This is a genomic window from Thiosulfatihalobacter marinus (genome assembly GCF_016019955.1).
Classification (GTDB): Bacteria; Pseudomonadota; Alphaproteobacteria; order Rhodobacterales; family Rhodobacteraceae; genus Shimia; species Shimia marinus_A.
In genome coordinates this window covers 341,194-398,715 of record NZ_JAECRZ010000001.1, presented here as the reverse complement: position 1 = coordinate 398,715, position 57,522 = coordinate 341,194, and the positions used below count along the sequence as shown (strand labels likewise).

Genomic DNA, 57,522 nt, shown 5'->3' with positions numbered 1-57,522 from the left:
TATATACTTTGCATAGCGTTTCTATGTACAGAAAAACTTGCGCCCGGCCCTCCGTCGCGGTGTCGCCGCGCATTGCCTCTTGCGAAAAACCCGTCCGTAATCTAAGGCGCGCGCATGTCTGACACATCCCATGACCGCCTTCTCATCATCGACTTCGGCAGCCAGGTAACGCAGCTCATCGCGCGCCGCCTGCGCGAGCTGAACGTCTATTGCGAAATCCACCCCTACCAGAACGTGACCATGGACATGGTCCGCCAGATGGCGCCCCGGGCGATCATCTTCTCGGGCGGTCCGGACAGCGTCACCCGCCAGGGCTCTCCGCGCGCGCCGCAAGAGATCTTTGAGCTGGGCGTTCCGATCCTGGGCATATGCTATGGCCAGCAGGTGATGATGACCCAACTGGGCGGCACGGTTCAGTCAGGCCACGGCACCGCCGAATTCGGCCGCGCCTATGTCGATCCCAAGGGCAAGCTCGACCTGCTTGACGGCTGGTTCCAGACAGGGCGCGAACAGGTCTGGATGTCGCATGGCGATCATGTCAGCGCCCTGGCCCCCGGCTTCGAGGTGTTCGGCACCTCTCCCGGCGCGCCGTTTGCCATCACCGCCGACACCGCGCGCCATTTCTACGCGGTTCAGTTCCACCCCGAGGTGCACCACACACCCAACGGCGCGAAACTGTACGAGAATTTCGTCCGCCTGGCAGGCTTCAGGGGCGACTGGACCATGGGCGCCTATCGCGACGAGATGGTCGAAACCATCCGGCAACAGGTGGGCGACAAGAATGTCATCTGCGCCCTGTCCGGCGGCGTCGATTCCTCGGTGGCGGCGGCCCTGATCCACGAGGCGATCGGCGATCAGCTTACCTGCGTCTTTGTCGATCACGGCCTTCTGCGCAAGAACGAGGCCGAAGAAGTTGTGGGCATGTTCCGTGACAACATGAACCTCTCGGTGATCCACGCCGACGAAACCGAGCTGTTCCTTGGCGCGCTCGAGGGGCAATCCGACCCCGAAACCAAACGCAAGATCATCGGCAAGCTGTTCATCGACGTGTTCCAGAAATACGCCGACCAGATCGACGGCGCGGAATTCCTGGCCCAGGGCACGCTGTATCCCGACGTGATCGAATCGGTCTCCTTCTCGGGCGGGCCTTCGGTGACGATCAAGTCACACCACAATGTCGGCGGCCTGCCCGAAAAGATGGGCCTGAAACTGGTCGAACCGCTGCGCGAACTGTTCAAGGACGAAGTCCGCGCCCTGGGGCGTGAACTCGGCCTGCCGCCCAGCTTCATCGGCCGTCACCCCTTTCCCGGTCCGGGCCTGGCCATCCGGTGCCCCGGCGAAATCACTCGTGAAAAGCTCGACATCCTGCGCGAGGCCGATGCCGTCTATATCGACCAGATCCGCAAACACGGCCTTTACGATGAAATCTGGCAGGCATTCGTCGCCATCCTGCCCGTGCGCACGGTGGGCGTGATGGGGGACGGTCGGACCTATGATTACGCCTGCGCGCTGCGCGCCGTCACCTCCGTGGACGGGATGACAGCCGATTACTACCCGTTCACGCATGAATTCCTCGGCGAAACCGCCACCCGTATCATCAACGAGGTCAAGGGCATCAACCGCGTCACCTATGACGTGACCTCCAAACCGCCGGGGACCATCGAGTGGGAGTAGGCCTCCTGCCCATCCAATAACGGGCGCCGCCCCCGATGGGCGGCGCTTTCGTCCGGCGCCCGCCCCGGATAGCTTCACATGTACAGAATTGTCTGGAATATCCGGGCCACCTCGGCGAAACAGGGGCCAAGGGGGCCTCGATGCACTACACACGTCTTTCATTTGTCGTTGCAACCGTGCCGCGCGAACGCGCCTCCACGGCCCGGCCACCGGCCCGCAAGGGCAACGCACCCTGACCCGGCAAGGATCCCGAATGAGCGACACGTTCAAAGCCGCGCTCTGGATGAGCGGCGCGATTTTTTCCTTCACCTCCATGGCCGTGGCCGGGCGCGCCGTCAGCCTGGAGCTGGATACCTTTGAAATCATGATGTACCGCAGCTTTGTCGGCGTCATCATCGTATTGTGCGTCGCGCGCGCCACCGGCACCCATACCCAGATCAACCGGGACAGGTTGGGGTTGCATTTCATCCGCAATATCAGCCACTTCGCCGGTCAGAACCTGTGGTTCTACTCGATCACAGTTATTCCGCTGGCACAGGTTTTCGCGCTGGAATTCACCTCGCCCCTCTGGGCGATCCTGCTGGCCCCGCTGATCCTTGGCGAACGCATCACGCCGGTTGGTGCGCTGGCGGCCATAGTTGGCTTTGCCGGTATCCTGGTGGTGGCCCGCCCCTCGCCCGAGACCTTCGAAATCGGCCAGCTCACCGCGGCGCTGGCGGCCATCGGCTTTGCTCTGTCGGCCCTGTTCACCCGCAGGCTGACCCGTACTGCCACGATCACCTGCATCCTGTTTTACCTTACCGTGATGCAGGCCGCCTTTGGCCTGATCAGCGCCGGGATCGACGGCGATATCGCCCTGCCTTCGGCGGCCTCTGTCCCGTGGCTGGTGCTGATCGGCTGTGCCGGGCTTCTTGCGCATTTCTGCCTGACCTCGGCGCTGCGCCTTGCCCCGGCCACCGTGGTCATGCCGATCGATTTCATCCGCCTGCCGCTGATCGCCGTGGTCGGGGTGCTGCTGTATGACGAGCCGATTGACATTTTCGTCGTGCTTGGCGCGCTGATGATCTTTGGCGGCAATTACCTCAATATCTGGACCCAGACGCGCCGCCCGAAAAGCGCATGATCCGGGTCGCTGCCGGCCTGGCAATTGTCTAGGTTGCCGCCATGACACCGCAAAAGCACCTTTCTCTGCGCGCCTGGCTGGAGCTTGGCCTTCTTGCCCTGATCTGGGGCGGCGTTTTCCTGGCGAACCGTATCGCGCTGGATGAAATCGGCGTGCTGACGCTGGTTGCCCATCGCACCGCCTGGGCGGCGCTTGTGTTGTGGGGTGTGGTTCTGGCCATGCGACTGCCCCTGCCCCGACAGCCCCGTCTGTGGGGCGCGCTTGTCGTCATGGGGCTGCTCAACAACGTGCTGCCGTTTTCCCTGCTCAACTGGGCGCAGCTTCATATCGAAAGCGGGCTGACCTCGATCTTCAACGCGGCCACGGCGATCTTTGCGGTGCTGGTCGCGGCGCTGGTCTTTGATGACGAACGGCTGACCCTGCGCAAGGGGGTGGGCGTAAGCCTTGGCTTTATCGGGGTGGCCGTCGCCATCGGGCTGGACAATCTTGCCCGATTCGACCCGCGCAGCCTGGCTCAGCTTGCCGCGCTGGCCGCCACACTGAGCTATGCGTTGGCCGGGGCATGGGCGCGCCGCACCCTGCGCGGTTTGCCCCCGCAAATCGCGGCTGCCGGGATGCTCACCGCCTCCAGCCTGATGATCCTGCCCACCGCGTGGCTTATGGAAGGCCCGTTCACCCTGGCCTTGCCTGCCCCCACGCTTGTCGCCCTGGGGTTTGCATCGCTGATTGCAACCGCCGGGGCCTATCTGCTCTATTACCGGGTGCTGGACATGGCCGGGAGCGGCAATCTGCTCCTCGTCACCCTTCTGATCCCGCCTTTTGCCATCGGTCTTGGCGCGCTGGTATTGGGCGAAACCCTCGCGCCCCGCGCCTTTCTTGGCTTCGGCCTGCTGGCGCTTGGGCTGCTGGTGATCGATGGGCGGCTGGCGGGCCGATTGCGCCGCTGATCCGCACCGTTGGAATACCGACGCGATACCGACGCAATGCCGACACGGGGTTCCGTCGCCCGGGGAGCGATCGCGCATAGCCGTTGACCCCCTTCGCACAGGCGGCTACCACCACCGGGACAACCGGCAAGAAGGGTCGTGGCATGATCTACAATTCCGCCCGTGACTGGCGCGACGCGACGCACAGGAAGGTGCTGCTATTCGGCATGTCCGGCCTTGGAAAAACGCATGTTTCCAACATGTTACGGGATAGCGGCGCCTGGTTTCACTATTCCGTCGACTACCGTATCGGCACCCGCTACATGGGTGAATACATCGCCGACAACGCCAAGCGCGAGGCGATGAAGAACCCGTTTCTGCGCGAGCTGCTGATGACAGACTCGATCTATATCGGCTCCAACATCACCTTCAACAACCTCGCCCCCCTCTCCACCTATCTCGGCAAACCCGGCAACCCCGATCTGGGCGGCGTCCCCTTCGCCGAATACCTGCGCCGGCAAGAGCAGCACCGCATTGCCGAAACCGCCGCGCTGCTGGACACCGCGCATTTCATTGACCGCGCCAATACGCTTTATGGCTATGATCATTTTGTTTGCGACAGTGGTGGATCCATCTGCGAGGTGGTCGATGCGGAAAACCCGCAAGACCCTGTCATGAAAGCACTTTCCGATTGCGCGCTGATGGTCTGGATCAAGGGATCCGAAGCCCATACCGAAGAGCTTGTCCGCCGTTTCGACCGCGCGCCCAAGCCCATGTATTACCAGCCCGGCTTTTTGAAATCGCGCTGGGAAACCTACCTGGCCGACAATGCACTGACCGAAGAACAGGTCAACCCGGATGCCTTTGTCCGCTGGACCTATGCCCAGGCGCTGGCCCACCGCCAGCCGCGCTATGCGGCCATGGCGACATGGGGCGTAACCGTCACCGCGCAAGAGGTCAGCCAGCTGCGCGACCCATCCGATTTCGAAGACCTGATCGCCACCGCCCTTGAGGCGCGCGCCGCAAACGCCTAACTCAATCGCTCAAACCAAACCAGGAAAGCGCCTGACATGCCGATCAAACTGCCCTCGGACCTGCCCGCCTTTGACGTGCTCACGCGCGAAGGCGTGATGGTCATGTCCGAGGATCAGGCCGCCCGTCAGGATATTCGCCCGCTGCGCATCGGCCTGCTGAACCTGATGCCAAAGAAGATCCAGACGGAAAACCAGTTCGCCCGGCTGATCGGCGCCACAGCCCTGCAAATCGAGCTGTCTCTGATCCGCATGAGCGAACATCAAACCCGCAACACCGCCGCCGAACACATGGCTGAATTCTATCGCCCCTTCTCCGAGGTGAAGGCCACGGGCGAGAAATTCGACGGGCTGATCATCACTGGCGCACCGATTGAGCATTTGCCGTTCACCGATGTCACCTATTGGGACGAACTGTGCGAAGTCTTTGACTGGACCCAAACCCATGTGCATTCCACATTTGGCGTCTGCTGGGGCGGCATGGCGATGATCAACCATTTTCATGGTGTCAAGAAACACATGCTGAACGCCAAGGCCTTTGGCTGTTTCCGGCATCGCAACATGGACCCGGCCAGCCACTATCTACGTGGATTTTCAGACGATTGCGTGATCCCGGTCAGCCGCTGGACGGAAATGAAACAGGCCGAGATCGATGCGGTTCCCGCGCTCAGGACACTGTTGTCCAGCGACGAGGTCGGCCCGTGCCTTGTTCAGGACAGCGCCCATCGCGCGCTCTATATCTTCAACCATTTCGAGTATGACAGCGACACGCTCAAACAGGAATATGATCGCGACGTGGCCGAGGGCACGCCCATCAACGTGCCAGCCAACTATTACCCGAATGATGATCCCTCGCGCCCGCCGCAGAATCGCTGGCGCAGCCATGCGCACCTTCTTTATGGCAACTGGATTACCGAGGTTTACGAAACCACGCCATATGACATGAATGCGATCGGCGCCTGAACCCGCCGCCCGATTGCACTCCCAGCCGCTGCCGGTCATAGTGTCTGAAAACGGAGAGCTTTCATGGAGCTGCCTTTCGACGGGGCGATCAGCGCCTTCTACAGAACCACCGCACCCTCAACGATCCGCAACGCCATCAAACGTGCCGACAAGGGCGAACTGCTCGATCCGGACTTCCCCCATTCCGAGCGGCTGAATCGGAAAGCCTATGAATCCGAACTGCGCGCACTGCAAATCGAACTGGTCAAGCTGCAACATTGGTCCAAGGCAACAGGCGCGCGGATCGCCATGGTATTCGAGGGGCGTGATGCTGCCGGAAAAGGCGGTACAATCAAACGCTTCCGCGAACACCTTAATCCACGTGGCGCGCGCGTGGTGGCGCTGGCCAAACCCTCCGAGGCGGAACAGACCCAGTGGTATTTCCAGCGATATATCGATCATTTGCCTTCGGGCGGCGACATCGTGTTCTACGATCGCTCCTGGTACAATCGCGGCGTGGTCGAGAAAGTGTTCGGGTTTTGCACCGACGATCAGCGCGAAACATTCTTTCGCCAGGTTGGCGCGGTCGAACAGACCCTGGTCGATGATGGAATCCATCTGTTCAAGTTCTGGATGAATGTCGGGCGCGCCGAACAGCTGCGCCGTTTTCTGGCGCGCGAAAGCGACCTCCTCAAACAGTGGAAACTTAGCTGGATCGATGTCGAGGGCCTGAACCGCTGGGACGATTACACCGCCGCCATTGGCGAAACCCTGGAGCGCAGCCATTCCGGCACCGCCCCCTGGACTGTGATTCGCTCGGATGACAAGCGCCGCGCCCGTCTGAACGCCATGCGCACCGTGCTGCACGCGCTCGACTATGATCGCAAGGACACGCGCAATATCGGCGCGGTCGATCCCCTGATCTGCGGAGGGCCAGACATCTGGAATGCCTAAGAAACGCGGCTATCATCACGGCAATCTGCGCCAGGCCCTTGTCGAAGCGGCCCTGCAACTGATCGAGGTCAGGGGCCCGACGGGCTTTACCCTGTCCGAAGCGGCCAAACAGGCCGGGGTCACGCCCGCCGCCGTCTACCGCCATTTCGAGGGCCGCGAAGACCTGATTGCCGAGGCCGCGCGGCAGGGCTACGAGATCTTCGCCGACCTGATGCAGTACGCCTACGACAAGGGCCAGCCTTCGGCGCTGGCCAGTTTCGAGGCCACGGGGCGCGCCTATCTCGCCTTTGCCCGCAAGTATCCCGGACATTACATCGCCATGTTCGAAAGCGGCGTTCCCGTCAATCGCACGCCCGAACTGGCCAAGGTCGCGGCCCGCGCCCGCGGCGTGATGGAGCGCGCCGCCAATGATCTGAGCCAGCACATAGCACCGGAAAAACGCCCCCCCCCAAGCATGTTCTCGGCCCATATCTGGGCCATGAGCCACGGCGTGGTCGAACTGTACGCCCGCAATTCGCCCGGCACCCAAAGCCCGTTTTCTCCCGAGGATCTGCTGGAAACCGGTATTGGCGTGTATCTGCGCGGTCTCGGGCTGATTGGTCAGGACGCATGATGACAAAATGGATTGGCATGATCGCCATCGTCCTCACGCTCGCCGCCTGTGGCGAGAAAAGCTATAATGAAATCGGCCTGATGCCGCCCCCGGCCCTTTACACCAGCGGCGCGGCCAAGCCATTTCTCGGGGATACCGGGCGCAGGATCGAAACGCAAAACACGCTGTTCTATGCGACCGACCGCGCCCCGGCCACCACCGAAGACAAAAGCGCCTTCTACGCAAACCGCCGCGGGTTTGTCCTGCGTGTCGGCACCGCCGATGTAGCCATGACCCCGCCGCTGGCGGACCGCGACGCGATGCGTGCCATCACTCTTGGACAGGATGACGGCCCGCCGCGCACCCTCACCGTGACCGGCGTAACCGAGATCGGCGGGCTGCCAGCCGACCCACCCAACCCGCTCGTGGCCGAACTGCCCATGGACACCCCGCCAGACGGACGAAAGGCCTTTGCGCAACAGATCAATCAACAGCTGGCCCGCTCCGGCAGCCGCGATGCCTATATCTATGTGCATGGCTACAACGTGGATTTCGCCTATCCCACGCTGGTCTCGCGCGAATTGCAGCATTACCTGGGTTATCGCGGCGCCTTCATCAGCTACAACTGGCCCGCCACCCCCAGCCGGCTGGCCTATTTCAAGGATATCGAAACCGCCAGCGCCACCCGCCGCAACCTGCGCTCGCTGATCGAATTCCTGTCCGCCAATACCAATGTGCGCCGGGTGAATCTGATCGGCTACAGCGCCGGGTCGCGGCTGGTGTTCGAAACCGCCTACCAGATCGCGCTGCTCAACCGGGGCGGCCATGGCCGGGCGCGGCTGGGGCAGGTCATACTGATCGGCAGCGACCTTGACCGCACCTATTTTTCCGAGGCCCTGGCCGACGGGCTGCTTGACGGCATGGACCAGCTCTCGATCTACATGTCCGGGCAGGATTCCGCGCTGGCCATGTCGCGCCTGTTGTTTGGCGAACACCGCCTGGGCCAGGTCTGGGACAGCAGCGCCACATCCGAACCGATCGAAGACCGCCTCGCGGACATCTCAAGGCTTGCCCTCATCGATGTCACAGATGCAAAGGGCGCCACCCTGGGCAACGGTCATTGGTATTTCCGGTCCTCCCCCTGGGCCAGCAGCGACATACTTCTGACGCTTCTGTCAGGCAACCCGCCACACAAGCGCGGCCTGGTGCGCCAGGAAGGGGCGGTCTGGACCTTTCCTGCCACCTATGCCGATAGCCTGGCAATCGGTGACGGCTCCTGACACGAAAAAAGGGCCGCCCGGCCGGGCAGCCCTTTGCGATACTGTCCCTCGAAAAACGTCTTAACGCTTGGAGAACTGGAACGAACGGCGGGCTTTGCGCTTGCCGTATTTCTTGCGCTCCACAACGCGGCTGTCGCGGGTGAGGAAGCCGGCGGCCTTCAGCGGTGCGCGCAGGGACGGTTCGTACAGCTGCAACGCCTTGGAGATGCCATGCTTGACCGCACCGGCCTGACCGGTCAGACCGCCGCCCTTGACGGTGGCGACAACGTCGAATTCACCTTCGACACCAGCCACCTGAAAGGGCTGGCGCAGGATCAGTTGCAGCACGGGACGGGCAAAATACTTGTCCTGGTCCTTGCCGTTCACGATCACCTTGCCCGAACCGGGCTTGATCCACACGCGGGCCACGGCGTCTTTCCGTTTGCCGGTCGCGTAAGAGCGGCCAAATTCGTCACGAACGGGTTCGCGCGGGGCGGCGACTTCGACAATAGCTTCTTCACCGGCAACGGCGTTCAGCTCTTCAAGCGAGTTGATTTGATCAGCCATTGATTAGCTCCGGGTGTTTTTCTTGTTCATGGATTTGACATCCAGCACTTCGGGCTGCTGCGCCTCGTGCGGATGTTCGGCACCGGCATAGACGCGCAGGTTGGTCATAACCTTGCGGCTCAGGCGGTTGCCCGGCAGCATACGCTGAACCGCTTTCATCACCACGCGTTCGGGATGTGCGCCTTCCAGGATCTGCTGCTTGGTGCGTTCCTTGATCCCACCGGGGTGGCCGGTGTGCCAATAGTAGTTTTCTTCGCGCTTCTTGCCGGTCAGCTGGATCTTGTCCGCGTTGATCACGATGACATTGTCACCCATGTCCATATGCGGGGTGAAGGTGGCCTTGTGCTTGCCGCGCAGGCGCATGGCGACGATCGATGCAAGACGGCCCAGCACCACGCCTTCGGCGTCGATGATGATCCATTTCTTGTCGATGTCTGCCGGGGTAGCAGAGTAGGTTTTCATATTGGTCTTCCAGATTGGTTGACAGGGTTGCCGGAATCCCGGCGCGCCGAAATTCGATGGACGGGTTATACTGTACGCAAAACGCGCGTCAAGCGGCGTCTGCACCATTTAATTTAAGCATTTCAATGCCTTACAAAATAGGTATCAAAATACCCCACAAAATCCCGCGCCTGACACCGCGCATCGCTTACTGTCAGCCCCGTCAAGCCTGCCCTGGCGGTATCGCATAGGTCATGCTGGCGCGGGCGACCGGTTCCTGGCCGCCTTCGGAATAGATCAGGATATCCGTCACCGACAGCGTGCGTCCCAGCTTCAACAGCCGGGCCCGGGCGATCAGGTCTTTTCCCGCCTCGGGTTTGCGCATGAAATCCAGGCTGCAATTCGTCGTGACGGTCAACGCCTCTTTCCCGATCCGCGCCATCGTCGCCACATAGGCGGTGACATCGGCCAGCGAAAACATCGCCGGGCCGGACACCGTGCCGCCGGGGCGCAGATGCCGTTCGGCCACCTTCAGCCGCACCACCGTGTTCACCCCGTCCATCTCTTCCACTTCGAAATCGTCGCGAACCTGTGGAAACACCTCTGTCAGGAACGCCATCATCTCGTCCGTGCTCATCACTGCCTGCATGTGCTTTTCCTCCCTGCCTGTCGCGGCTAAGCTTGCCGCAAACCCCCGGGAGGACAAGATGGAATTGCTGGAACGTCACGACACGAACGCCGTCGCCTACCTGACGATGAACGCGCCCGAGCGGCTGAACGCGCTTTCGGATGAAATGCTGGCGGCGCTGCAATCCCAGTTCGAGGCGCTGCGCGACACAGCCTCGGTCCGCGCCGTCGTGCTCGCCGGAGCCGGCAAGGCGTTCTGCGCCGGGCATGACCTGAAACAGATGACCGCCGGTCGTCAGGCGCCAGATGGGGGCAAGGCCTATTTCAGGGATCTGTTCGACCGCTGCGCCACCATGATGCAAACCATTCAGTCCCTGCCCCAGCCGGTGATCGCCAGCGTGCACGGCATCGCCACCGCCGCGGGCTGCCAGCTGGTCGCCAGCTGCGACATGGCCGTGGCGGCGCATGGCACGCGCTTTGGCGTAAACGGCGTGAATATCGGCCTGTTCTGCTCAACCCCGATGGTTGCCCTCAGCCGCAATATCGGGCGCAAGAAAGCGTTCGAACTGTTGACCACCGGCCGGTTCCTGTCCTGTGGCGAGGCCGAGGCGCTTGGCCTGATCAACACCACTGCCCCAGCCGACCAGCTTGACGACACCACGCGCGCGCTGGCCGAAACCGTCGCCGGCAAGCTGGGCGCCGCCGTCAAGATCGGCAAGCAGGCGTTCTATACCCAGCTGCAAATGCCGCTGGATCAGGCCTATGCCTATACCGGCGACGTGATGGTCGAGAACATGCTCTTTCGCGACACCGAGGAAGGCATCAGCGCCTTCCTTGAAAAACGCGATCCGAACTGGGCTCAGTAACACCCTGATCTTTGGCCGTTTCTTGCCTCGCAACGGTGTTTTTCCCAGGCGGCGGTTTTTCCAACCGCCAATCTGGCGCAAAGTGATCCCATCATGCCCCGGCTCTGGCTGTGGCAGGCTGCCTCGATCCAACCTGCGGGACAGGACCGAAGCGGCGCATCTCGGCGGTGTTCCCACAAGATGGCCGCCGATCCATCGCTCAGCGCGCGGATATTACCTGCCGCGCGTGGGTTGCGCGGGCTTTCGGGGGTCATTGTCGCTTACCTCGACCCACCGAAAGCCGCGCCACTTTTCCCAGCCAATCCCTGCGCGGAAAATCGCTCGAATTGTTTCCAATTCCGGGCACCTGTTTTTCCCGATCTCCGCTATGCGCCCCACGCCCGACATGCCATAAACGCATCAGAGCGAATGCGATTTTTCGCAAACTTCGGGTCGCCGCCGGCAAATAGTCCCTCCAGGGTCACATCTCTCTGGCCTCGCCATGACCGCGGCGACCCGCATCCCCTCTTTCCAAACCGCCCGGTCTGACTTATGTGCGCGGTCATGACACAGGAATTGCATATCGTCGGTGGCGGCATGGCCGGCTCCGAAGCCGCCTGGCAGGCCGCGCAAATGGGTGTGACCGTGGTCATCCACGAAATGCGCCCGCATGTCGGCACCTTTGCCCACCAGACCGGCCACCTGGCCGAGATGGTCTGCTCCAATTCGTTCCGCTCGGATGACGATGAACAGAATGCCGTCGGCCAGCTGCATTGGGAAATGCGCGCCGCCAACGGGCTGATCATGGCCATGGCCGACAAGCACCGCCTGCCCGCCGGGGGCGCGCTGGCGGTCGATCGCGATCTTTTTGCCCAAGGCGTCACCGAAACGCTGCGCGCCCTGCCCAATCTGCGCGTCGAGACCGGCGAAATCACCACGCTGCCCACCGAGGGCCACTGGATCATTGCCACCGGACCGCTCACCTCGTCGGCACTGGGCGCCGCAATCCAGGCCGAAACCGGCGCCGAACGGCTGGCGTTTTTTGATGCCATCGCCCCGATCGTCTATGCCGACACGATCGACATGAACGTCGCCTGGATGCAATCGCGCTATGACAAGGGGGAAACCGAGGCCGAACGCAAGGCCTATCTCAACTGCCCCATGAACCGCGACCAGTACGAGGCGTTCATCGACGCGCTGCTGGCCGCCGACAAGACCGAGTTCCACGAAGGCGAGACCGCCGGCTATTTCGACGGCTGCCTGCCCATCGAGGTCATGGCGGAACGCGGCCGCGAAACCTTGCGCCACGGGCCGATGAAACCGGTCGGCCTGACCAACGCCCACAAGCCCGACGAAAAAGCCTGGGCGGTGGTTCAACTTCGCCGGGATAATGCATTGGGAACATTGTATAATATCGTCGGCTTTCAAACCAAGATGAAATATGGGGCGCAAACCGATGTGTTCCGCATGATCCCGGGCCTGGAAAACGCCTCTTTCGCACGTCTTGGCGGCATCCACCGCAACACGTTCCTCAACGCGCCCACGCTTCTGGACGATCAGATGCGCCTGAAATCCCGTCCCAATATTCGGTTTGCCGGGCAGGTGACGGGCGTCGAGGGCTATGTGGAAAGCGCCGCGATGGGGCTTTTGGCGGGCCGTCTGGCCGCCGCCCAGATGCTGGGCACACCGCTTTCAACCGCGCCTGCGAACACCGCCATGGGGGCTTTGGTGCATCACATTACCGGTGGTGCCGAGGCCAAGACATTTCAGCCGATGAATGTGAATTTCGGTCTTTTTCAACCGGTTGACGGGCTCAAAGGCGGGCGGCGCGGGCGCAAGGACCGCTACAAGGCCTATACCGACCGCGCCAAGGCCGACTGGCGGGATTGGCTCGCGGCGCAAAGCTGACTGGACGAACCCGGCGCCACAGGCTTTAATCGGGGCATGACCCGAAAATTTCTAGATATCGTCTATGAGTATATCGGCAAGGGTGTCGCCGATTTCTATGACGACTGGGCCGCCACCTACGAGGCCGAAGTCGCCGAAAACGGCTATGTCACGCCGGGGCGATGCGCCCGGGCGCTGGCCCGGCACCTGAAACAGCCCGACGCGCCGATCCTCGATTTCGGCTGTGGCACCGGCCTGTCCGGCCTCGCCCTGCGCGCCGAGGGGTTTTCCACGATCGACGGGATCGATCTTTCTGCGGAGATGCTGGAACAGGCCCGTGCCAAGGGTATCTACCGGACCCTTACTCAGGTCGATGGCGCGGGGCCTTTGCCCGTGCAGCCTGGCGATTATCAGGCCATTGCCGCCATTGGCGTGATCGGTCCCGGTGCGGCGCCGCTCGCCGTGTTCGATACCCTGACCGGGTTGCTGGCACGCGGTGGCTTCATGACATTCTCGTATAACGACCACGCGCTCAGGGATCCGACCTACGAGGCCCGGCTCAACGAATATGTCGATGTGGGCGCACTGCGGCTCCTGCATCGTGAACACGGCCCCCACCTGCCCACGCGCAACATTCACGCCATGGTTTATGTTGTTGAAAAAACGTGACATTCACAACAAGATTCGCCCCGTCCCCCACCGGCCCCCTGCATTTGGGCCATGCCTATTCCGCCCTGCTGGCCCATGACATGGCGCGCGCGGCGGGCGGGCGTTTCCTGTTGCGGATCGAAGACATCGACAGCACGCGCTGCCGGCCCCATTGGGAAGCGCAGATTTATGACGATCTCGCCTGGCTGGGCATCGCCTGGGACGCCCCGCCCCAGCGCCAATCCGACCACCTGACCGCTTATCGGGCCGCGCTGGACGGGTTGTGGCGTCGGGGCCTGATCTACCCCTGCACCTGTACGCGCCGCGACATCGGCGCCGCGGCATCCGCACCCCAGGAAGGCGCCGCACCCGCCTATGGGCCGGACGGGCTGATCTATCCCGGAACCTGCCGCGCAAAACCACGCCCGCCTGTCATGCCCGACGGGACAGTCCTGCGCCTGAACATGGCTGCCGCCCTGAAGGTGATCGGCGCGCCCGATACCCGGTTGAATTTTCGGGAAACCGGGACTGGCACGACCCGTGCGATCAGTATCGACATGCAGAAACTAACTTCAACTGTCGGCGATATTGTTCTGAGCAGAAAAGATTTTCCCGGCTCGTACCATCTGTCTGTCGTGCTGGACGATGCCGCGCAGAACGTCACCCATGTGATCCGTGGTACTGACCTGTTCGACGCCACGCAAATCCATGTCGTCCTTCAGAAACTGTTTGGGCTGGCCACCCCAACCTATCACCATCATCGCCTGATCCGCGATGCCGCCGGCAAGCGGCTGGCCAAGCGTGACGATGCCCGCGCCATTGCCAAATACCGCGCCGACGGCGCCACCCCGCAGGACATTCGCGAAAAGGTTGGATTATAGGGCGGTCTTCGCCCATTGTTTCCCTTCCGTTCGCCAAATGATTGACACAAAACCAGAACATGTATAGAACAAAGACATATTCTTATTCGGAGGGCCCGTCGTGCTGACCAGGAAACAACTCGACCTGCTGGAATTCATCCACACACGCGTGCAGCGCGATGGCGTCCCGCCCAGCTTTGACGAGATGAAGGATGCGCTGGATCTGCGCTCCAAATCCGGCATTCACCGTCTGATCACCGCCCTTGAAGAGCGCGGCTTCATCCGCCGCCTCGCGCATCGGGCGCGCGCCATCGAGGTCGTGAAACTGCCCGAATCCATGGGCGGTGCCCCAACCACCGGATTCACGCCCCGCGTGATCGACGGACCGCATCCCTCCCCCACGCAACCGGCAAATATCTCCCGGGACGAGGTTCAGCTGTTTGCCCGCGAATTGCCCGTGATGGGCAAGATCGCCGCCGGGGTCCCGATCGAGGCGATCAGCCATGTCGATCATCACGTCGCGGTTCCCGGACAGATGCTTTCGTCGGGCGGCTCGCATTACGCGCTCGAGGTCAAGGGCGATTCGATGATCGAGGCCGGGATCAATGACGGTGACGTGGTCATCATCCGCGAATCCTCTACCGCCGATAATGGCGACATCGTCGTCGCGCTGGTCGAGGACCAGGAGGCGACGCTGAAACGCTTTCATCACAATGGTAGTTCCATCGCGCTCGAGGCCGCCAACCCGGCCTACGAAACCCGCGTCTATCCCGAAGACAAGGTCAAGGTGCAGGGCTGTCTTGTCGGGCTGATCCGAACCTACTGAACGTTCTATCTTTCGCGGGTTTGCCTTGCCGGCGATTTCCCTTGCCGGCGCGCGCCGCTCCAAAGCCGGGTGCCACTGGCCTCGCGCACGGTGCGGAACATCGGCTGACCGTTGCGCATCCGGATGGCCACCGCGCCCAGCCGTTTCAACCGGGCGGGATCGTAAACATCACAGGGCCATTCCCCGCCAGCCTGTTCCGAAAATACCGCCACATCCCCCGGTGCGCACCCATCGAACCCGGCCAGCCCGGTCTTGCCCTGCACATGGATCAGGCGCCCCGTTTCGCCCAGATCAACGATGCGCACGCCCTTCCGGCTTTCCGCCGACGGGGCCCGCCACAGCCCCGCTGCCCTGGCCTGATCCAGCGCCGAGCCGTCGTTTTCCAGCCAGTTGCGCGCCACGAACCCCTGTCCGCGCGGCTTGGACAGCGCGCGGCCCTGCACGGTCATCACCCCAACCAGCGCCCCGCTATCGGCAATCAGCACATCCGGGCGGCGCGCCTGCGTCCAGCCCGCCAACGCCAGCACCATCACCACAACCCCGGCCCACCGCGCCTTGCCCTGCCACAGCCCCAGCCCCAACGCGCCCGACGCCAGCACCGGTATCACCCAGCCCGGCGGGCTGGGCACCGTGCCACGCGCGCCCTCCAGCCCGGCAACGAATTCCGCCACGCCCAGTATCCAGCGCAGCCCCAGCGCCATCGGCACAAGCCCGATCTGCTCCAGACCCAGCGGCGCCAACAGCCCCGCCGCCACGGCCGAGGGCACCACCACCATGCCCATGACCGGCACCGACACCAGGTTGGCAGGCAGGCCATAATGCGCCACCTGGTTAAAGAACGCCGCCGCAAAGGGCGCCGTGGCCAGCCCGGCCACCAGCGACGAGAGGAACACCGCCGCCACCGGCCGCATCCAGCGTGGCCCCAGCGCGATCTCGCGGTCACGCAACCATCCAAAACAGATCACGAGCGCCGTTGTCGCGGCAAAGGACATCTGAAATCCCGGCCCCAAAAGCGCCTCGGGACGCAACACCAGAACCACCAGCGCCGCCATCGCCACCGCCCGCAGGCTCAGCGCCCGGCGATCGAACAGGATCGCCATCAACATCACCGCTGTCATCACGAATGCCCGCTCGGTCGACACGCTGCCCCCCGACAGCATCAGATATCCCGCCGAAGCCACCAGCGCCGCCACCGCCGCCACCTTGCGCGTGGGGATCCTCAACGCCACCGCCGGCACCAGCGCCAGCCCCACCCGCACAGCGCCAAACACGAACCCGGCCAACAGCCCCATGTGCAAACCGGAAATCGCCAACAGATGCGCCAGGTTCGATATCCGCAGCGCCTCGATGGTCGACAGCGCAATGCCGGACCGGTCCCCGGTTGTCACGGCCGCGCCGAACCCGGCCACATCGGCGGGCATCCGCGCCTGAATTGCCCCCGACAGCCACATGCGAAAGGCAAACACGTCCCGCCGCCCGGCGGGTGGCCCCAGTTCCAGCACGGGGCTGCGGGTATAGCCCACCGCGCCAAGCCGCTGAAACCAGGCATGGCGCCGGAAATCGAACCCGCCCGGCTCCACCGGCCCGTTCGGGGCCGACAGGTGGCCGCTCAGCCCCACCCGCAGTCCCGGCGCCGGATCGATATAGCCTTGGGATCCGTGCAACGACACCCGCACCCGGCGCGGCGTGTCGGCGGGGGCAATGCCCTTGAGCACCACATTGGCCAGGGTCAGGCGCACCGCGTCCGAGGCCGACCGGTCTATCCCCACCACGGTGCCTTCGACCGGCCCGTAATAGCGCCAGGTCAGAACCGGCCCGGCCACCGCATGCGCCCGCGCCCCGGCCAGCGCAAACCCCGCCACCAACAGCGCCAGCGCCCAAAGCAACGGACCAGAGACCGCGCCGCCGCGCAGCGCACCGGCGCCAAGGCACATCGCCCCGATACCCGCGCCCCACAGCGCCGCAACCGGCGGTTCGCGCCGCAACAGGAAATACAGACCGATCCCAACCCCAAGGAAAACCGGTGCCCAGGCAAACAAATGCCCCCTCTGCCCCAGCAGGGCCAGCCGGATCTCGTTGACGGCGCGCAAGCCTTGTCCTCTCTCGGGCGGGTCGATAGACAGGCGCCAACGCTAGATCATGCATGGTTACCGAAAGGTTAAGCTCCCCGATGTCAGCCCAGGTCGTCACCCGTTTCGCCCCATCCCCCACCGGTTTCCTGCATATCGGCGGCGCGCGCACCGCGCTGTTCAACTGGCTCTACGCCCGTGGCCGGGGCGGCAAGTTCCTGCTGCGGATCGAAGATACGGACCGCGCCCGCTCCACCCCCGAGGCAACGGCCGCCATCCTGCAAGGGCTGGCCTGGCTGGGCCTGGATCACGATGGCGACGTGGTGTCCCAGTTCGAGGGCGCCGCGCGTCACGCCGAGGTGGCGCACCAGCTTCTGGCCCAGGGCAAGGCGTATAAATGCTTTGCCACGCAGGACGAAATCGCCGCCTTCCGCGAACAGGCCCGCGCCGAGGGAAGATCGACCCTCTATCGCAGCCCCTGGCGCGATGCCGACCCGGCAACCCATCCCGACGCCCCCCACGCGATCCGCATCAAGGCGCCTCTGACCGGCGAAACCGTGATCCGCGATCAGGTCCAGGGCGATGTCACCATTCGCAACGACCAGCTTGACGACATGATCCTGCTGCGCTCGGACGGCACGCCGGTCTACATGCTGGCGGTGGTTGTCGATGACCATGACATGGGCGTGACCCACGTGATCCGGGGCGACGACCATCTCAACAACGCGGCGCGCCAGATGATGATCTATCAGGCCATGGGCTGGGACGTGCCGGTCTGGGCGCATATTCCGCTGATCCACGGACCGGACGGCAAGAAGCTGTCCAAGCGCCACGGCGCGCTGGGGGCCGGGGAATACCAGAAGATGGGCTATCCGGCGGCGGGAATGCGCAACTACCTCGCGCGCCTGGGCTGGAGCCATGGCGATGACGAATATTTCACCGATGCGCAGGCCCGGGCGTGGTTTGATCTTGACGGAATCGGCAAAAGCCCGGCCCGGTTCGACACCAGAAAGCTGGAAAACCTCTGCGGCCAGCACATCGCCGCCGCGGACGATGCCGCACTGCTGCAAGAATTGCAGGAATTTCTCGTCGCAACAGGGCTGCCCCCCCTCAGCGACGAAAAGTCCACCCTTTTGGGGACTGCGATGTATTGCCTCAAAGAGCGCGCCAAGACCTTCCCGGAACTTATTGAAAAAGCTCACTTTGTATTGGCCGATCGCCCGCTGGAACCGGATGCGAAGGCCGCGAAAAACCTTGATTCAGTATCCCGTGGTATACTGACAGAATTGACGCCGCAGCTGCAAAATGCTAGCTGGACGCGAGACGGTTTGGAGGCTGTCACAAGCGCTTTCGCAGAAGCCCGCGAAATCAAGTTCGGCAAGATGGCTGGTCCCTTGCGGGCGGCGCTTGCGGGGCGCGCGGTGACACCAAGCGTATTCGACATGATGCTGGTCCTGGGCCGCGAGGAAACGCTCGCCCGCCTGATGGACGCGGCCCGATACGAAGCGGCGGCGCAAGACGGCTGATCGGGTTGCGTCCCACCTAACAAGCAACGCTCGCGTGATCCGCGCTCGGGCATGAAGATGAAGGGAAATTGAATGTCTGACACTCAGAAAACCGCGACTTTGACGATCGACGGTCAAAGCTACGAACTGCCGATCCATTCGCCCACTGCGGGGCCGGATGTGCTGGACATTCGCAAGCTCTATGGCCAGGCTGGCGTGTTCACCTATGACCCCGGCTTCACCTCGACTGCGGCCTGCGACTCGACCATCACCTATATCGACGGTGAAAAAGGCGAACTGCTGCACCGCGGCTACCCGATCGACCAGCTGGCGGGCAAATCGCACTATCTCGAAGTCTGCTATCTGCTGCTCTACGGCGAACTGCCCTCGGCGGCCGAGCTTGAGGATTTCGAGCGCACGATCACCCGCCACACCATGATCCACGAACAGATGCACAACTTCTTCCGCGGCTTCCGCCGCGACGCGCATCCGATGGCCACCATGGTGGGCGTGGTCGGTGCCATGTCGGCCTTCTACCACGATTCGACCGACATCAGCGACCCGCGCCAGCGCGAAGTTGCCAGCCACCGCCTGATCGCCAAGATGCCGACGATTGCGGCGATGGCCTATAAATACTCGATCGGCCAACCGTTCATGTATCCGCGCAACGATCTCGATTACGCGGCCAACTTCCTGCACATGTGCTTTGCCGTCCCGGCCGAAGAATACCATGTCGATCCGATCCTCAGCCGCGCCATGGACCGCATCTTCACCCTGCATGCCGATCACGAACAGAACGCCTCCACCTCGACGGTGCGCCTGGCCTCGTCTTCGGGCGCCAACCCGTTCGCCTGTATCGCCGCCGGCATCGCCTGCCTCTGGGGCCCGGCCCATGGCGGCGCCAACCAGGCCTGCCTGGAGATGCTCAAGGAAATCGGCTCGCCGGAAAACATCCCGGAATATATCGCCCGCGCCAAGGACAAGAACGATCCGTTCCGTCTGATGGGCTTTGGCCACCGCGTCTACAAGAATTTCGACCCGCGCGCGACGGTCATGAAACAGTCCGCCGACGAGGTGCTGGAACTTCTGGGCGTCGAGAACAACCCGATCCTGGCCACCGCCAAGGAACTCGAGGCCGCCGCCCTGGCCGATCCCTATTTCGCCGAGAAAAAGCTGTTCCCGAACGTCGATTTCTACTCGGGCATCATCCTCGAGGCGATGGGCTTCCCCACGTCGATGTTCACCCCGGTTTTTGCGCTGTCGCGCACCGTCGGCTGGATTTCCCAGTGGAAAGAGCAGCTGTCCGATCCGGCCCACAAGATCGGCCGCCCGCGCCAGCTCTACCTGGGCGAAACCGAACGCGACTACGTGGATATCGAAAACCGCTGATCCCGGCGTCACTGATCTGCCAAGGGGCCGCTCTTTCGGGCGGCCCCTTTTTCGTGGGCTTGCGGTCTGGCGCAAAGGCGCCTATGTCCCGCCCATGGTCCGCAGTTCACCAAGGCGCCGCCGGTCATCCGACCACGCTAAACCTGTTTGATACCACCGACAGCACCCTTTGTTCGTGCCGTCGACAAGGGCGGCCATCGACCCCTCCGGGGCGGCACAGTGCCAAAAGGATGCTCGGCCATGTCCAAAGACGTGACGCCACTTTTCATTGACGATATCTCCGGCTTTGCGCGGATTTTGCGCAAATCGCTTTCCCAGACCGAGGCCCTGCCCGGCCATGCCGCAATGCTGACGCTGATTGCCAAGGCAGCAGGCTATCGCAACCACCAGCATCTGCGCTCCGCACAGCCATCCGCGCCGGATCTGGACGAACTCGCGCTAAAACGCGCCATGCGGGTTTTTGACGACACCGGGCGCATGGCGCGCTGGCCGAAATGGACCAAGGTTCAGGGTCTGTGCCTCTGGCCGTTCTGGGCACGGCTTCCGGCGCATCGCAAGATGACGGAAAAAGAGGTCAACACCATACTGAAAGAGGGTCTGGCCTTTCCGGATCACGTCCTTGTGCGGCGCTCGTTGATCGACCACGGGCTTGCCACGCGGGCCACCGACGGTTCCGCCTATCGACGTGTAGAACGCAAACCCACCCCCGAGGCACTGGCCCTCATGGCGCATCTGCGCGGCTGACGACGGATCAGCGCCCCTCGTAATTCGCGGGGCGCTTTTCCAGAAACGCCAATACGCCTTCCTGGAAATCGCGTGTCTTGCCCAGACGGCCCTGCAACCGGGCCTCGTTTTCCATCTGGCCGATCCAGTCCTTGTCCCAGCTTTCGCGCATCGCCTGCTTGATACGGGCATAGGCTTGTGTCGGTCCGTTGGCCAGATGCGCGGCCCTCTCGCGCCAATGCGCGTCAAACACATCGTCCCCGACCGATTCCCAGATCATGCCCCAGTCATCGGCCTGGCGGGCGGAGATCCTGTCGGCGAACAATGCCGCGCCCATCGCCTTGGCCATGCCCATGGCGCGCGGCAACACATAGGTGCCCCCCGCATCCGGCATCAGCCCAATCCGGGCAAAGGCCTGCAAAAAATAGGCGCTCTGGGCGGCAATCACCACATCCGCCGCCAACGCTAGGTTCGCACCCGCCCCCGCCGCGGCGCCGTTTACCGCGCTGATCGTGGGCACCGGGCATTCCCGAATGGCGCGGATCATCGGCGTATATTCATCCCGCAGCCCCCGCTCCAGATCCATCGACGCCGCGCTGCCGCCGTCGCCCAGATCCTGCCCCGAGCAGAACGCCTTGCCCGCGCCGGTCAGAACCACAACCCGCGCATTGCGCCCGGCGTCGATCACCGCGTCGGTGATCTCGGCCCGCATCTGCTGGGTCAGCGCGTTCATCGTGTCGGGCCGGTCCAGCGTCACGATCGCCACACCGTCCGAGTTGCTCACTGAGATGGTTTCATAATTCATTCGCGTGCCTCCGCTGCCATTACCAGCCTGGCATCGCATTTCGCGTGCTCCAAGCCGGACCTCACGTCAGTCTTTCAGGATTTCCTTCAGTCGCGCCTCTTCCTGCGCGCTCAGCCCACCCGCATGGCGCGGGGGCGCCAGGCTGCGACGCCGCAGGTATAGCCCCGACATGATCAGCGCAAGGCCAAGCGCCGCGGGGCCCGCCGCCCACAGCAGGATATTGGACCCGCCGGTTCGCGGCCGCAACAGCACATATTCACCAAAGCGATCCACCACATAGTCGACAACTTCCGTGTCACTGTCTCCGGCGACCAGCCGTTCGCGCACCAAAAGACGCAGATCGCGCGCAAGATCGGCGTTCGATTCGTCAATGTTTTCGTTGCGGCACACCAGACAGCGCAACTCCTTCGAGATTTCCCGCGCCCGGCTTTCCAGCACCGGATCGTCCAGAACTTCGTCGGGTTGCACCGCCCAGACAGCGCCCGCCAGCATCACGACCCAGATCAGCGGGGCCATCGCCTTGCGCAACCGGATCATTGCGCGGGCACTCCCCTGATCGCAGCCTTGCGCCCCCCGGCCGCCACGCGATAGCGCCGGTCCGACAGGCTCAGCCCGCCACCCAACGCCATCATCAACGTGCCGATCCAAAGCCAGCTGGTCAGCGGCTTGCTATAGCTGCGCAAAGTATACCCGCCGCCCAGCTGAGCATCCCCCAGGACCACGTAGATATCGCGCAAGAGCCGGTAATGGATCGCGGCCTCCGTTGTCGGCGTGTTCGATACCGAATACACCCGCTTTTCCGGCTGCAATACCGTCACGTCGCGCCCGTCCCTGCGCAGGCGCACATCGGCCATCGTCGACCGATAGTTCGGCCCCTGCACGTCACGCACGCGCTCCAGTGTGAACTCGTAGCCGGCAAACTCGAACGGATTGTTCGCAAACGCAACGCGGATGTCCTCTTTTTCCCACGCCCAAAGCCCGGCAACGGCGAATATCGTCACGCCCAGCCCCGCATGGGCCACGGCCTTGCCCCAGTCGGCCCGCGGCAGCCGCGCCAGCCGCCGCAGACGGGCGCCCCGCGCCCCGCGGCCGGTGCGTGTATACAGGTCGGTCAGGGCGCCAAAAACCAGCCACGCCCCCAGGAAGAGCCCGACCGGCCCCAAAAGGGTGCGCCCGCTCTGCATCGCCCAGGCCAGACCAGCCAGCCCCAGCGCCAGCACAAGCGCCGGGATCAGCGGCCGCATCGCCTTGCCCAGCCTTGCCCGTTTCCAGGGCAGTATCGCCCCAACGGGCAGGATCACCCCCATGGCCACGACAAACGGCGTGAACGCCGTGTCAAAAAACGGCGCCCCCACGCTCAGCTTGCGCACGAAGAAGATATCGCTCACCAGCGGCCAGATCGTTCCGACAAACACCACGAAACAGCTCACCGCCAACAGGACATTGTTCACGACCAGCGCGCTTTCGCGGCTGACCATGCCAAAGATCCCCTTTGCCTCCATCGCCGAGGCGCGCGCCGCGAACAACACCAGCCCGCCCCCGGTGAACAGCGCCAGAATGGCCAGGATGAAAACCCCGCGCTCCGGATCATTGGCAAAGGCATGAACCGAAGTGATCACCCCCGACCGCACAAGAAATGTCCCGATCAGCGAAAACCCAAAGGCCAGAATCGCCAACAGGATGGTCCAGCTCTTCAGCGCCTCACGCTTTTCCACCACGATCGCCGAATGCAACAACGCCGCCGCCAGCAGCCACGGCATGAAAGACGCGTTCTCCACCGGATCCCAGAACCAGATCCCGCCCCAGCCCAGTTCGGAATAGGCCCACCACGACCCCAACACGATACCAAAGGTCAGGAACACCCATGCCGCCAGCGTCCATGGCCGCACCCAACGGGCCCAGGCGGCGTCCACCCGCCCCTCGATCAGGGCGGCAATGGCAAAGGAAAACGACACGCTCAGCCCCACATAGCCGAGATACAGAAACGGGGGATGCAGCGCCAACCCCGGATCCTGGAGGATCGGGTTCAGGCCGCGCCCGTCAAGCGGCGCCACGCTCATGCGCTCGAACGGGTTGGACGTGAACAGGATGAACCCGTAAAACGCAACCCCCACCGCCGCCTGCACCGACAACGCCCGCGCCCGCAATCCGGGCGGAAGATTGCCGCCAAACCACGCCAGGCAGGCGCCGAACAGGGTCAGAATGAAGACCCACAACAACATCGACCCTTCGTGATTCCCCCAAACCCCCGTCACCTTGTAAAGCACCGGCTTGAGCGAGTGCGAATTCAGGTTCACCAGTTGCACGGTGAAATCCGAGGTCACGAACGCATAGGTCAGCGCCCCAAAGGACAGGCCGGTAAAGAAAAATTGCAGCCCTGCCGCCGGCCGCGCAACGGCCATCCAGCCGGGCCAGCGGTTATGGGCACCAATCAGCGGAACGACCGCCTGCACCATGGCGGTGAAGGCGGCCAGTATCAGGGCAAAATGGCCAAATTCTACGATCATGGCCAATGTATAGGCCGGGTCAAAGTCGCGGCCAATGGCTTTTGTCAAGTCGGCACCCTATCGGGCGCGGCTCTTTGTCCACTCTGCCAGCGCCGCGTTCTCCTCGGCGCCGCCGGTCCCGTCCTCCAGCGCGCGCACCGCGCGGATGTTGTCCACCACGCGCGGCACCTGCGCCATGGTTCCGGCGATGCTGCGCTGGAATTCCTGGCCCTTGGCCTGGTGGCGCGCGCCGAAATAGAAACTCACCACCACGCCCAACAGCCACCACAGCGGCTCCGGAACAAGCGCGATCCCCGCCATGCGTTCGGCAAACCACACCGGGCTGATCATGGCCGACACGATCAGCCCCAGACAGCCCAGCGCCATGGCCGGACGCGGCAGCCGGTTCACGCCATCCATGATCCGGTCAAACCTTCCGCGCCCGGCCTGTCGAAACTCTGCCGCGAATCCCTCCATTGCCGCGATCTGCACCTCCTGGGCCCGTCCCGCGCCGGCCTCGGCATTCTCGCGAAACACCTCGGCGGTTTGCGCCACCACGTTGCGCCCGCCGCCAAAAAACGCCGACAATATCCGCTCGATCAGTCCCATGCCGCCACCCGCTTGTGAAACTCCGCCGCGCTCATGTGATAACGGGGCGAAATGAACACTTCGGCGCGTTCGATCCAGCCGCCCTTGCCACCCGACCGGCTGCGCGCGTATTTGCGTGAGGCCGGGCGCTGGTCGGCCAGTCGGAAATAATAGTTGCGCCGCGCGATCCCGTAGGCATCCGCGAGGTGATCGGGCGCCGCCGCTGCCGCCGCCTGGCTGGCAGCAACGGTTTGCGGCCCGATCGCGCCGTCCACGTCCACGCGATGCCCCATCTGGCCCAGCAGGCGTTGCAGGATCTTCACCGCATTCGCGCCCGCGTTGACATACATGTCGAACACCGACGCTTGCAGCACTTCGGGCAGCCTTGCGATCCCGGGACGCTGAAAATAGTATTCCATGAACACCCGTACCGCATCCTCGCGGCTCAGCGCGCGCAGGTCGCTCACGTCCACGTCGCCATCGCCGTCCTTGTCCAGCCCGACCCGGCGCGCGGTCTCGATCGTGACCCCGTATTTCGTGGCCCCCCCCGGATCGTCCGGGTCATTCACGAACCCGCCTTCGCGGTCGATTATCTCTCGGGCTATCTGACGAACGTCCAGCATGGCAGCTCCTCGCGCTGATCTCGGTGCGCCACAGATTGCCGCAAAGGCGTTAACACCGCCCAAGACCACCGTACGCCCCGCCCCGATCCCGGCACGAAAAAGCCCGCCGTCAGACAACGGCGGGCGCGCGACCTGTGGTTCCGGCGGACCCTCAGGTGCCTTCTTCGGGCTCCACATAGACCCCCTGCGCCTTCAGCGCATCCACCACTTCGCGGGGCATATAGCTTTCGTCGTGCTTGGCCAGGATTTCATCCGCTTCGAACACGCCGTTGATGTAACGGCCCGTACCAACCATGCCCTGCTTTTCCTCGAACAGGTCCGGCAGCACACCGGCATAGGTCACCTTGATCGACGCGCCGCCATCCGTCACCGAAAAGGTCACGATCTCGCCCTCTCCGCGCTTCAGCGTGCCCTCCTCGACCAGCCCGCCAATACGGAAAACCTCGCTGGCGGGGGGCGGCGATTCGGCCACTTCGCTGGGCGAGCGGAAGAAATTGATCCCGTCCTGCATGGCATACCCGATCAACGCCGTCGACACGGCCAGCGCCACGAAGGCGACAATGATCACCTGGATTCTGCGTCGTTTCTTGAGGTTCTTCATCCTCTATCCCCTTCTTGGGCCTTACGGGAAGACCGGCGCCAACATCAGGCCCTCTGTTTCCTCTTCCCCAAGCATCAGGTTCGCGTTCTGCAATGCCTGCCCGCTTGAGCCCTTGGTCAAATTGTCCAGTGCCGCGATCACGATCACGCGGCCCTCGATCCGGTCCGCAACCACGCCGATATGGCAGAAGTTCGAGGCCCGGATATGTTTCGTGCTCGGCGTTTCGCCAAATGGCAGTACCCTGATGAACGGCTCGTCAGCATAAACCGCCGACAGTGTATCATATATTTCGCGCGCATCACCGTGCACATAGCCGGTCCCCAGGATCCCCCGGTTCGCAGGCACCAGATGCGGCGTGAACTGGATCTTCACCTCGCGGCCTGCGATCTTGCTGAACTCCTGGTCGAACTCGCCCAGATGCCGGTGCGTGCCACCCACGGCATAGGCGTGATACCCTTCGCTCAGCTCGGCATGCAAAAGGTTCTCCTTCAGCGACCGGCCCGCCCCCGATACAGCACATTTCAGGTCCAGTATGACATGATCAAAGTCAATTACACCGGCTTTGAACAAAGGCGACAGGATATACTGCCCGGTCGCCGCGTTGCATCCCGTCCCGGCCACAAGCCGCGCCTTGCGGATCTCGTCACGGTAGAATTCGGTCAGCCCGTATACCGCCTCTGCCTGACACTCCAGCGCGTCATGTTGCCCGCCATACCAGCGCGCGTATTCCTCCGCGTCACGCAGCCGGAAATCCGCCGACAGGTCCACGATCTTCAGCCCCTTGGGCAGATCACGGATCACAGCCTGGCTCGTCGCGTGGGGCAAGGCGCAGAAACACATATCCACCGCGCCGAAATCAATTTCGTCTATTCTGCAAAGGGTTGGCAGATCCATATGGCGCAGATGCGGAAACACGGCGGCCATCTCCATGCCTGCCTTGCGATCGGCTGACAGCGCCACGATCTCCATGTTGGGATGGGTGGCAATCAGCCGGACAAGTTCCGCGCCGGTATAGCCGCTGGCGCCCAGTATCGCGATTTTGTGGGTCATGATCAGACCGCTTCCTTTCCAAAACACGCCCACCGGCGTGCCCGCCCTCTCTTCGGGGTCGGTATGTAGTTCAGATTTGTGCAAATTACGAGAGCCACCGGCTCAGACAGACTGAAATGTGATCTGTCGTCGCAGGAAATGCGTGGCCCGGTCCGACACGCGGCGCGCGTCCCCCGTGGTCAGGAAAAGCGACTCGGTGCCGCTGCCCTTCATTTTCGGATGCCGCTCAAGATAGTCGGCCAGCGATTCGGCCACCAGATTGGCTTGCGAATACACTTTCACATCCGCCCCCAGCGCGTCCTGGAACGTGTCATGCATCAACGGATAATGTGTGCAGCCCAGGATCGCCGCCTCGGGATGCGGCATCTTGCGTTTCAGCGCGTCCACATGGCTGCGCACCAGCGCCTCGGCCAGGATCAGATCGCCATCCTCGATCGCATCCACCACGCCGCCACAGGCCTGCGCCTCGACATCCACTCCGATCGCGCGAAACGCCAGTTCGCGCTGGAACGCCCGGCTCGCCACCGTGGCCGGCGTGGCAAACAGCGCCACATGCTTGACAGCCACTTCGCGCGGTGGCGAATTGTCGCCCCAGCTGCGCTCGGTCAGCGCCTCGATCAGCGGCACGAACACGCCCAACACCCGCTTGTCGGCAGGTATCCAGCGTTCCTGCATCCGCCGCAACGCCGCCGCGCTGGCTGTGTTGCAGGCCAGAATCACCAGGTCACATCCCGCCTCCCACATCCGTTCCACGGCGGCGGTTGTCAGATTGTACACGTCCTCGGCATCGCGCACCCCGTAAGGCGCATGGGCGTTGTCTCCGAAATAGACAAACGACTGTTCCGGCAAACGCTTGCGCACCGCCTCCAGAACCGTCAGGCCACCCAGGCCACTGTCAAAGATGCCAACTGCCATCGCACTGTCCAATCGTCGGGCTATGCCCGGTGTTTCTCTTCGAATTCAAACCCATAGCCGTTGGCCGGGATCGGTCTTGGCGACAAGTCATAGGTGCGTTGCCGCAGGAAGTCCATCAACCCGCGCGAGTCGCCGCCAAACCGGTCCAGATCGGCCCGCGCGATCGGCTTGCCAATCACCGCCTGAACCGGCGAATCCACCCGCTTGCCGAATTCCTTGATCAGCAGCCCCAGCCGCAGCGAACTGTGGACATGGCTGGCGATCTGGAACAGGCGGCTGTTGCGCCCCTCGAAATAGACGGGCACCACCTGCGCCTGCGACCTGGCGATCATCCGCGCTGTGAAATTGCGCCAGCCGGGATCCAGCGGGCGCCCGAACGGGCGCGCCGCCGTGCTCACCGTGCCGCCCGGGAAAACGCCGATTGCGCCACCCGCCTTCAGATAGTCCAGCGCCACCTGCCGCGTGCGCAGGTTCAACTTTATCGCGTCCCGATCCTCGTCAAAGGAAATCGGCAGCACGATCCGGTTGATCTCGTCGGCCTTCTGAAAGACGCTGTTGGCCAGAATGCGGAAATCGCCGCGCATTTCGCTCAGCATGTGGCCCATCATCATCCCGTCCAGAATGCCGAACGGATGGTTGGCCACAAGCAACAACGGCCCGTCGCGCGGAATGTCGTCCAGCGAACCGCCGATCACCTCCAGGCTGATCCCGTAGCGTGCCATCATCACACGCCAGAAATCCTGCCCGCGCGCCACATCGTCCTCGTACCCGGCGGCACGCCGGATCAGGCCCAGCCGCCCTGTGGCATTTTCCAACAGCCGAATAACGGTGCGCCCGCCCCGCGTGGCCGCAGAGTGGGCATAGCTGATTTCCCGAGTAACGTCGCCTTGCATCGCGCGGCCCCATTCAGGTGTCCTGCCCGCGATATACGCAGCTTCGCAAATCCTGAACAGGGCTCATTTTGCCGCGAGCTGTGGGGCGCGGCTATTCCGCCGCAGCCTTCACCGTGCCCGCATCTTTCAGCGCCGCAAGCAATTCCTCGCGCCGCTTGGCGGCCTTGGCCTCGTTGGCCTGCTTGACCGGTCCATACCCCCGGATCTGCAAGGGCAGTTCGGCCAGGGCAACCGCCGCATCCGAAGCTGCCTCGCCATGCCCGGCGATAACCTTCGCCATATCCGCCTCATATTGCGCGATCAGCGCGCGCTCCATCCGGCGCTCTGCGTTCCGGCCAAACACGTCCAGCGGCGTGCCGCGCAGCCCCTTCAGTCTGGCCAGAATCCTGAACAGGCGCACCATGCCCGGCCCGTATTCCTTTTTCAGCGGGCGCCCGTTCGGCCCCATCCTGGACAGGATCGGCGGCGCCAGATGGAATTTCATCGTGAAATCGCCTTCGAACACCTCTTCCGCCCTCGCCCGGCTTTCCAGATGCAGCCGCGCAACCTCGTATTCGTCCTTATAGGCCAGCAGCTTGTGATAGCCCTTGGCGACCGCCTCTTTCAGGCGCGCATCCTTGATGCCGTCCACCATCCGGCGATAGCGCCTGGCCAGCCGCTTGCCCTGGTACTTCACCAGATGATCGGCCCGGAACGCGATCTTTTCTTCCAAAGTCCTGGGTTTCTGCACCACCTTGGGGTCCAGCAGCCCCGCCGCCTCTTCCGGGTACAACACCGCCCAGCGGCCGATCTCAAAGGCGCGCAGGTTCTTTTCCACCGCCGCGCCGTTGATCTCGATCGCCGCCGTGATCGCCTCGTGGCTCACCGGCACCAGCCCGTTCTGCCAAGCCGCGCCAAACACCATCATGTTCGAGAATATCGAATCGCCCATGACGATCCGCGCCAGTTCCGACGCATCGAACATCGCCAGCCGCTCGCGAATTCGCGCCTGAAGCGCGACTTCCAGACGCCCGGTGGGCAGGCGGAATTCCGTGTCCTGGGTAAACGATCCGGTGATGATCTCGTGGCTGTTCACCACCGCGCCCGTGCGCCCCGTGCTGGTCAGGCCCAGCGTCTTGGCCCCGGCGCTTACCACCAGGTCGCCCCCGATCAGCGCATCCGCCTCGCCCGTTGCCACACGCACCGCGTTGATATCGCCCGGCGTTTCGGCCAGCCGGCAATGGATATGCACCGCGCCGCCCTTTTGCGCCAACCCGGCCATCTCCATCATGCCCGCCGCCTTGCCGTCAATCTGCGCGGCCTGTGCCAGCACCGCGCCGATGGTGACAACCCCGGTGCCCCCGACGCCGGTGATCACCACGTTATGGGTGCCCTCGATCGGCCCGATCCGCGGCATCGGCATCTGAGGCAGATCAAGCTGCGCCGTCACCCCCTTGCGGATTGTGCCGCCCTCGATGGTCAGGAAGCTCGGGCAGAATCCGTTCAGACAGCTGAAATCCTTGTTACAGCTGGACTGGTTGATCTTGCGCTTGCGCCCCAGCTCGGTCTCGACCGGCTCGATCGAGATACAGTTCGACTGCACCCCGCAATCGCCACAGCCTTCGCAGATGTCGGTATTGATGAACACCCGGCGATCCGGGTCGGGAAACAGCCCCCGCTTGCGGCGGCGGCGTTTTTCGGCGGCACAGGTCTGCACATAAACAATAACCGATACACCGCTGATCTTGCGGCATTCCTCCTGCACGTTCATCAACTCGGCGCGTTCGTGGAACGTGATCCCACCGGGAAAGGCCGCCCGATCCACGTCTTCCTTTTCGTCATAGAGGACAAAGACCTTCTCCACCCCCATCGCACGCACTTCGCCGGCGATCTTCTGCGGGCTCAGATTGCCGTCATTGGCCTGCCCGCCGGTCATCGCCACAGCATCATTGAACAGGATCTTGTAGGTGATGTTGGTGCCTGCCGCCAAAGCCGCGCGAATGGCCTGCACGCCCGAGTGGTTATAGGTGCCGTCGCCAAGGTTCTGGAACACATGCGTCGTTTTTGAAAACGGCGCCTCGCCGATCCAGTTCGCGCCCTCGCCGCCCATATGGGTAAAGCCGACGGTCTCGCGATCCATCCACTGTACCATATAGTGACAGCCGATCCCGGCATAGGCCCGGCTGCCGTCCGGCACCCTGGTCGAAGAATTGTGCGGGCAGCCGGAACAGAACCAGGGCGTGCGCACGGCAATATCCTCGGCATTGTCCGCACGCCGCGCCTCGGTCAGCCTGGAAATCCCGGCCTTCACCGCGTCCGTACCACGGCCCTCCTCGATCAGGATCTCGCCAAGTTTCTCGGCAATCATGATCGGGTCCAGCGCGCCGCGCGTCGGGAACAGCTCGTCGCGGTGCATGCCGCCCGCGCCGCCCTTGTACCAGCCATAGACGCGATAGCGGTTGTCATCGAACAGCGCTTCCTTGATCTGGATCTCGATCAGCTTTCGCTTTTCCTCCACCACCACGATCAGGTCGAGCCCGTTGGCCCAGGTGTAAAACCCCTTCATGTCCAGCGGGAAAGTCTGCCCCACCTTGTATGTGGTGATGCCCAGCCGCTCGGCCTCGGCCGCATCGATCCCCAACAGGTCCAGTGCGTGCACCAGATCCAGCCAGTTCTTGCCCGCCGCGACAAAGCCGATCTTGGCACCGGGCTTGCCCCACATGCGCTTGTCCATCTTGTTGGCATGGGAAAATGCCTCGGCGGCAAAGCGTTTATAGTCGATCATCCGCGCTTCCTGCGCGTGCGGCGTGTCCCCAAGCCGAATGTTCAGCCCGCCCTCGGGCATGTCGAACTCCGGCACACCAAAAGACAAACGGTGCGGGTCGCCATCCACCACCGCCGTGGCCTCGATCGTGTCCTTCATGGTCTTCAGGCCAACCCACACACCCGCAAACCGCGACAAAGCGATGCCATAAAGCCCGTAATCCATGATCTCCTGCACACCCGCCGGTGACACGACCGGCATGTAGGCATCCACCAGCGCCCATTCGCTCTGATGCAGCACGGTCGAGCTTTCGCCGGTGTGGTCGTCGCCCATCGCCATCAGCACGCCGCCATATTGCGATGTGCCCGCCATATTGGCGTGGCGCATCACGTCGCCGGTGCGGTCCACCCCCGGCCCCTTGCCGTACCACAGGCCAAAGACGCCATCGAACCTGCCCTCGCCGCGCAGCTCGGCCTGCTGGCTGCCCCACAGCGCGGTGGCGGCCAGGTCTTCGTTCAGCCCCGACTGAAACCGGATGTCATGCGCCGTCAGCACTTTTTGCGCGCGCAGCATCTGGCTGTCCACCGCGCCCAGCGGCGATCCGCGATAGCCGGTCACATACCCGGCCGTGTTCAGACCGGCGGCCGTGTCGCGCACTTTCTGCATCAGCATCAGCCGCACCAGCGCCTGGGTGCCGTTCAACAGCACGTGGCGCTTTTCCAGGTCCAGCCTGTCGTTCAAGGAAACTTTCTGGATGCTCATCTTGCGCTCCCCTCGCTGGATGATCTCTTGTCTACAATATAGGCACATTATTAGGTCATAATATCTGACCTAAGCAAATATTTTTTCACCTGCCGGTCACAAAGGCGCTATCGCGTGGTTTTGTTTTTCACCTCTTTCGCCTAGACAAAAGAAAACGTCGCGAAAGTTACCCGGATGGATTGGGACAAACTCAGAATCTTCCACGCCGTTGCGGATGCCGGCAGCCTCACCCATGCGGGCGATGTGCTGCACCTGTCTCAATCGGCGGTGTCCCGGCAGATCCGGGCGCTTGAGGAATCACTTAACACCACCTTGTTTCACCGCCACGCGCGCGGGCTGATTCTCACCGAACAGGGGGAATTGCTGTTTGACGCGACCAAGTCCATGACCAAGCGGCTTGATGCCGCCTCCGCCCGAATCCGCGACAGCGAAGAGGAGGTGTTCGGCGAACTGCGCGTCACCACGACAACCGGATTCGGCACGCTCTGGCTGGCGCCGCGCCTGGCCAAGCTTTATGAAAAATACCCCGATCTCAATATCGACCTGATGCTCGAGGAAAAGGTGCTTGACCTGCCCATGCGCGAGGCCGACGTGGCCATCCGCATGAAAGAGCCCTCGCAGGCAGATCTGATCCGCAAGCGCCTGATGAGCGTGCGGATGCGCCTTTACGCGACCGAACAGCACCTGGCGCAAACCGGCCCCGTCAATGCGCTGTCCGATCTCTCCCGCCACCGCCTGATCTGTCAGAACATCACCTCCGAACAGGTCGGCGCCGGGGCCAGCTTCGTGCAAAGCCTGCTGGCCGACGATGTGCAATCGCTGCTTTACGTCAACAATTACTTCGGCGTCCTGCAAGCGGTTCTGCACGGGCTGGGCGTGGGGGTTCTGCCCGATTACGTGATTCAGGATTTTCCCGATCTGGTGCGCGTCCTGCCCGACATCGAATCCGCCGAAGTGCCGGTTTTCCTGGCCTACCCCGAGGAACTGCGCCAATCCAAGCGCATCGCCGCCTTCCGGGACTTTGTGCAGGAAGAAATCATTTCACACCGCAAGCAACTGGCGAACAAGGGAAATCCCTAAGCCATGCCTCCGGCGCATAGCAGCCATGCTGCACCTGCGACATAAAAAACCTTGAACGTTTCAAAACTGATCACTAATTCATCCCTTGAAGGCGATGATTGCTTAACAGCGCATCAACTTCATACCTCCCTGTTGGACTATGGCCGAGCTTGTTTGCTCGGCCTTTTTTTCGCCGCCCTTCTTTTGCGCGATTTCTGCAAAGTGAATGCATTTTTGGCCACCGGTGTTAATCTGGCGGTACAAATTGAATGAATCACAGATCGAGGGATAGATGTTCGCGCTTTTCAGAAAAGTCTTTGGCCTGATCACGGTCACGATCCTGCTTGCCGCGCCGCTGGCCGCTCAGGACGGTTCCGCGACCGCCCCGCAAATCGACCCAACCAAGATGACGCCACAGGCGATCGACGCCATGGTGGCGCGCATGTCCGATGATCAGGTCCGCGCGCTGCTGCTGGACCGGCTCGATGCCGTCGCTTCCGGCGCGCAGAAAGCGCCAGAGGTGGTCACGCTGGCCGACCGGGTCCAGAACCTCTGGACCGCCTTCACCACCCCCCTGACCGAGGTGGCGCAGAAACTCCCTGATACGTTTCAGTATCTGGGTGTGGCGCTGTCCCGCCAGATCGAAAAGGCCGCCGGATCGGGCGGATTGCTTACCTGGATTGGCCTGATCGCGCTTGTGCTGGCGATCGGCTTTGCGGCGGAATTCGCGGTCCGGGCCTACCTGATGCGCCGGGTGCGCCAACGGGTCGATCCCGACGGCGAGCAAAGCCTGCGCAACACGCTGCATTTCCTGTTCCGCCGCTTCCTGCGCGAGATTTTCGGCCTGATCATCTTTTTTGTCGTGATCCGGTTCTTTGGTCGGCTCTTGCTGACACCGGAAATGCTGCGCTTTGCGGCCCCTCTGGTGAGCTATCTGATCTGGATGCCGCGCCTTGCGGCGGCGGGCTCACGTTTTCTGCTTGCCCCGCATCGCGCCGATCTGCGCCTTGTCAACATAGATGACCACTGGGCGAAGTTCCTGCACCGCAATATCGTGGGGCTGGTGTTTCTGGGCGGCCTGACCCTGTTCAGCGTGACATTCCTTGCCGCCAACGGCGTGCCGCCGGGCAGCACGCGGCTCGGCTATATGATCGACAGCGCGCTGTATGTCTACATCATCATCATTGCCGTCACCGCGCGTGACGGCCTGCGCACGATGATGCTGGGCGCCGATCCCGATACCACCGCCTTTGACCGTCGCGTGGCCGATATCTATCCCGGATTCGCGATCCTGGTTGCCGCGGGCACATGGGTGCTTGTGACCACACTGATCGGCCTGGGCAAGGTCAGCGCCCTGCTTCAGGGGGCGCATTACACCACCATGGTCTTGCTGCTTGCCGCGCCCGTCATTGACACCGCCATCCGGGGCGTCGTGCGCCATGTCGTTCCCCCGATGACCGGCGAAGGGCCGGCGGCCGAAAGCGCCTATAAATCCACGAAACGCAGCTATGTGCGCATCGGGCGCGTCATCGCGATCGGCATCATAATGACCCTGATCGCCCGCGCCTGGGACATGACCATCGCCGAATTGCTGGCCGGCAGCGGCGGAATCGCGGACAACCTGTTCAGCTTCCTGATGACCGTGGTCGTGGGCTATGTCGCCTACGAGGCGGTCTCGCTCTGGATCAACAGCCGCATGGCCGCCGAAATGACCGCCCTTGGCATGAGCCAGGAAGATGCCGATGCCGAAATGGGCGGCGCCAGCGGTTCACGCTTGTCCACGGTGCTGCCGCTCATGCTGTTGACGGCGCGCGCCACAATCATCGTGGTCTTCGGCCTTCTGGCCATCGGCAATCTCGGCATCGATATCACCCCGCTTCTGGCCGGTGCCGGTGTCCTGGGTCTGGCCATCGGTTTTGGCGCGCAGAAACTGGTCACGGATGTGGTCTCGGGCGTGTTCTTCCTGATCGACGATGCCTTTCGCGTCGGCGATTATGTCGAGATTGACGGCACCATGGGCGCGGTCGAAAAGATCTCGATCCGCTCCATGCAGCTGCGCCACCACCGCGGCGCCGTGCACACGATCCCCTATGGCGAGATTCCCAAGCTGACCAACTATTCGCGTGACTGGGTGATCATGAAGCTGAAATTCACCGTGCCGTTTGATACCGATCCCAACAAGGTCAAGAAAATCTTCAAGAAGATCGGTCAGGAAATGATGGAGGATCCCTTGTACAAGGACGACTTCCTGCAACCCTTCAAATCGCAGGGCGTGTTCGACATCGATGATGTCGGCATGGTAATCCGGGGCAAGTTCATGGCCAAGCCGGGCAAACAGTTCATGATCCGCAAGGAGATCTACAACAAGATCAAGGCCGCCTTTGCCGAGGCCGGGATCGATTTCGCGCGCCGCGAAGTGCGCGTCGCCATCCCCGGGCTGGAGCATCACGATGATCTGAGCGACGACGAAAAGGCCGCCATCACCGCCGCCGCCGCCGGGGCCGCAGCCGCCACGGCCCAACCGCAAGAGCAAGGCCCCGCCGCCGCGCCCAAGGGGCCGGACTGATCCGCCGCAGCCTCCGACACACACTGTCGCGGGCGCCCGGATGCGCGCCCGCGCCCCCTTCCCCCCCTGCCCCACATGGCTTAAGAGACCCCCAAACATGCCTTTGGGGAATCGACTGTCATGCAGGAACCGGCCATCACCACCGATCTCATCCAAGCGCACGGGCTCAAGCCCGACGAATATCAGCTGATCCTCGAGATCATCGGCCGCGCGCCCACTTTCACCGAACTGGGCATTTTCTCGGCCATGTGGAACGAGCATTGTTCCTACAAATCCTCCAAGAAATGGCTGCGCACCCTGCCCACCGACGGCCCCCAGGTGATCTGCGGCCCCGGTGAAAACGCCGGCATCGTCGATATCGGTGACGGCGACGCCGTTGTGTTCAAGATGGAAAGCCACAACCACCCCTCCTATATCGAGCCCTATCAGGGCGCGGCGACCGGCGTGGGCGGCATCCTGCGCGATGTCTTCACCATGGGCGCGCGCCCCGTTGCGGCGATGAACTCGCTGTCCTTTGGGGAAACCGGCCATCCCAAGACCCGCCGCCTCGTCAATGGCGTGGTCGAGGGCGTCGGCGGCTATGGCAACTGTTTCGGCGTGCCCACTGTGGGTGGCGAGGTGCGTTTTCACCCCGCCTATAATGGCAACTGCCTGGTGAACGCCTTTGCCGCCGGTCTCGCCAGAACCGACAGCATTTTCTACTCCGCCGCCTCGGGTGTGGGCATGCCGGTGGTCTATCTTGGCGCCAAAACGGGCCGCGACGGCGTTGGCGGTGCCACCATGGCCTCGGCAGAGTTCGACGACACGATCGAGGAAAAACGCCCCACCGTTCAGGTTGGCGATCCGTTCACCGAAAAACGCCTGATGGAGGCGACGCTGGAGTTGATGCAAACCGGCGCCGTGATCTCGATCCAGGACATGGGCGCCGCCGGGCTCACCTGTTCGGCGGTGGAAATGGGCGACAAGGGCAAGCTGGGCGTGAAACTCAACCTCGAAGACGTGCCCCAGCGCGAAGACAACATGACCGCCTACGAGATGATGTTGTCCGAGTCGCAGGAACGCATGTTGATGGTGCTCAAGCCCGAGCTTGAGGCCGAAGCCCGCGCCGTGTTCGAAAAATGGGATCTGGATTTCGCCATCGTCGGCGAAACCATCGCCGAAGACCGCTTCCTGATCCTGCATCACGGCGAGGTCAAAGCCGATCTGCCCCTTTCGCCGCTTTCGGGCCGCGCCCCGGAATATGACCGGCCCTGGGTGGAAACCCCCGCCGCCGAGCCGCTCGCCGACGTGCCCCAAATCGATCCGATCGACGGTCTCAGGGGCCTGATCGCCTCGCCCAATTACGCGGGCAAGCAATGGGTCTATGAACAGTATGACACCATGGTCATGGCCGACAGCACCCGCCTGCCCGGACAGGGCGCAGGCATCATCCGCGTACACGGCACCGACAAGAAACTGGCCTTCACCTCGGATGTGACCCCGCGCTATGTGCGTGCCAACCCTTTCGAGGGTGGCAAACAGGCCGTGGCCGAAGCCTTCCGCAACCTCTGCGCCGTGGGTGCCAAACCGCTCGCCACCACCGACAACCTCAATTTCGGCAACCCCGAAAAGCCGGACATCATGGGCCAGTTCGTCGGCGCGATCAAAGGCATCGGCGAAGCTGTCGCCGCGCTGGACATGCCGATCGTGTCGGGCAACGTGTCGCTCTACAATGAAACCGACGGCTCCGCGATCCTGCCCACCCCCACCATCGGCGCCGTGGGCCTGATCGCTGCCGACGAAGCGCCGATCAACGGCACCGCCCGCGATGGCCATGTCGCCCTGCTGATCGGCGATACCGCCGGCCATCTGGGTCAGTCGGCCCTTCTGGCCGAAGTGTTCAACCGCGAAGACGGCGACGCGCCGCATGTCGATCTTGACGCCGAACGCCGCAACGGCGAATTCATCCGCGCCAACCGTGGCCTGATCAAGGCCTGCACCGATCTCTCCGACGGTGGCCTTGCGCTGGCCGCCTTCGAAATGGCCGAGGCGGCAGGTGTGGGGGTCCAGATCGACACCGACGACACCGCAACCCTTTTTGGCGAGGACCAGGCCCGCTATCTGGTGGCCTGCAATTTCGACCAGGCCGAGGCGCTAATGATCGCCGCCGGCCAGGCCGGCGTGCCGATTGCCACAGTGGGTAAATTCACCGGCGATCACATCTGGTTCGGCAATTCCGGCGCGCCGCTGGCCGATCTGGCCGAAACCTACCGCTCCGCTTTCGCCAGCGCCATCGCATAGGCGCCGGGTTGGCCGCCCCGCGCCGCGTACCCGGTCAAATCCGCGCACGCACCGGCGCGCGGCGGCGCCCCGCACCGATCCCGCTTGCACCCGCGCCACCGCGCGCCTAAATCTAGGGCAAGAAACAGGAAGGGATATACCCAATGACCATTCTCGCTTCCGATATCGAGGCCATGATCCGCCAAAGTTTCCCCGATGCCCGGATCACCGTGGTCGGCGACGACGGTGTGCATTTCTCCGCCGAAGTCATCGACGAAAGCTTTCGCGGCAAGAACCGTGTCCAGCAACAGCGCGCCGTCATGGCCGCGCTCAAGGGCAAGCTGGACGGGCCCAGCGGCGAAATCCACGCCCTTGGCCTGACCACCAAGGCCCCCGACTGATGACCGCCCCGCTCCTGATAGGCGGCGCGCTTTTCCTGTTGCTGCTTGCCGCCGCCGGGATCGAAGCCTATGTCAGGGGCCAGACAAGACGCCCCCTCGCCCGGTCCCGGCCCGACAGGATCTCTCAAAGAGCGCCGGGACAATTCGCAACCGATACCAGCCTGCTTCAGGACATGCTCCAGGACAGGCCGCGCCGATCCAAGGCGCAAAAGCACAAAAAAGGACTCTCAGGATGAGCGACGCCAAAACCCGCATCGACGAAACCGTGAAAGCCAATGACGTGGTGCTCTATATGAAGGGCACCAAGGACATGCCGCAATGCGGCTTTTCCTCGCGCGTGGCCGGCGTGCTGAATTACATGGGCGTCGATTTCGCCGATGTAAACGTGCTGGCCGACGAAGATATCCGCCAGGGGATCAAGGATTATTCCGACTGGCCCACCATTCCCCAGCTTTACGTCAAGGGCGAATTCGTGGGCGGCTGCGACATCATCACCGAGATGACGCTGTCGGGCGAACTGGACACACTGTTTGCCGAAAACGGTGTGACCTTTGACAAGGACGCCGCCGACCGCATTCGCGACGCCAACGGCTGATCCGGGCCGTTTTCCGCATCGGAAAACGCCGCCCCGGCGCATCCGCCGGGGCATTGTACTGTCAGCTCACAGCCTTGGGACCATCCGCGCCATGGTCCCGTCCCGATCATACAGCGCATGTTTCATCGCCCCCAGGACATGCAGCACCAGCGCCAGAACAAGAACCAGAACCCCAAGCGATTTGTGCACCCCCACCAGCGCGCCCTTGCCCGGACCGGCCGGCAACACCCTGAAAACATAGACCCCCATGATCAGCATCCCGATCATCAGTGCCGCCAGCACCCAATGGTTTACCCGGTTGACCCTGTCATACCCTGTCATCGCGGCCTTCATTTCTTCGCCTCCTGCAAATTTCCGTCATGGAATGCCTGTTCTACGCAGGACGCGCGTCTTTCCGTCACGCGGCATCAAAAAAGGGCCGCCACCCCGCGGCCCGGCCCTCTTTCCTTCAAAAACTTGATTTATCGATACGCCGACCGCCCCGGCCTTCAGCCGCCGGTCTTTTCCTCGATTTCCGCCGCCAATGCCTCGGCGCGCGCGGCCAGTTCGGCCAGGGTCTCACTCACTTCCGCCGGGATCGTGGGCACTTCGATCTTCTGCGGCTCGGGCGCGGGCGCGCTGCGCAACGCCTCCAGTTCCGCCTCCCGCTCGGCCAGCCGCGCTTCCAGATCGCGCAGCTTGTCTTCCACACCGCCCGTCCTGTCCGCCAGCATCAGCCCCGCCATCAACAACATCCGCGCCTCGGGTATGCGCCCTGTCTGGCTGGTCAGAACCTGGGCCTCGTTATCCAGCATTTTGGCGGCGGTTTGCAGGAAATGCTGTTCGCCATCCTGACAGGCCACTTCAAAGACGCGGCCACCGATTTCGATTTCCACCTCAGGCATCATCCATCCCCCAACGGTTCAGAGTCTGTTTCGTCCACCGGCGCGACACCGGACAGCATCGGGCGCAGACCTGCCAGGATCGCATCGGTCTGCACCAGCTCGGTTTCGCGCAGCGCCTGCAATTGCTCCAGCTCGCCTTTCAACGACGCGTTGATCAGCTCGGGATCGACCACGCCCTTCTCGGCGGCCTCACGCAGGCGCTGATTGTTCTCGCGCAAGTTCTTGGTCAGCCGCCGCATCCGGCGCAGCCGCCCGGCCAGTTCGCTCATTTCCTGACGCACCGCAGCCAGTTCCTCGTCCGAGGCCGCCGGCGCCGCCTCGGCGGCCGCATTGCGCGCCTCGCTCAGCGCCGCCTGTGCCGCGTCCCGCGCATCGGCGGCCATCTCAAGCGCGGTTTCGGCCTCGGCCCTGGCCGCTTGCGCCGCCGCGGCCTCGTCCCTGACCCCGGCCAGCTCCGTCTCCAGCGTTTCCAGCTTCCCGGTCAGCGCGCGCACCCGCTCTTCAAGCTGCTGCCCGGCCAGCTTCTCGTCTTCCAGCGCCCGCTCCAGCCGTTCCGCCTCGGCGTTGTCTTCGCCATCGCCTTCCGGCGCCTGTCCCAGCGCCTCCAACCCGCGACCGATCCGGTCCATCGCGGCGCTGATCCTGTTTTCAAGATCGCTGATGTCACTCATATGCCTCGTTCCTCGTTCCTTTTTTGCCCCCCCAACCGCATCGCGCTGCGCCCCGTCACGGCCCCGTCATGAAGGCACCGCGAATCGCGGCCCGAAAGGCTTTGCCCGATATTAGCCAATGGCCGGGGAAAATGCGCCCCCATATACATCAACCACTTGGCACACGGCTTGATCTTCGCCCCAAGGCTGGTATTGAGCACCCGACCCCGATTTTCCAACCAAAGGATCGACGCCCGTGGATATCGCCGCCCTGCGTGAAAAGAACCCCACCCACTGGATGAAGGCCACCGCCATCCGCGCCCTGACGCTGGACGCGGTCGCCGCGGCCAATTCGGGCCATTCCGGTATGCCGATGGGCATGGCTGACGTGGCTACCGTGCTGTTTGAAAAACACATGAAATTCGACGTGGCCAATCCGCAATGGCCCGACCGCGACCGCTTTATCCTGTCGGCGGGCCACGGCTCGATGCTGATCTATTCGCTGCTTTATCTCATGGGCGACAAACAGGTCACGCTGGACCAGGTCAGGAACTTCCGCCAGATGGGCGCGCTGACCGCCGGGCACCCGGAAAACTTCCTGCTGGACGCCGTGGAAACCACCACCGGCCCGCTGGGTCAGGGCATCGCCAATGCCGTCGGCTTTGCCATGGCCGAGGAAATGCAGCGCGCCCAATATGGCCGCAAACTGGTGGATCACCACACCTATGTCATCGCCGGTGACGGCTGCCTGATGGAAGGTATCAGCCAGGAGGCGATCACCCTGGCCGGGCGCCACCAGCTGGGCAAGCTGATCGTGCTCTGGGACAACAACAACATCACCATCGACGGCACCGTCGAACTGTCGGACCGCACCAACCAGGTGATGCGCTTCAAGGCGTCGGGCTGGCATGTCCAGGAAATCGACGGCCACGACGCGCAAGCGATCGACGCCGCGCTCACCGCCGCCAGGAAGGCCAGGAAGCCGTCGATGATCGCCTGCAAGACCCATATCGCCATCGGCCACGCCGCACAGGACACGTCCAAGGGCCACGGCGCCCTCACCGATGCCGATCAGCTCGCCGCCGCCAAGGCGCTCTATGGCTGGCCCGGCGGCCCCTTCGAGGTGCCCGCCGACATCAAGGCCCAGTGGGAAGCCATCGGCACCCGCGGCGCCTCCGCCCGCGCCGAATGGGAGGCCCGCTTTGCCGAAGCCTCCAGGCAGAAACAAGACCGCTTCACCCGCGCCTACGCGCTGGACGCCCCGAAAAAACTGTCCGCCGTGGTCAAGGCGCTGAAAAAGCAGGTGGCCGAGGAAAAACCATCCGTCGCCACCCGCAAATCCAGCGAAATGGCGCTCTCGGTGATCAACCCGATCATGCCCGAAACCGTGGGCGGCTCGGCTGACCTCACCGGCTCCAACAATACACTGACGGCCGATCTCGGGGTGTTTGACACCGACAACCGCAAGGGCCGCTACGTCTATTGGGGCATCCGCGAACACGGCATGGCCGCCGCCATGAACGGCATGGCCCTGCATGGCGGGATGCGCCCCTATGGCGGCACGTTCTTCTGCTTCACCGACTATGCGCGCCCCTCCATGCGCCTGGCCGCCCTGATGAAAATCCCCACCGTGTTCGTCATGACCCATGACAGCATCGGCGTGGGCGAAGACGGCCCCACCCACCAGCCGGTCGAACATCTGGCGATCTGCCGCGCCACCCCGAACACCTATGTGTTCCGCCCCGCCGACACCGCCGAAACCGCCGAGGCCTGGGAAATCGCGCTGTCGTCCAGGCAAACGCCCTCGGTGCTGGCCCTGACCCGTCAGAACCTGCCCACCGTGCGCACCGAGGCCAGGAACGCCAACCTCACCGCGCGCGGCGCCTATGTGCTGGCCGAGGCGACAGGCAAACGTCAGGCCATCCTGATCGCCACCGGCTCCGAAGTGTCGCTCGCGATGCAGGCCAAGGCCCGGCTGGAGGCCGACGGCATCGGCACCCGCGTGGTCTCCATGCCCTGCATGGAACTGTTTGCCGAACAGGACGAGGCGTACCGCCGCAAGGTGCTGCCCGCGGGCGCGGCCGTGCGCGTCGGCATCGAGGCCGCCATGCGTCAGGGCTGGGATCAGTGGCTGCTGGGCGAACGCGCCCGCCCCGGCAAATCCGATTTTGTCGGCATGGACCGTTTCGGCGCCTCCGCCCCGGCTGGCGAGCTGTTCGAAAAATTCGGCATCACCGCCGCCAACGTGGTGGACAAGGTCAAGGCGCTGCTCTGACCCGCGCCAACCCGCCAATTTTCCCAAGGGGGCGTCCATCCGGGCGCCCCTTTGTCTTTCCCGGCGCCCCACGCCGCTGACCCGGGGGTCAAATGACCCGTGGCATTCCCGCCATTCCCGTGTAAACAGGCACGGTTGTCCCGCCCCCGCCGCTCCTCTCCGGCACCGCGCGCCAGCAGCGCCACGGGTCAGGGATACCGCCAATGATCACTGTTTTTGCCAAGCGGGCGCTGCTCGTCCTGATCGGCCCTGCCGTCTTCCTGTTTGTCGCCTTTGTCCCGGTGCTGTGCGGCCACCGCCCCGGATTTCGCGGCTGGTTCTGGCGCACGGTCTCGCGCAGCTGTTCCTGGCTTTTGTGGCTGCTCAGCGTCCGGGTCGAGATTTCCGAGGCGGACCGCGCCAAACTTGCCTGCGATACCAACTCGATCATCGCCGTCAATCACCGCAGCCACCTGGACGGGTTCAGCCTGTTGCACGTGATCCCGGCGGAAAAATGGGTTACTTTCGGCGCCAAGAAGGAATTATGCGATGCCGCCCTGCTCAAACGCGGCTTTCAGGGCGCCGGCCTGCTGGAAATCGACCGCGCCCAGGGCCGCAACGCACTGGAGTCGCTCACCGCCGCCGTCGCGGACATGCCCGCCCGCCGCTCGGCCATCCTGTTTGTCGAAGGCACCCGCGCCCGTCACTCCGGGCTGGCCCCGTTCAAGGCCGGCTGCGTACTGATCGCCCGATCCACCGGGCGCGCCATTCGGCCCATCGTCATCTCGGGCTCTGATACGCTGCTGCCACGCGGCCGCATCTTCCCCCGCAAGGGCACCATCCGCATCGACGTGCTGGACCAGATGGACATCCCCACCTGCACCGCCACCTGCACCGACGCGGCGCTGACGGATCTGCGCGCGGCCATGGTCCGCACCTACGACCGCGCCACATCCCGAACCGGCCCCGTTCCGCGCGCCTGACCTGTCAGGATTTCAACCGCGCGATCAGCGGCGCGATACCCTTGGTCACCAAAGGGATCAGCCCCAGCCCCAGCGCCACCCCGAACACCCCGTCCATCGCCGCCCTGGCAACCCATTTCACGATCCCGGCCCAGGCGGCGGGTGCGGCCTGGCCCGCGCCCGAGGCCCAGTCGTAAATCTGCCGGCTCAACCCGCCAAAGCCCAGCTCGTCCAGCCCGTGCAATACGATCGAGCCACCCACCCACAGCATCGCCGCCGTTCCCACGATGGTCAGCACCTTCATGAACCCCGGCATCAAGCGCACCAGCATACGCCCGAACCAGCGCGTCGCACCCAATCGGCCATTGGCATACAGAAACAGGCCGAAATCATCCGCCTTCACGATCAGCGCAACACTGCCATACACCGCCACCGTTATGCCAATCCCCACGGTGGCCAGCGTCGCCGCCTCCATCCAGATATTGCTGTCCGGGATCGCCGCCAGCGCAATGGTCATGATCTCGGCGGACAGGATGAAATCCGTCTTGATCGCCCCGGCCGCCTTCTGTTCCTCCAAATGCGCCGGATCGCCCGGTACGTCCTCCTTGAAAACCTGCACCTCGTCATGCGGCCGCATCACATGCCAGACCTTCTCCGCCCCCTCGAAACACAGATAGGCCCCGCCCAGCATCAACAGCGGCGAAATCGCCCAGGGCGCGAAATTGGCCAGCAACAACCCCACCGGCAACAGGTAAAGCAGCTTGTTCTTGAACGATCCCCTGGCAATCCGCCAGATGATCGGCAATTCGCGCGACGCCGAAAACCCCTGAAGATATTTCGGCGTCACCGCCGCGTCGTCGATCACCGCCCCCGCCGCCTTGGCCCCGGCCTTGGCCGCCTGCGCCGCCACGTCGTCCACCGAGGCCGCCGCCACCTTGGCGATCCCCGCCACGTCATCCAGCAATGCCAGCAACCCGCTCATGCCGCGCCCCTCGTCTGTCCTGTTGCCCCGCCAACCTGACGCGCCCGCCCGCGCCATGCAAGGCCCATCGCCCGGCACCCGGCCCGCGCAACGCACGCCACGGTAATCCCCCGAAACCACGCCCGCGCCACCAACGCGATACCGACGCGATACCGACGCAACGCCGACCCGGTATTTTCCAACGATTCCAGATCGTTAACTACCGATTCGTCGCTCAGGGCGCGGACCGTGGAAATCCGCCCCCGTCCCCTGTCTTCATTTTGCCAAAAATACTCAAATTCCACCCGCGCGCCCACAGGGCCCGCTCAGAACGGCCTCACCGCTCGCCCAACCGCGCAATCAACGCCTCGCGCACCGGCGGCGTGACGAATTTCGATACATCCCCATCCAGCCGCGCGATCTCCTTGACCAGCTTGCTGGCGATCGCCTGGTGTTTCAGATCGGCCATAAGAAACACGGTCTCGATGCTCGCATCCAGCGCCCGGTTCATGCCAACCATCTGATATTCATATTCAAAATCCGTCACCGCACGAAGCCCGCGCACAATGATCCGGGCGCCCACATCCTTGGCACAATCGATCAGAAGGTTCTCGAACGGATGCGCCACGATCTCGGTGCCGGTCTGTTCGGACAATTTGGCACATTCCGCCTCGATCATCGCCACCCGCTCCTCCAGCGAAAACAGCGGGCCCTTGTCCCGGTTGATCGCAACCCCGATCACCAGCCGGTCCACCAACACCGACGCGCGCTGGATAATGTCGATATGTCCCAGGGTGATCGGGTCAAACGTGCCCGGGTAAAGCGCTGTCCGCATGTCAGTTCTCCGCATCTGGCCTGAACGCACGCAACAATATTGCGCACCCGATTGCAAGAGCCGATCCGCCCCTGGGTTGTCCTGTGTGTCGGCAGCCGGCGGGGCCTCAGTGCCCCATGATCATGCCTTCCAGCGCGTCCTTTTCCATCGCCAGCTCGCTCAGCCGCGCCTTGACCGCATCGCCCAGTGAAACAAGGCCCACCAGCTTGCCGTCTTCCATCACCGGCATGTGCCGGAACCGCCCGGCGGTCATCTTTTCCAACACATTGACCGCGTCGTCATTGCGGGCGCAGGTGACAAGCTCGGTGGTCATGTAGGCGTCCACCCGTTCCGCCATACAGCCCACACCGGTACGTGCCAGTTCCCGAACGATATCCCGCTCCGACAGGATGCCCGCCGGCACGGTGCCATCTTCCGAAACCACCACGGTCCCGATCCCCTTCTCCGCCAAAATCTTCGCCGCCTCCGACACAAGCGTGCCGGGTTTGACTGTCAAAACCCCTTCCGACCCTTTGGACTTGAGAATCTGGTGAACAAGCATGTGGCGGACCTCCGGTAAAAATGTTCCTTAAAATCAAGCGTTGCCGCAAGAATCGGTCTTGTCAAGATTGCGCTTCCAGTCTGGCGACCTCCTGACGCAGCCCGTCGCACAAAGCCTCGGAAAACCGGTTCATTCGTTCCAGCCGCCGATCGTCCGCGTGACGGATCAGATAAAAGCTGCGTGAGAGCGATATATGATCGGGCAAAACCTTTTGAATCGCCTTGGCTGACGGTATGGCAAAATCATGCACGATCCCGATCCCCGCCCCGCGCCGAACCCAGTTGAACTGCACCGAGGCCGAGTTCGACGCAAGCCGCACCCGCTCCACCCCGGTTTCGTGCAAATAGTCCAGTTCCTTGTCAAAAATCATGTCGGGGATATAGCCCACCACCATGTGATCGCGCAGATCGTCCAGCGTTTGGATGGGCGGATGCTGCTTCAGATACCACCGCGCCGCCGCAAGGTGCAGCCGGTAATCGGTGATCTTCTGCACCGTCAGCCGCCCCGCCGTCGGCGCGCTGACCGCCACCACCAGATCGGCCTCGCGCCGCGACAGGCTCACCACGCGCGGCAATGCCACGATCTGTATTTCCAGGTCGGGATTGTCCTCGGCGATTTTCGCGCAAACCTGGGGCAAAAGGTAATTGGCCGCCCCGTCCGGCGCGCCGATCCGGATTTGTCCCGACAGGCCAGAGCTTTGCCCCATCATCTCTTCCGAGGCTTCCTCCAGCGATTGCTCCATGCGCACCGCATGGCCCATCAGCCGCTGCCCCGCATCGGTCAAAGCATACCCGGTGGGCGATTTGGCAAACAGCGCCATCCCATAGGCCGCCTCCAGCCGCGCCACCCGCCGCCCCACCGTCGCCGGATCCACGGACAACTGCCGCCCGGCGGCGGACAGGCTCTCTTCGCGCGCCACGGCAAGAAAGACTTTCAGATCGTCCCAATTGGTTTTCATGCCCCTATCCTGCATTTTTGCAATGCCGTTTTGAAAACATGTCTCTTTTCAAGGGATTTTTGCAAGTCTATTCTCGCGCCGAACCTGGATGGAGGATCTCATGCAAGAACTGACCCACTATATCAACGGCGCGCATGTCAAAGGCACGTCGGGCCGTTTTTCCGACGTTTTCAACCCCGCCACCGGCGAAGTGCAGGCCAGATGCCCGCTCGCCTCGAAAGAGGAAATGGCCCAGGCCGTGGCCATCGCCGCCGCCGCCCAGCCCGCATGGGCCGCCGTCAATCCCCAGCGCCGCGCCCGCGTGCTGATGAAATTCGTCGACTTGCTGAACCGCGACATGGACAAGCTGGCCGAGGCGCTCAGCCGCGAACACGGCAAGACATTCCCCGATGCCAAGGGCGACGTGCAACGTGGCCTGGAAGTGGTGGAATACTGCATCGGTGCGCCGCAGATGCTCAAGGGTGAATACACCGACAGCGCCGGCCCCGGCATTGATATCTACTCGATGCGCCAGGCGCTTGGCGTGACCGCCGGCATCACCCCGTTCAACTTCCCCGCCATGATTCCGATGTGGATGTTTGCCCCCGCCATCGCCTGCGGCAACGCCTTCATCCTCAAGCCCTCCGAGCGCGATCCTTCCGTACCGCTGATGCTGGCAGAACTGCTGGAAGAGGCCGGTCTGCCCAAGGGTATCATCCAGGTTGTGAACGGCGACAAGGAAGCCGTGGACGCAATCCTGTATGATCCGATCATCCAGTCTGTCGGCTTTGTCGGCTCGACCCCGATTGCCGAATATATCTACGGCACCGGCTGTGCCCAGGGCAAACGGGTACAGTGTTTCGGCGGCGCAAAGAACCACATGATCATCATGCCCGATGCCGATATGGATCAGGCCGCCGACGCGCTTGTCGGGGCCGGCTATGGCGCGGCGGGCGAACGCTGCATGGCGATCTCGGTGGCTGTTCCGGTGGGCGACGAAACCGCCGACCGCCTGATTGAAAAGCTGGTGCCGCGCATCGAAAAACTCAAGGTCGGCCCCTACACCGCAGGCGATGACGTGGATTATGGCCCGGTTGTGACCGCTGCCGCGAAGGAAAACATCCTGCGTCTGGTCGAGACCGGTATCGAACAGGGCGCCAAGCTGGTGGTCGATGGCCGCGATTTCAACCTGCAAGGTTATGAGGACGGCTTTTTTGTCGGTCCGCACCTCTTTGACAACGTGACCCCGGACATGGACATCTACAAAAAGGAAATCTTCGGTCCCGTGCTGTCCACCGTGCGCGCCCAAAGCTACGAAGAGGCGCTTGGCCTTGCCATGAATCACGAATACGGCAATGGCACCGCAATCTTTACCCGCGATGGCGATGCCGCGCGCGATTTCGCCAACCGGATCAATATCGGCATGGTCGGCGTAAATGTCCCGATCCCGGTGCCGCTGGCCTATCACACCTTTGGCGGCTGGAAGAAATCCGCCTTTGGCGACCTGAACCAGCACGGCCCGGATGCGTTCAAATTCTACACGCGCACCAAGACGATCACATCGCGCTGGCCCTCGGGCATCAAGGAAGGTGGCGAGTTCAACTTCAAGCCGATGGATTGATCCAAAGATCAGAATATGAGATTGGAAATGGGCGGCCCCGCGGGTCGCCCGTTTTCCATTGTCCACCGCCAAAGCCAAAATGCCCGTCACATTTCGAATTCTCCCTACCCACAGCCTGGCTTATGTTCGTTTCAGCGGCCAAGTTGACCTGCGAGAAACCTTTGCCGAATTCGACAATTACACACGGCATCCGGATTTCCGGCCGCACCAGTCACAGCTGATCGATCTGACCGAGGTTCGCGACTATGAACGCGATTTTTCCCGCATCATGGAATTGCAGGCCCACCAGACGGAAGCATTCCTGGGTGGAAAGACCCCGGTTCACCTGATTTTTGTCGCACCCGATGACGTGACACAATCCATGGCAATGGCGGCTTTGCGGTCGTGGAACAACCTTCACGCCGTCGTGCCGCTGGTCCTGCCCAGCCTGGCGCAGGCCTGCGAGGTACTGGCCATCGATCCGTCCGAATTGTCGGCCGCAACCACCGTGGTCGGCTGACGCGCGGCCCTTGCCCGCGCCGTCGGCCCGGCGGAACTTCTTGAAAACGCGGGGGTTTGCTGTTCAACTTGCCCAACGGCCAGGGCGGAGGGCGATCATGGCACTGAAGGAACCGGATTTCACCATCGGGGTCGAGGAAGAATATCTTCTTGTCGACAAGGACAGCTTTGATCTGGCGCCCGCGCCCGAAGGCCTGATGGAGGCCTGCAAGGTCCGGCTCGAAAACCAGGTGGCGCCCGAATATCTCAACTGCCAGATCGAGATCGGCTCGCGGGTCTGCGGCACCATTGGCCAGGCCCGAGAGGATTTGCGCCGCCTGCGCAGCGCCGTCGCCGAAGAGGCCGCGCGCTTCAATCTCGCGCCCATCGCCGCCTCGTGCCACCCGTTTTCCGACTGGCGCGACCAGCATCACACCAACAAGCAACGCTACAACGCCCTGCGCGACGATCTGGGCGGGGTGGTGCGGCGTATGCTGATCTGCGGTCAACATGTGCATGTGGGGATCGATAACCCTGATCTGCGCATCGACGTGATGAACCAGATGCGCTATTTCCTGCCCCATCTTCTGGCGCTCAGTTGCTCCTCGCCGTTCTGGCAGGGACAGGATACCGGGCTTGCCTGCTACCGGCTTACCGTATTCGACAACCTGCCCCGCACCGGCATCCCGCCCCAGATGGACAGCTGGTCGACCTATGAACGCTCGGTTCAGGCCATGACCCGCGTCGGCGTGATCGAGGATTCCTCGAAAATCTGGTGGGATCTGCGCCCGTCCTCGCGCTTTCCCACCATCGAAAGCCGCATCTGCGACGTGTCCCCTCTTTTGGAAACCACACTGACCATCGCCGCGCTGACACAGGCGCTGTGCCGGATGCTGTGGCGGCTGGCCTCGCGCAACCAACGCTGGCGGCTTTACGATCGCTTCCTGATCGAGGAAAACCGCTGGCGCGCGCAGCGGTATGGCATTTCCGAAGGGTTGATCGATTGGGGCCAGCGCGAAATCCTGCCCTTTGACACGCTTTTGCAAGAGCTGATCGAACTGGTGGGTCAAGACGCCGACGCGCTGCAAAGCCTTCCGGAAATCGAACACGCTCTGACAATTCTGCAAACCGGTACCAGCGCCGACCGGCAGCGCGCGGTCCATGCCGACGCCTTGCAGGCAGGCAGCACACCCGATCAGGCCCTGCGCGCGGTGGTCAGACACCTGACCGAGGAATTCCACGCCGATCTGTGATTTTTGCAAGACGTTTTGCAAAAATTCGGCCTGACATATTCCTGCAAGCTTTGTATTATTAAACGCACGTTCATTTAACCTTGCTGGGAGGCGCCCGATGGATTTCGCACTGACCGAGGAACAGACGCTGATCTTTGACATGGCCAAAGGCTTTGGCGAAGACAACATCGCCCCTTACGCGCAGGAATGGGAAGCCGCCGGAACCATCCCGAAAGAGCTGTGGCCACGGATTGCCGAACTGGGGCTGGGCGGCATCTACGTGTCCGAGGACTTTGGCGGCTCCGGTCTCTCGCGACTGGACGCGACGCTCGTATTCGAGGCCCTTGCCATGTCCTGCCCCGCAGTTGGCTCGTTCCTGTCGATCCACAATATGTGCGGCGGCATGATCGACAAGTTCGGCTCCGAAGAGACCAGGCAGAAATGGCTTCCCGATCTGTGCACCATGTCCAGGGTGTTTTCCTACTGCCTGACGGAACCCGGTTCCGGCTCGGATGCCGCCGCGCTGAAAACCCGCGCCGAACGCAGCAATGACGGCTATGTGCTGAACGGCACCAAGGCGTTCATCTCGGGCGGCGGTTACTCGGATGCCTATGTCACCATGGTGCGCACCGGCGACGATGGCCCCAGGGGCATTTCCGCATTGGTGGTCGAGGACGGCGCCGACGGCCTGTCGTTCGGCGCGCTGGAAAAGAAAATGGGGTGGCTGGCGCAACCCACCGCACAGGTTCAGTTCGACGATTGCAAGGTTCCCGCCGACAACCTGATCGGCGAAGAGGGCAAGGGCTTTGTCTATGCCATGGCCGGGCTGGATGGCGGTCGTCTGAACATCGCCGCCTCCGCCCTTGGCGGCGCGCAAAAGGCGCTGGACCTGACCTTGCAATACATGTCCGAGCGCAAGGCGTTCGGCAAACCCATCAACCAGTTCCAGGCGCTGCAATTCAAGCTGGCCGAGTTCGAGACCAGGTTGCAGGCCTCGCGCACCTTCCTGCGCCAGGCCGCATGGAAGCTGGACAATGGCGCGCATGATGCCTCGAAATTCTGCGCCATGGCCAAGCTGATGGTGACGGACAGCGCCTTTGAGGTGGCCAATGGCTGCCTGCAACTGCATGGCGGCTATGGCTATCTTGCCGATTACGGCATCGAAAAAATCGTGCGTGATCTGCGCGTGCATCAGATCCTGGAGGGCACCAATGAAATCATGCGCCTGATCATCTCGCGCCAGCTGATCGCGGACGCGGCATGAGCGACATCCATATCCGCAAGGCCGGCAAGACCGGGCGCATCACCTTCACCCGGCCCAGGGCGCTCAACGCCATGTCCTACCGGATGTGCCTGGCCATCGAGGACGCGCTCGATGCCTGGCAAAGCGACGATGACGTGAAGATGCTGGTCATTGACGCAGAGGGCGACAAGGCGTTCTGCGCGGGCGGCGACATCGCCGAACTTTACGACACCGGCACCAAAGGCGATTTTGCCTATGGCCAGACCTTTTGGGCCGACGAATACCGCATGAATGCCAAGATGTTCACCTTCCCCAAACCGGTGGCCGCCTTCATGCAGGGCTTTACCATGGGCGGCGGCGTGGGCGTGGGCTGTCACGGCAGCCATCGCGTGGTCGGCGACAGCAGCCAGATCGCCATGCCGGAATGCGGGATCGGGCTGGTGCCGGATGTGGGCGGATCTTACATCCTTGCCAATGCGCCCGGACGGCTTGGGGAATACCTGGGCCTGACGGCGGCGCGGATGAACGCGGGCGATGCCATTCACGCGGGGTTTGCCGACTACTACATCCCCGAAGACACGTGGCCGGCGCTGATCGCGCAGCTTGAAGACACCGGCGACTGGTCGTTGATCGACACCGCCAGCGCATGGGTCGCCCCCGGCCCCGTCGCCGAACAGGCCCACGAGATCGATGCCAGTTTCGGCGGCGAAACCCTGCGCGACATCCTGAATGCCCTCAAGGCCGCCAACAGCGATTTTGCCCGCGACGCGCTCAAGAAGCTGTCGCGCAATTCCCCCCTTTCGATGGGCTGCGCGCTGGAGATCATTCACCGCGTACGGGTGCGCAACGACATTCGCTTTGCGCTGGATCAGGAATACCGCTTTACCCACCGCGCCATGGAGCATGGCGATTTCCTCGAAGGCATCCGCGCACAAATCATCGACAAGGACCGCAACCCGCAATGGAAGCATCAGCTTGAGGACATGTCCCAAATCGAGGTGACAAAGATGCTGATGCCGCTCGGGGGCGCGAAACTGAGTTTTGAAAAGGGAGACTAAGCCATGAAGATCGGATTTATCGGACTGGGCAATATGGGCGCGCCAATGGCCGCCAACCTCGCCAGGGCGGGCCATGACGTGACCGGGTTCGACATGGCAGACGTGGCCATTGACGGCGTGACCATGGCCGCCTCCGGCGCCAAGGCCGCCGCCGGGGCCGACGTGGTCATCACCATGCTGCCCAACGGCGCGATCCTGCGTGCCGTGGCCAACGAAGTGATCCCGGCCATGTCCAAGGGCGCCGCGCTGGTCGATTGCTCGACCGTGGATGTCGACAGCGCCCGCGCGGTTGCGCAACAGGCAGCCGAAGCTGGTCTTCTGGCCGTCGACGCACCCGTATCCGGCGGCATCGGTGGCGCGGCCGCTGGCACGCTGACCTTCATGGCCGGCGGCAGCGCCGAGGCCTTTGCCAAGGCCGAACCGCTGTTTGAGATCATGGGCCAGAAAGCCGTGCATTGCGGCGAGTCCGGCGCCGGTCAGGCGGCCAAGATCTGTAACAACATGATCCTGGGCGTCACCATGATCGCCACCTGCGAAGCCTTTGCGCTGGCGGACAAGCTGGGCCTGGACCGCCAGAAAATGTTCGATGTGGTCTCCACCTCCTCGGGCTATTCCTGGACGATGAACGCCTATTGCCCCGCCCCCGGCGTTGGCCCTCAATCCCCGGCCGACAATGGCTATAAACCCGGCTTTGCCTCGGAACTGATGCTCAAGGATCTGCGCCTGTCCCAACAGGCCGCCGAAAGCGCGGATGCCGACACGCCCATGGGCAAGATGGCCGCCGCGCTATATGAACAATTCGTCGAATCCGAAGACGGGCTGGGCACCGATTTCTCGGCCATGCTGCCCCGGTTTGAGAAACGCGCACGCGGCTAGAGGCATGTCACACCCGGCCCGGCCAGGTCCCGGTCGGGGGCGCCGCGGCCTGCGCTGTCACTCCGCCGCCACCTTGCGCCCGTCCAGCATTTCCTTGAGATAATGCCCGGTATGGCTGTTCGTCACCTCGGCCACCTCTTCGGGCGTGCCCACGGCGACAATTTCGCCCCCGCCGTCGCCGCCTTCGGGACCGATATCGATGATGTGGTCGGCGGTTTTCACCACGTCCAGATTGTGTTCGATCACCACCACGGTGTTGCCCTGCTCCACCAGCTCGTGCAGCACCTCCAGCAGCTTGCGCACATCCTCGAAATGCAGCCCCGTTGTCGGCTCGTCCAGGATATATAGCGTGCGCCCGGTGGATCGCTTGGCCAGCTCCTTGGACAGCTTCACACGCTGCGCCTCGCCGCCCGACAGTGTCGTCGCCTGCTGGCCCACCTTGATATAGCCAAGCCCCACACGCGCCAGCGCATCCATCTTGTCCCGGATTGACGGAACCGCCTTGAAAAACGCCTGCGCCTCCTCAACCGTCATATCAAGAACGTCGGCTATACTTTTGCCCTTAAAGCGAATTTCCAAAGTTTCGCGATTGTACCGCGCGCCCTTGCAGGTCTCGCATTCCACATAGACATCCGGCAGGAAATGCATCTCGATCTTGATCACACCGTCGCCCTGGCAGGCCTCACAGCGCCCCCCTTTGACGTTGAACGAAAACCGGCCCGGCTTGTAGCCGCGCGCCTTGGCCTCGGGCAGACCGGCAAACCAGTCGCGGATCGGGGTAAAGGCCCCGGTATAGGTGGCCGGGTTGGATCGTGGCGTGCGCCCGATCGGGCGCTGGTCGATGTCGATCACCTTGTCCAGATGCTCCAGCCCCTTGATGGTTTCGCAAGGTGCAGGTGTCTGGCGCGCACCGTTCAGCCGCATCGAGGCGGTCTTGAACAGGGTTTCTATGGTCAGCGTGGATTTGCCCCCGCCCGACACGCCGGTCACACAGACAAATTTGCCCAACGGGAATTCCGCCGTCACCCCGCGCAGGTTGTTGCCCGTGGCATTGACCACGCTCACCGATTTGCCATTGCCCGCACGCCGCACAGCGGGCACGGCAATCTCGCGCTGGCCCGACAGGTACTGGCCCGTCATCGAGGCCGGATCGGCGGCGATTTCCTCGGGCCGGCCTCTGGACACAACCTGTCCGCCATGCACCCCGGCGCCGGGACCGATATCGAACACATAGTCGGCCTCGCGGATCGCCTCTTCGTCATGCTCTACCACGATCACGGTATTGCCCTGGTCGCGCAGGTTCTTCAACGTGGTCAACAGACGGCCATTGTCACGCTGGTGCAGCCCGATAGAGGGCTCGTCCAGCACATAAAGAACCCCGGTCAAACCCGATCCGATCTGGCTGGCCAGGCGGATACGCTGGCTTTCGCCCCCTGACAGGGTACCACTTGAACGGGACAGCGTAAGGTATTCCAATCCCACATTATTCAGGAATCCCAGCCGTTCGCGGATTTCCTTGACAATGGCCCGCGCGATCTCTTGTCGCTGCGGCGTCAGTTGGTTGGGCACATCGTCGATCCACTCCAGCGCCTCGCGGATCGACATCTGCACCACATGCCCGACATGGCGCAGCGCGTCCGGGTGCCCGATCTTCACCGCCAGTGCCTCTTCGCGCAGCCGGTGGCCGCGGCAGGTGTGGCATGGACGGTTGTTCTGGTAGCGTTCGAATTCCTCGCGGATCCAGTTTGAATCGGTCTCGCGATAGCGCCGCTCCATGTTCGGAATGACACCCTCGAACACGCGAGTCACCTGATACACCCGCCCGCCCTCGTCATAGCGAAAGGCAATTTCCTCTTCGCCCGATCCATACAGGAACACTTTCTGCACCTTCTCGGGAAGGTTTTTCCACGGGGTATTCTTGTCAAACTGGTAATGGCTGGCAATCGCCTCGATGGTTTGCAGGAAATAGGGCGATTTTCCCTTGCGCCACGGCGCCAGGGCACCGTCATACACTTTCAGCGTCTGGTCCGGCACCACCAGCCGTTCGTCAAAGAAAAGCTCCATCCCCAGCCCGTCACAATCCGGGCAGGCCCCAAACGGCGCGTTAAAGGAAAACAGGCGCGGCTCGATCTCGGAAATGGTGAAACCAGACTCCGGGCAGGCAAAGTTTTCGGAAAATGTGATGCGCTGCGGGTCATCGTCCCGGGGCGCGGTTTCCAGAACGGCAATGCCGTCGGCCAGATCCAGCGCGGTGCGCAAACTGTCCGCCAGCCGGGTTTGCAGCCCGTCGCGCACCACGATCCGGTCCACCACCACGTCGATATCGTGCCGGAATTTCTTGTCCAGCGTCGGCGGTTCGTCCAGCTCAAAGAACGCCCCGTCCACCTTGACCCGCTGGAATCCCTGTTTGCGCAATTCCAGAAATTCCTTGCGGTATTCGCCCTTGCGGTCGCGCACGATGGGGGCCAGCAGATAGGCGCGCGTGCCCTCTTGCATCGCCATGATGCGATCCACCATGTCCTGGACCTGCTGGGCCTCGATCGGCAAGCCTGTCGCCGGGCTGTAGGGGGTGCCGACACGGGCAAACAGCAGGCGCAGGTAATCGTAGATCTCTGTCACCGTGCCCACGGTCGAACGCGGGTTCTTGCTGGTCGTCTTCTGCTCGATCGAAATCGCCGGGGACAGGCCACTGATATGGTCCACATCCGGCTTTTCCATCATGTCCAGGAATTGGCGCGCATAGGCCGACAGGCTTTCGACATAGCGCCGCTGCCCCTCGGCATAGATCGTATCGAATGCCAGCGAGGACTTGCCCGATCCCGACAGGCCGGTGATCACCACCAGCTGATCGCGCGGAATGTCCACGTCGATGGATTTGAGATTATGTTCGCGCGCGCCGCGGACCTCGATATGTTTCAGCTCAGCCATGAAAGCCCCCGTTAACGCTTTAGACATAAGTCAGCACGACCGCCGTGCCAACCCAAAATCGCGAACATAAAGGGAACATTGATGACCCGCCGCCGGTGGATATTGCCTGCGGTTGCACCGCCTTGAATTCGCTGCCCAAAATTACGCCCGGCATTGACCATAGGATCAAAATGTTCTGCGCGCTCCGCTGTGCCTCCCCAAAATCCCGAACGCGCGGCCACCGCCGGACGTGGGCGAAGATGCCCCGCACGTTCCCGGCCACCCTACCTCACGCCCGGATGCGTGATGTTTTTTCTGGATTTGCATTCTGTTTTTGGAATATAAATTGACTCACCGTAAAATTACCGGAAAGCCCATGTTCCCGTTTCGAAAAAGACCCAGAACCGGCATGTCCCCCACCGAGGCGGTTGCGGCGGCCAATGACAGAAACCTGACCCTGATCGATGTGCGCGAACGGGCCGAGGTTGCCATGACCGGCAAGGCCAAAGGCGCCATCCATGTCCCGCTGTCGCGCCTGCGTGACATGGCCGATCCGCGCCATCCCGATTTTGACGACGCGTTCCGCCAGACCGGGCCGATCGCGCTTTATTGCGCCTCCGGCGGGCGCTCGCAAACCGCGCTCGGCCTGTTGCAACAACTGGGCTATGGCGACTTGCACAATATCGGCGGTCTGGGCCATTGGGTGCAGGCCGGCGGCGCGATCGAGCCCGCCTGACCTCCCGCTCGCACCCCTACATGTGGATCACGCGGCCGAACGCGTCCAGCACGCTTTCATGCATCATTTCGCTCAGCGTGGGATGCGGAAAGACCGTGTTCATCAGGTCTTCTT

At 62.9% G+C, this 57,522-nt stretch carries 53 protein-coding genes (1 of these 53 only partly in view); 30 read left to right on the top strand and 23 right to left on the bottom strand.

All coding sequences use genetic code 11. The features are described 5' to 3' along the window. Positions 1–114: 114 nt before the first annotated feature. The 8 genes from guaA (at position 115) to I3253_RS01880 (ending at position 8,522) form a co-directional block, all read left to right on the top strand. Positions 115–1,674 (top strand): glutamine-hydrolyzing GMP synthase, encoded by a 1,560-nt coding sequence (gene guaA, locus I3253_RS01915; protein ID WP_197915930.1) that lies wholly within the window; start codon positions 115–117, stop codon positions 1,672–1,674. Between the two features lie 253 nt (positions 1,675–1,927). After that, positions 1,928–2,797, top strand: a complete 870-nt coding sequence (locus I3253_RS01910; RefSeq protein WP_197915929.1) for a DMT family transporter — start codon at positions 1,928–1,930, stop codon at positions 2,795–2,797. 41 nt (positions 2,798–2,838) lie between these two features. Then, positions 2,839–3,744 (top strand): DMT family transporter, encoded by a 906-nt coding sequence (locus I3253_RS01905; RefSeq protein ID WP_197915928.1) that lies wholly within the window; start codon positions 2,839–2,841, stop codon positions 3,742–3,744. Between the two features lie 143 nt (positions 3,745–3,887). Continuing rightward, positions 3,888–4,757: an ATPase gene (locus I3253_RS01900; RefSeq protein ID WP_197915927.1), complete on the top strand. Its 870-nt coding sequence runs from the start codon at positions 3,888–3,890 to the stop codon at positions 4,755–4,757. Between the two features lie 36 nt (positions 4,758–4,793). Further along, on the top strand, positions 4,794–5,717 hold the full coding sequence (gene metA, locus I3253_RS01895; RefSeq protein ID WP_197915926.1) for a homoserine O-acetyltransferase MetA: 924 nt from the start codon (positions 4,794–4,796) through the stop codon (positions 5,715–5,717). A gap of 63 nt (positions 5,718–5,780) precedes the next feature. After that, positions 5,781–6,650 (top strand): polyphosphate kinase 2, encoded by an 870-nt coding sequence (gene ppk2 / locus I3253_RS01890; RefSeq protein WP_197915925.1) that lies wholly within the window; start codon positions 5,781–5,783, stop codon positions 6,648–6,650. Further along, positions 6,643–7,263, top strand: a complete 621-nt coding sequence (locus tag I3253_RS01885; protein ID WP_197915924.1) for a TetR/AcrR family transcriptional regulator — start codon at positions 6,643–6,645, stop codon at positions 7,261–7,263. Before ppk2 ends, I3253_RS01885 begins: the two co-directional genes overlap by 8 nt. Further along, positions 7,263–8,522 (top strand): alpha/beta hydrolase, encoded by a 1,260-nt coding sequence (locus I3253_RS01880; protein ID WP_197915923.1) that lies wholly within the window; start codon positions 7,263–7,265, stop codon positions 8,520–8,522. The genes I3253_RS01885 and I3253_RS01880 overlap by 1 nt, the downstream gene beginning before the upstream one ends. A 60-nt stretch (positions 8,523–8,582) precedes the next feature. Here the strand turns inward: I3253_RS01880 and rpsI are convergent, their stop codons facing one another. The 3 genes from rpsI to I3253_RS01865 form a co-directional block, all read right to left on the bottom strand. Then, the gene (gene rpsI, locus I3253_RS01875; RefSeq protein WP_197915922.1) at positions 8,583–9,068 is read right to left on the bottom strand and encodes a 30S ribosomal protein S9; all 486 of its coding nucleotides are present in this window, start codon (positions 9,066–9,068) and stop codon (positions 8,583–8,585) included. A gap of 3 nt (positions 9,069–9,071) precedes the next feature. Further along, positions 9,072–9,530, bottom strand: coding sequence for a 50S ribosomal protein L13 (rplM, locus tag I3253_RS01870; protein ID WP_197915921.1), 459 nt, complete (start codon positions 9,528–9,530; stop codon positions 9,072–9,074). A 202-nt stretch (positions 9,531–9,732) separates the two neighbouring features. After that, positions 9,733–10,158 (bottom strand): PaaI family thioesterase, encoded by a 426-nt coding sequence (locus I3253_RS01865; RefSeq protein ID WP_197915920.1) that lies wholly within the window; start codon positions 10,156–10,158, stop codon positions 9,733–9,735. Between the two features lie 58 nt (positions 10,159–10,216). Here I3253_RS01865 and I3253_RS01860 point away from each other — a divergent pair, with 58 nt between their 5' ends. The 5 genes from I3253_RS01860 (at position 10,217) to lexA (ending at position 15,202) form a co-directional block, all read left to right on the top strand. After that, positions 10,217–11,002 (top strand): enoyl-CoA hydratase, encoded by a 786-nt coding sequence (locus tag I3253_RS01860; RefSeq protein ID WP_197915919.1) that lies wholly within the window; start codon positions 10,217–10,219, stop codon positions 11,000–11,002. 543 nt (positions 11,003–11,545) lie between these two features. Then, positions 11,546–12,889: a methylenetetrahydrofolate--tRNA-(uracil(54)-C(5))-methyltransferase (FADH(2)-oxidizing) TrmFO gene (gene trmFO, locus I3253_RS01855; RefSeq protein WP_197915918.1), complete on the top strand. Its 1,344-nt coding sequence runs from the start codon at positions 11,546–11,548 to the stop codon at positions 12,887–12,889. A 36-nt stretch (positions 12,890–12,925) separates the two neighbouring features. Further along, complete coding sequence (locus tag I3253_RS01850; protein WP_197915917.1) at positions 12,926–13,537, top strand: class I SAM-dependent DNA methyltransferase; 612 nt, start codon at positions 12,926–12,928, stop codon at positions 13,535–13,537. After that, entirely contained in the window at positions 13,534–14,397 is an 864-nt protein-coding gene (gluQRS, locus tag I3253_RS01845; protein ID WP_197915916.1) for a tRNA glutamyl-Q(34) synthetase GluQRS, read from the top strand. The genes I3253_RS01850 and gluQRS overlap by 4 nt, the downstream gene beginning before the upstream one ends. A 100-nt stretch (positions 14,398–14,497) precedes the next feature. After that, the gene (lexA, locus tag I3253_RS01840; RefSeq protein WP_197915915.1) at positions 14,498–15,202 is read left to right on the top strand and encodes a transcriptional repressor LexA; all 705 of its coding nucleotides are present in this window, start codon (positions 14,498–14,500) and stop codon (positions 15,200–15,202) included. Positions 15,203–15,207: 5 nt separating this feature from the next. On the opposite strand, the gene I3253_RS01835 is transcribed toward lexA, so the two are convergent. After that, the gene (locus I3253_RS01835) at positions 15,208–17,292 is read right to left on the bottom strand and encodes a ComEC/Rec2 family competence protein (RefSeq protein WP_197915914.1); all 2,085 of its coding nucleotides are present in this window, start codon (positions 17,290–17,292) and stop codon (positions 15,208–15,210) included. A gap of 80 nt (positions 17,293–17,372) precedes the next feature. Between I3253_RS01835 and gltX the strand changes: the two genes are divergently transcribed. The 3 genes from gltX (at position 17,373) to I3253_RS01820 (ending at position 20,909) form a co-directional block, all read left to right on the top strand. Further along, positions 17,373–18,797, top strand: a complete 1,425-nt coding sequence (gltX, locus tag I3253_RS01830) for a glutamate--tRNA ligase (RefSeq protein WP_197915913.1) — start codon at positions 17,373–17,375, stop codon at positions 18,795–18,797. Between the two features lie 72 nt (positions 18,798–18,869). After that, a complete protein-coding gene (gene gltA, locus I3253_RS01825) occupies positions 18,870–20,165 on the top strand; it encodes a citrate synthase (protein WP_197915912.1) in 1,296 nt (431 codons plus the stop codon). Positions 20,166–20,405: 240 nt separating this feature from the next. Beyond that, positions 20,406–20,909, top strand: coding sequence for a DUF2087 domain-containing protein (locus tag I3253_RS01820; protein ID WP_197915911.1), 504 nt, complete (start codon positions 20,406–20,408; stop codon positions 20,907–20,909). A 7-nt stretch (positions 20,910–20,916) separates the two neighbouring features. Here I3253_RS01820 and I3253_RS01815 read toward each other — a convergent pair whose 3' ends face one another. The 10 genes from I3253_RS01815 to I3253_RS01770 all read right to left on the bottom strand — a co-directional run bounded on the left by I3253_RS01815 (position 20,917) and on the right by I3253_RS01770 (position 32,354). Next, the gene (locus I3253_RS01815) at positions 20,917–21,693 is read right to left on the bottom strand and encodes an enoyl-CoA hydratase-related protein (RefSeq protein ID WP_197915910.1); all 777 of its coding nucleotides are present in this window, start codon (positions 21,691–21,693) and stop codon (positions 20,917–20,919) included. Between the two features lie 66 nt (positions 21,694–21,759). Beyond that, a complete protein-coding gene (locus I3253_RS01810) occupies positions 21,760–22,230 on the bottom strand; it encodes a cytochrome c-type biogenesis protein (RefSeq protein WP_197915909.1) in 471 nt (156 codons plus the stop codon). Further along, positions 22,227–24,200, bottom strand: coding sequence for a heme lyase CcmF/NrfE family subunit (locus tag I3253_RS01805; protein ID WP_197916160.1), 1,974 nt, complete (start codon positions 24,198–24,200; stop codon positions 22,227–22,229). Before I3253_RS01805 ends, I3253_RS01810 begins: the two co-directional genes overlap by 4 nt. A 57-nt stretch (positions 24,201–24,257) precedes the next feature. Beyond that, on the bottom strand, positions 24,258–24,788 hold the full coding sequence (locus I3253_RS01800; protein WP_197915908.1) for a holin family protein: 531 nt from the start codon (positions 24,786–24,788) through the stop codon (positions 24,258–24,260). Further along, positions 24,779–25,390 carry a holin-associated N-acetylmuramidase gene (locus I3253_RS01795; RefSeq protein ID WP_197915907.1) on the bottom strand — a complete coding sequence of 204 codons (612 nt, stop codon included), beginning with the start codon at positions 25,388–25,390 and terminating at the stop codon, positions 24,779–24,781. Before I3253_RS01795 ends, I3253_RS01800 begins: the two co-directional genes overlap by 10 nt. A gap of 151 nt (positions 25,391–25,541) precedes the next feature. Further along, the gene (ccmE, locus tag I3253_RS01790) at positions 25,542–25,991 is read right to left on the bottom strand and encodes a cytochrome c maturation protein CcmE (RefSeq protein WP_197915906.1); all 450 of its coding nucleotides are present in this window, start codon (positions 25,989–25,991) and stop codon (positions 25,542–25,544) included. A 21-nt stretch (positions 25,992–26,012) separates the two neighbouring features. Next, entirely contained in the window at positions 26,013–27,041 is a 1,029-nt protein-coding gene (argC, locus tag I3253_RS01785; RefSeq protein WP_197915905.1) for an N-acetyl-gamma-glutamyl-phosphate reductase, read from the bottom strand. 102 nt (positions 27,042–27,143) lie between these two features. Further along, positions 27,144–27,956 carry a glutamate racemase gene (gene murI / locus I3253_RS01780; RefSeq protein WP_197915904.1) on the bottom strand — a complete coding sequence of 271 codons (813 nt, stop codon included), beginning with the start codon at positions 27,954–27,956 and terminating at the stop codon, positions 27,144–27,146. A gap of 20 nt (positions 27,957–27,976) precedes the next feature. Then, positions 27,977–28,849, bottom strand: a complete 873-nt coding sequence (locus I3253_RS01775) for a lysophospholipid acyltransferase family protein (RefSeq protein WP_197915903.1) — start codon at positions 28,847–28,849, stop codon at positions 27,977–27,979. Between the two features lie 91 nt (positions 28,850–28,940). After that, positions 28,941–32,354, bottom strand: a complete 3,414-nt coding sequence (locus I3253_RS01770) for an indolepyruvate ferredoxin oxidoreductase family protein (RefSeq protein WP_197915902.1) — start codon at positions 32,352–32,354, stop codon at positions 28,941–28,943. A 174-nt stretch (positions 32,355–32,528) separates the two neighbouring features. Here I3253_RS01770 and I3253_RS01765 point away from each other — a divergent pair, with 174 nt between their 5' ends. From I3253_RS01765 to grxD, 5 genes are all read left to right on the top strand, one after another. Continuing rightward, positions 32,529–33,434, top strand: coding sequence for a LysR family transcriptional regulator (locus I3253_RS01765; RefSeq protein ID WP_197915901.1), 906 nt, complete (start codon positions 32,529–32,531; stop codon positions 33,432–33,434). Between the two features lie 271 nt (positions 33,435–33,705). Continuing rightward, positions 33,706–35,979 carry a mechanosensitive ion channel family protein gene (locus tag I3253_RS01760; protein ID WP_197915900.1) on the top strand — a complete coding sequence of 758 codons (2,274 nt, stop codon included), beginning with the start codon at positions 33,706–33,708 and terminating at the stop codon, positions 35,977–35,979. A gap of 120 nt (positions 35,980–36,099) precedes the next feature. Next, a complete protein-coding gene (gene purL, locus I3253_RS01755; protein WP_197915899.1) occupies positions 36,100–38,259 on the top strand; it encodes a phosphoribosylformylglycinamidine synthase subunit PurL in 2,160 nt (719 codons plus the stop codon). 143 nt (positions 38,260–38,402) lie between these two features. Further along, on the top strand, positions 38,403–38,639 hold the full coding sequence (locus tag I3253_RS01750; protein ID WP_197915898.1) for a BolA/IbaG family iron-sulfur metabolism protein: 237 nt from the start codon (positions 38,403–38,405) through the stop codon (positions 38,637–38,639). A 232-nt stretch (positions 38,640–38,871) separates the two neighbouring features. Beyond that, positions 38,872–39,234: a Grx4 family monothiol glutaredoxin gene (gene grxD / locus I3253_RS01745; protein ID WP_197915897.1), complete on the top strand. Its 363-nt coding sequence runs from the start codon at positions 38,872–38,874 to the stop codon at positions 39,232–39,234. A gap of 66 nt (positions 39,235–39,300) precedes the next feature. On the opposite strand, the gene I3253_RS01740 is transcribed toward grxD, so the two are convergent. The 3 genes from I3253_RS01740 to I3253_RS01730 form a co-directional block, all read right to left on the bottom strand. Then, positions 39,301–39,567: a cytochrome b/b6 domain-containing protein gene (locus tag I3253_RS01740; protein ID WP_197915896.1), complete on the bottom strand. Its 267-nt coding sequence runs from the start codon at positions 39,565–39,567 to the stop codon at positions 39,301–39,303. 155 nt (positions 39,568–39,722) lie between these two features. Beyond that, entirely contained in the window at positions 39,723–40,118 is a 396-nt protein-coding gene (locus tag I3253_RS01735; protein ID WP_197915895.1) for a cell division protein ZapA, read from the bottom strand. Beyond that, the gene (locus I3253_RS01730) at positions 40,118–40,789 is read right to left on the bottom strand and encodes a hypothetical protein (protein WP_197915894.1); all 672 of its coding nucleotides are present in this window, start codon (positions 40,787–40,789) and stop codon (positions 40,118–40,120) included. Before I3253_RS01730 ends, I3253_RS01735 begins: the two co-directional genes overlap by 1 nt. Positions 40,790–41,024: 235 nt before the next feature. Here I3253_RS01730 and tkt point away from each other — a divergent pair, with 235 nt between their 5' ends. Together tkt and I3253_RS01720 are read left to right on the top strand one after the other, a co-directional pair. After that, complete coding sequence (gene tkt, locus I3253_RS01725; protein WP_197915893.1) at positions 41,025–43,043, top strand: transketolase; 2,019 nt, start codon at positions 41,025–41,027, stop codon at positions 43,041–43,043. Between the two features lie 203 nt (positions 43,044–43,246). Then, positions 43,247–44,005 (top strand): lysophospholipid acyltransferase family protein, encoded by a 759-nt coding sequence (locus tag I3253_RS01720; protein WP_197915892.1) that lies wholly within the window; start codon positions 43,247–43,249, stop codon positions 44,003–44,005. A gap of 4 nt (positions 44,006–44,009) precedes the next feature. Here the strand turns inward: I3253_RS01720 and I3253_RS01715 are convergent, their stop codons facing one another. The 4 genes from I3253_RS01715 to I3253_RS01700 form a co-directional block, all read right to left on the bottom strand. Next, positions 44,010–44,966: a DUF808 domain-containing protein gene (locus tag I3253_RS01715; protein WP_197915891.1), complete on the bottom strand. Its 957-nt coding sequence runs from the start codon at positions 44,964–44,966 to the stop codon at positions 44,010–44,012. A gap of 316 nt (positions 44,967–45,282) precedes the next feature. Continuing rightward, a complete protein-coding gene (gene coaD / locus I3253_RS01710) occupies positions 45,283–45,780 on the bottom strand; it encodes a pantetheine-phosphate adenylyltransferase (RefSeq protein WP_197915890.1) in 498 nt (165 codons plus the stop codon). Positions 45,781–45,886: 106 nt separating this feature from the next. Continuing rightward, positions 45,887–46,321, bottom strand: a complete 435-nt coding sequence (locus I3253_RS01705) for a CBS domain-containing protein (RefSeq protein ID WP_197915889.1) — start codon at positions 46,319–46,321, stop codon at positions 45,887–45,889. Positions 46,322–46,382: 61 nt separating this feature from the next. After that, entirely contained in the window at positions 46,383–47,279 is an 897-nt protein-coding gene (locus I3253_RS01700) for a LysR family transcriptional regulator (RefSeq protein WP_197915888.1), read from the bottom strand. Between the two features lie 100 nt (positions 47,280–47,379). Here I3253_RS01700 and I3253_RS01695 point away from each other — a divergent pair, with 100 nt between their 5' ends. The 6 genes from I3253_RS01695 to mmsB all read left to right on the top strand — a co-directional run bounded on the left by I3253_RS01695 (position 47,380) and on the right by mmsB (position 53,765). Next, positions 47,380–48,879 carry a CoA-acylating methylmalonate-semialdehyde dehydrogenase gene (locus tag I3253_RS01695; protein WP_197915887.1) on the top strand — a complete coding sequence of 500 codons (1,500 nt, stop codon included), beginning with the start codon at positions 47,380–47,382 and terminating at the stop codon, positions 48,877–48,879. A gap of 79 nt (positions 48,880–48,958) precedes the next feature. Continuing rightward, a complete protein-coding gene (locus I3253_RS01690; RefSeq protein WP_197915886.1) occupies positions 48,959–49,378 on the top strand; it encodes a hypothetical protein in 420 nt (139 codons plus the stop codon). A 97-nt stretch (positions 49,379–49,475) separates the two neighbouring features. Further along, a complete protein-coding gene (locus I3253_RS01685; protein ID WP_197915885.1) occupies positions 49,476–50,609 on the top strand; it encodes a carboxylate-amine ligase in 1,134 nt (377 codons plus the stop codon). A 97-nt stretch (positions 50,610–50,706) separates the two neighbouring features. Further along, positions 50,707–51,852: an acyl-CoA dehydrogenase family protein gene (locus tag I3253_RS01680; RefSeq protein WP_197915884.1), complete on the top strand. Its 1,146-nt coding sequence runs from the start codon at positions 50,707–50,709 to the stop codon at positions 51,850–51,852. Then, positions 51,849–52,889 carry an enoyl-CoA hydratase/isomerase family protein gene (locus tag I3253_RS01675; RefSeq protein WP_197915883.1) on the top strand — a complete coding sequence of 347 codons (1,041 nt, stop codon included), beginning with the start codon at positions 51,849–51,851 and terminating at the stop codon, positions 52,887–52,889. The genes I3253_RS01680 and I3253_RS01675 overlap by 4 nt, the downstream gene beginning before the upstream one ends. Before the next feature lie 3 nt (positions 52,890–52,892). Next, positions 52,893–53,765 (top strand): 3-hydroxyisobutyrate dehydrogenase, encoded by an 873-nt coding sequence (gene mmsB / locus I3253_RS01670; protein WP_197915882.1) that lies wholly within the window; start codon positions 52,893–52,895, stop codon positions 53,763–53,765. 57 nt (positions 53,766–53,822) lie between these two features. On the opposite strand, the gene uvrA is transcribed toward mmsB, so the two are convergent. Further along, positions 53,823–56,693: an excinuclease ABC subunit UvrA gene (gene uvrA / locus I3253_RS01665; RefSeq protein ID WP_197915881.1), complete on the bottom strand. Its 2,871-nt coding sequence runs from the start codon at positions 56,691–56,693 to the stop codon at positions 53,823–53,825. Positions 56,694–57,081: 388 nt separating this feature from the next. Between uvrA and I3253_RS01660 the strand changes: the two genes are divergently transcribed. After that, positions 57,082–57,408, top strand: coding sequence for a rhodanese-like domain-containing protein (locus I3253_RS01660; protein WP_232272102.1), 327 nt, complete (start codon positions 57,082–57,084; stop codon positions 57,406–57,408). Between the two features lie 16 nt (positions 57,409–57,424). Here I3253_RS01660 and lpdA read toward each other — a convergent pair whose 3' ends face one another. After that, positions 57,425–57,522, bottom strand: partial view of a dihydrolipoyl dehydrogenase gene (gene lpdA, locus I3253_RS01655; RefSeq protein ID WP_197915879.1) — the end only. 1,297 nt of this gene lie beyond the right edge of the window; 98 of the gene's 1,395 nt are visible here — the last part of the coding sequence; its start codon lies off the right edge, out of view; it ends in the stop codon at positions 57,425–57,427.

Bases quoted from the DNA above. Each gene is read 5' to 3' on its own strand.
- guaA (WP_197915930.1), top strand. From the start codon at position 115: ATGTCTGACACATCCCATGACCGCCTTCTCATCATCGACTTCGGCAGC.
- I3253_RS01910 (WP_197915929.1), top strand. From the start codon at position 1,928: ATGAGCGACACGTTCAAAGCCGCGCTCTGGATGAGCGGCGCGATTTTT.
- I3253_RS01905 (WP_197915928.1), top strand. From the start codon at position 2,839: ATGACACCGCAAAAGCACCTTTCTCTGCGCGCCTGGCTGGAGCTTGGC.
- I3253_RS01900 (WP_197915927.1), top strand. From the start codon at position 3,888: ATGATCTACAATTCCGCCCGTGACTGGCGCGACGCGACGCACAGGAAG.
- metA (WP_197915926.1), top strand. From the start codon at position 4,794: ATGCCGATCAAACTGCCCTCGGACCTGCCCGCCTTTGACGTGCTCACG.
- ppk2 (WP_197915925.1), top strand. From the start codon at position 5,781: ATGGAGCTGCCTTTCGACGGGGCGATCAGCGCCTTCTACAGAACCACC.
- I3253_RS01885 (WP_197915924.1), top strand. From the start codon at position 6,643: ATGCCTAAGAAACGCGGCTATCATCACGGCAATCTGCGCCAGGCCCTT.
- I3253_RS01880 (WP_197915923.1), top strand. From the start codon at position 7,263: ATGACAAAATGGATTGGCATGATCGCCATCGTCCTCACGCTCGCCGCC.
- rpsI (WP_197915922.1), bottom strand. From the start codon at position 9,068: ATGGCTGATCAAATCAACTCGCTTGAAGAGCTGAACGCCGTTGCCGGT.
- rplM (WP_197915921.1), bottom strand. From the start codon at position 9,530: ATGAAAACCTACTCTGCTACCCCGGCAGACATCGACAAGAAATGGATC.
- I3253_RS01865 (WP_197915920.1), bottom strand. From the start codon at position 10,158: ATGCAGGCAGTGATGAGCACGGACGAGATGATGGCGTTCCTGACAGAG.
- I3253_RS01860 (WP_197915919.1), top strand. From the start codon at position 10,217: ATGGAATTGCTGGAACGTCACGACACGAACGCCGTCGCCTACCTGACG.
- trmFO (WP_197915918.1), top strand. From the start codon at position 11,546: ATGACACAGGAATTGCATATCGTCGGTGGCGGCATGGCCGGCTCCGAA.
- I3253_RS01850 (WP_197915917.1), top strand. From the start codon at position 12,926: ATGACCCGAAAATTTCTAGATATCGTCTATGAGTATATCGGCAAGGGT.
- gltX (WP_197915913.1), top strand. From the start codon at position 17,373: ATGTCAGCCCAGGTCGTCACCCGTTTCGCCCCATCCCCCACCGGTTTC.
- gltA (WP_197915912.1), top strand. From the start codon at position 18,870: ATGTCTGACACTCAGAAAACCGCGACTTTGACGATCGACGGTCAAAGC.
- I3253_RS01820 (WP_197915911.1), top strand. From the start codon at position 20,406: ATGTCCAAAGACGTGACGCCACTTTTCATTGACGATATCTCCGGCTTT.
- I3253_RS01815 (WP_197915910.1), bottom strand. From the start codon at position 21,693: ATGAATTATGAAACCATCTCAGTGAGCAACTCGGACGGTGTGGCGATC.
- I3253_RS01810 (WP_197915909.1), bottom strand. From the start codon at position 22,230: ATGATCCGGTTGCGCAAGGCGATGGCCCCGCTGATCTGGGTCGTGATG.
- I3253_RS01805 (WP_197916160.1), bottom strand. From the start codon at position 24,200: ATGATCGTAGAATTTGGCCATTTTGCCCTGATACTGGCCGCCTTCACC.
- I3253_RS01800 (WP_197915908.1), bottom strand. From the start codon at position 24,788: ATGGGACTGATCGAGCGGATATTGTCGGCGTTTTTTGGCGGCGGGCGC.
- I3253_RS01795 (WP_197915907.1), bottom strand. From the start codon at position 25,390: ATGCTGGACGTTCGTCAGATAGCCCGAGAGATAATCGACCGCGAAGGC.
- ccmE (WP_197915906.1), bottom strand. From the start codon at position 25,991: ATGAAGAACCTCAAGAAACGACGCAGAATCCAGGTGATCATTGTCGCC.
- argC (WP_197915905.1), bottom strand. From the start codon at position 27,041: ATGACCCACAAAATCGCGATACTGGGCGCCAGCGGCTATACCGGCGCG.
- murI (WP_197915904.1), bottom strand. From the start codon at position 27,956: ATGGCAGTTGGCATCTTTGACAGTGGCCTGGGTGGCCTGACGGTTCTG.
- I3253_RS01775 (WP_197915903.1), bottom strand. From the start codon at position 28,849: ATGCAAGGCGACGTTACTCGGGAAATCAGCTATGCCCACTCTGCGGCC.
- I3253_RS01770 (WP_197915902.1), bottom strand. From the start codon at position 32,354: ATGAGCATCCAGAAAGTTTCCTTGAACGACAGGCTGGACCTGGAAAAG.
- I3253_RS01765 (WP_197915901.1), top strand. From the start codon at position 32,529: ATGGATTGGGACAAACTCAGAATCTTCCACGCCGTTGCGGATGCCGGC.
- I3253_RS01760 (WP_197915900.1), top strand. From the start codon at position 33,706: ATGTTCGCGCTTTTCAGAAAAGTCTTTGGCCTGATCACGGTCACGATC.
- purL (WP_197915899.1), top strand. From the start codon at position 36,100: ATGCAGGAACCGGCCATCACCACCGATCTCATCCAAGCGCACGGGCTC.
- I3253_RS01750 (WP_197915898.1), top strand. From the start codon at position 38,403: ATGACCATTCTCGCTTCCGATATCGAGGCCATGATCCGCCAAAGTTTC.
- grxD (WP_197915897.1), top strand. From the start codon at position 38,872: ATGAGCGACGCCAAAACCCGCATCGACGAAACCGTGAAAGCCAATGAC.
- I3253_RS01740 (WP_197915896.1), bottom strand. From the start codon at position 39,567: ATGAAGGCCGCGATGACAGGGTATGACAGGGTCAACCGGGTAAACCAT.
- I3253_RS01735 (WP_197915895.1), bottom strand. From the start codon at position 40,118: ATGCCTGAGGTGGAAATCGAAATCGGTGGCCGCGTCTTTGAAGTGGCC.
- I3253_RS01730 (WP_197915894.1), bottom strand. From the start codon at position 40,789: ATGAGTGACATCAGCGATCTTGAAAACAGGATCAGCGCCGCGATGGAC.
- I3253_RS01720 (WP_197915892.1), top strand. From the start codon at position 43,247: ATGATCACTGTTTTTGCCAAGCGGGCGCTGCTCGTCCTGATCGGCCCT.
- I3253_RS01715 (WP_197915891.1), bottom strand. From the start codon at position 44,966: ATGAGCGGGTTGCTGGCATTGCTGGATGACGTGGCGGGGATCGCCAAG.
- coaD (WP_197915890.1), bottom strand. From the start codon at position 45,780: ATGCGGACAGCGCTTTACCCGGGCACGTTTGACCCGATCACCCTGGGA.
- I3253_RS01705 (WP_197915889.1), bottom strand. From the start codon at position 46,321: ATGCTTGTTCACCAGATTCTCAAGTCCAAAGGGTCGGAAGGGGTTTTG.
- I3253_RS01700 (WP_197915888.1), bottom strand. From the start codon at position 47,279: ATGAAAACCAATTGGGACGATCTGAAAGTCTTTCTTGCCGTGGCGCGC.
- I3253_RS01695 (WP_197915887.1), top strand. From the start codon at position 47,380: ATGCAAGAACTGACCCACTATATCAACGGCGCGCATGTCAAAGGCACG.
- I3253_RS01690 (WP_197915886.1), top strand. From the start codon at position 48,959: ATGCCCGTCACATTTCGAATTCTCCCTACCCACAGCCTGGCTTATGTT.
- I3253_RS01685 (WP_197915885.1), top strand. From the start codon at position 49,476: ATGGCACTGAAGGAACCGGATTTCACCATCGGGGTCGAGGAAGAATAT.
- I3253_RS01680 (WP_197915884.1), top strand. From the start codon at position 50,707: ATGGATTTCGCACTGACCGAGGAACAGACGCTGATCTTTGACATGGCC.
- I3253_RS01675 (WP_197915883.1), top strand. From the start codon at position 51,849: ATGAGCGACATCCATATCCGCAAGGCCGGCAAGACCGGGCGCATCACC.
- mmsB (WP_197915882.1), top strand. From the start codon at position 52,893: ATGAAGATCGGATTTATCGGACTGGGCAATATGGGCGCGCCAATGGCC.
- uvrA (WP_197915881.1), bottom strand. From the start codon at position 56,693: ATGGCTGAGCTGAAACATATCGAGGTCCGCGGCGCGCGCGAACATAAT.
- I3253_RS01660 (WP_232272102.1), top strand. From the start codon at position 57,082: ATGTCCCCCACCGAGGCGGTTGCGGCGGCCAATGACAGAAACCTGACC.